Source organism: Nocardia sp. NPDC051030, assembly GCF_040683015.1.
Lineage (GTDB): Bacteria > Actinomycetota > Actinomycetes > Mycobacteriales > Mycobacteriaceae > Nocardia.
Genome location: NZ_JBFBCD010000003.1, coordinates 338,381 through 394,433 on the forward strand (window position 1 = coordinate 338,381; position 56,053 = coordinate 394,433).

The 56,053-nt window shown below is 66.2% G+C and carries 57 protein-coding genes (2 of these 57 cut by a window edge); 37 read left to right on the plus strand and 20 right to left on the minus strand.

Going from position 1 to position 56,053, the window contains the following annotated elements; all coding sequences use genetic code 11:
• A protein-coding gene (locus AB0N05_RS10685; protein ID WP_364690583.1) for a gamma-glutamyltransferase family protein crosses the window boundary here: on the minus strand, positions 1-396 show its 5' portion. The gene continues 1,569 nt to the left of window position 1, outside the view; only the first 396 of its 1,965 coding nucleotides appear in the window; its start codon is at positions 394-396; its stop codon lies off the left edge, out of view.
• A gap of 266 nt (positions 397-662) precedes the next feature.
• On the opposite strand from AB0N05_RS10685, the gene AB0N05_RS10690 reads away from it, so the two are divergent.
• Positions 663-2,132 carry an amino acid permease gene (locus tag AB0N05_RS10690; RefSeq protein WP_364690586.1) on the plus strand — a complete coding sequence of 490 codons (1,470 nt, stop codon included), beginning with the start codon at positions 663-665 and terminating at the stop codon, positions 2,130-2,132.
• A 257-nt stretch (positions 2,133-2,389) separates the two neighbouring features.
• Positions 2,390-2,815 (plus strand): hypothetical protein, encoded by a 426-nt coding sequence (locus AB0N05_RS10695; RefSeq protein ID WP_364690589.1) that lies wholly within the window; start codon positions 2,390-2,392, stop codon positions 2,813-2,815.
• A 78-nt stretch (positions 2,816-2,893) separates the two neighbouring features.
• Here AB0N05_RS10695 and AB0N05_RS10700 read toward each other — a convergent pair whose 3' ends face one another.
• The gene (locus tag AB0N05_RS10700) at positions 2,894-4,558 is read right to left on the minus strand and encodes an FAD-binding dehydrogenase (protein ID WP_364690592.1); all 1,665 of its coding nucleotides are present in this window, start codon (positions 4,556-4,558) and stop codon (positions 2,894-2,896) included.
• A 191-nt stretch (positions 4,559-4,749) separates the two neighbouring features.
• Between AB0N05_RS10700 and AB0N05_RS10705 the strand changes: the two genes are divergently transcribed.
• The 4 genes from AB0N05_RS10705 to AB0N05_RS10720 all read left to right on the plus strand — a co-directional run bounded on the left by AB0N05_RS10705 (position 4,750) and on the right by AB0N05_RS10720 (position 8,652).
• Positions 4,750-5,976 carry a crosslink repair DNA glycosylase YcaQ family protein gene (locus AB0N05_RS10705; protein ID WP_364692283.1) on the plus strand — a complete coding sequence of 409 codons (1,227 nt, stop codon included), beginning with the start codon at positions 4,750-4,752 and terminating at the stop codon, positions 5,974-5,976.
• Positions 5,977-6,054: 78 nt separating this feature from the next.
• Positions 6,055-6,414: a hypothetical protein gene (locus tag AB0N05_RS10710; protein ID WP_364690595.1), complete on the plus strand. Its 360-nt coding sequence runs from the start codon at positions 6,055-6,057 to the stop codon at positions 6,412-6,414.
• A 74-nt stretch (positions 6,415-6,488) separates the two neighbouring features.
• Positions 6,489-8,186: a bifunctional 3'-5' exonuclease/DNA polymerase gene (locus AB0N05_RS10715; protein WP_364690598.1), complete on the plus strand. Its 1,698-nt coding sequence runs from the start codon at positions 6,489-6,491 to the stop codon at positions 8,184-8,186.
• A 37-nt stretch (positions 8,187-8,223) separates the two neighbouring features.
• Positions 8,224-8,652: a lipocalin-like domain-containing protein gene (locus AB0N05_RS10720; RefSeq protein ID WP_364690601.1), complete on the plus strand. Its 429-nt coding sequence runs from the start codon at positions 8,224-8,226 to the stop codon at positions 8,650-8,652.
• A 219-nt stretch (positions 8,653-8,871) separates the two neighbouring features.
• Here the strand turns inward: AB0N05_RS10720 and AB0N05_RS10725 are convergent, their stop codons facing one another.
• Both AB0N05_RS10725 and AB0N05_RS10730 read right to left on the minus strand, forming a co-directional pair.
• Positions 8,872-9,207, minus strand: a complete 336-nt coding sequence (locus AB0N05_RS10725; protein WP_364690603.1) for a hypothetical protein — start codon at positions 9,205-9,207, stop codon at positions 8,872-8,874.
• Positions 9,208-9,343: 136 nt separating this feature from the next.
• The gene (locus AB0N05_RS10730) at positions 9,344-9,553 is read right to left on the minus strand and encodes a hypothetical protein (RefSeq protein WP_364690606.1); all 210 of its coding nucleotides are present in this window, start codon (positions 9,551-9,553) and stop codon (positions 9,344-9,346) included.
• A 158-nt stretch (positions 9,554-9,711) separates the two neighbouring features.
• On the opposite strand from AB0N05_RS10730, the gene uvrC reads away from it, so the two are divergent.
• From uvrC to AB0N05_RS10775, 9 genes are all read left to right on the plus strand, one after another.
• The gene (uvrC, locus tag AB0N05_RS10735) at positions 9,712-11,793 is read left to right on the plus strand and encodes an excinuclease ABC subunit UvrC (protein ID WP_364690609.1); all 2,082 of its coding nucleotides are present in this window, start codon (positions 9,712-9,714) and stop codon (positions 11,791-11,793) included.
• Positions 11,794-11,955: 162 nt separating this feature from the next.
• A complete protein-coding gene (gene rapZ / locus AB0N05_RS10740) occupies positions 11,956-12,891 on the plus strand; it encodes an RNase adapter RapZ (protein ID WP_364690612.1) in 936 nt (311 codons plus the stop codon).
• Positions 12,888-13,934 (plus strand): uridine diphosphate-N-acetylglucosamine-binding protein YvcK, encoded by a 1,047-nt coding sequence (yvcK, locus tag AB0N05_RS10745; RefSeq protein ID WP_364690615.1) that lies wholly within the window; start codon positions 12,888-12,890, stop codon positions 13,932-13,934. Before rapZ ends, yvcK begins: the two co-directional genes overlap by 4 nt.
• On the plus strand, positions 13,925-14,908 hold the full coding sequence (gene whiA / locus AB0N05_RS10750) for a DNA-binding protein WhiA (RefSeq protein ID WP_364690618.1): 984 nt from the start codon (positions 13,925-13,927) through the stop codon (positions 14,906-14,908). The genes yvcK and whiA overlap by 10 nt, the downstream gene beginning before the upstream one ends.
• 174 nt (positions 14,909-15,082) lie before the next feature.
• Positions 15,083-16,102 carry a type I glyceraldehyde-3-phosphate dehydrogenase gene (gene gap / locus AB0N05_RS10755; protein WP_364690621.1) on the plus strand — a complete coding sequence of 340 codons (1,020 nt, stop codon included), beginning with the start codon at positions 15,083-15,085 and terminating at the stop codon, positions 16,100-16,102.
• A gap of 4 nt (positions 16,103-16,106) precedes the next feature.
• On the plus strand, positions 16,107-17,336 hold the full coding sequence (locus tag AB0N05_RS10760) for a phosphoglycerate kinase (RefSeq protein ID WP_364690624.1): 1,230 nt from the start codon (positions 16,107-16,109) through the stop codon (positions 17,334-17,336).
• Positions 17,337-18,122 carry a triose-phosphate isomerase gene (tpiA, locus tag AB0N05_RS10765; protein ID WP_364690627.1) on the plus strand — a complete coding sequence of 262 codons (786 nt, stop codon included), beginning with the start codon at positions 17,337-17,339 and terminating at the stop codon, positions 18,120-18,122. It begins immediately after the preceding gene.
• A gap of 225 nt (positions 18,123-18,347) precedes the next feature.
• Positions 18,348-20,684: a galactose oxidase-like domain-containing protein gene (locus AB0N05_RS10770; protein WP_364690630.1), complete on the plus strand. Its 2,337-nt coding sequence runs from the start codon at positions 18,348-18,350 to the stop codon at positions 20,682-20,684.
• A 248-nt stretch (positions 20,685-20,932) separates the two neighbouring features.
• Complete coding sequence (locus AB0N05_RS10775) at positions 20,933-21,712, plus strand: enoyl-CoA hydratase-related protein (RefSeq protein ID WP_364690633.1); 780 nt, start codon at positions 20,933-20,935, stop codon at positions 21,710-21,712.
• Positions 21,713-21,870: 158 nt separating this feature from the next.
• Here AB0N05_RS10775 and AB0N05_RS10780 read toward each other — a convergent pair whose 3' ends face one another.
• Positions 21,871-22,248 carry a hypothetical protein gene (locus tag AB0N05_RS10780; RefSeq protein WP_364690636.1) on the minus strand — a complete coding sequence of 126 codons (378 nt, stop codon included), beginning with the start codon at positions 22,246-22,248 and terminating at the stop codon, positions 21,871-21,873.
• A gap of 202 nt (positions 22,249-22,450) precedes the next feature.
• Here AB0N05_RS10780 and AB0N05_RS10785 point away from each other — a divergent pair, with 202 nt between their 5' ends.
• Entirely contained in the window at positions 22,451-22,840 is a 390-nt protein-coding gene (locus tag AB0N05_RS10785; RefSeq protein ID WP_364690639.1) for a VOC family protein, read from the plus strand.
• 128 nt (positions 22,841-22,968) lie between these two features.
• On the opposite strand, the gene AB0N05_RS10790 is transcribed toward AB0N05_RS10785, so the two are convergent.
• Both AB0N05_RS10790 and AB0N05_RS10795 read right to left on the minus strand, forming a co-directional pair.
• Complete coding sequence (locus AB0N05_RS10790; protein WP_364690642.1) at positions 22,969-23,703, minus strand: alpha/beta hydrolase; 735 nt, start codon at positions 23,701-23,703, stop codon at positions 22,969-22,971.
• Between the two features lie 184 nt (positions 23,704-23,887).
• Entirely contained in the window at positions 23,888-24,484 is a 597-nt protein-coding gene (locus tag AB0N05_RS10795; protein WP_364690645.1) for a DUF4291 domain-containing protein, read from the minus strand.
• A 128-nt stretch (positions 24,485-24,612) separates the two neighbouring features.
• Between AB0N05_RS10795 and AB0N05_RS10800 the strand changes: the two genes are divergently transcribed.
• The 5 genes from AB0N05_RS10800 (at position 24,613) to AB0N05_RS10820 (ending at position 28,084) form a co-directional block, all read left to right on the plus strand.
• A complete protein-coding gene (locus tag AB0N05_RS10800; protein ID WP_364690647.1) occupies positions 24,613-25,101 on the plus strand; it encodes a hypothetical protein in 489 nt (162 codons plus the stop codon).
• A 5-nt stretch (positions 25,102-25,106) separates the two neighbouring features.
• Positions 25,107-26,225, plus strand: coding sequence for a histidine kinase (locus AB0N05_RS10805; protein ID WP_364690650.1), 1,119 nt, complete (start codon positions 25,107-25,109; stop codon positions 26,223-26,225).
• Positions 26,192-26,848 (plus strand): response regulator transcription factor, encoded by a 657-nt coding sequence (locus tag AB0N05_RS10810; RefSeq protein WP_364690653.1) that lies wholly within the window; start codon positions 26,192-26,194, stop codon positions 26,846-26,848. Before AB0N05_RS10805 ends, AB0N05_RS10810 begins: the two co-directional genes overlap by 34 nt.
• A 288-nt stretch (positions 26,849-27,136) precedes the next feature.
• Complete coding sequence (locus AB0N05_RS10815) at positions 27,137-27,496, plus strand: ACT domain-containing protein (RefSeq protein WP_364690656.1); 360 nt, start codon at positions 27,137-27,139, stop codon at positions 27,494-27,496.
• Between the two features lie 213 nt (positions 27,497-27,709).
• Positions 27,710-28,084 carry a BlaI/MecI/CopY family transcriptional regulator gene (locus AB0N05_RS10820; protein ID WP_364690658.1) on the plus strand — a complete coding sequence of 125 codons (375 nt, stop codon included), beginning with the start codon at positions 27,710-27,712 and terminating at the stop codon, positions 28,082-28,084.
• Between the two features lie 14 nt (positions 28,085-28,098).
• Here the strand turns inward: AB0N05_RS10820 and AB0N05_RS10825 are convergent, their stop codons facing one another.
• Both AB0N05_RS10825 and AB0N05_RS10830 read right to left on the minus strand, forming a co-directional pair.
• Positions 28,099-29,178 (minus strand): M56 family metallopeptidase, encoded by a 1,080-nt coding sequence (locus AB0N05_RS10825; protein ID WP_364690661.1) that lies wholly within the window; start codon positions 29,176-29,178, stop codon positions 28,099-28,101.
• Between the two features lie 153 nt (positions 29,179-29,331).
• The gene (locus AB0N05_RS10830) at positions 29,332-30,312 is read right to left on the minus strand and encodes a WYL domain-containing protein (RefSeq protein ID WP_364690664.1); all 981 of its coding nucleotides are present in this window, start codon (positions 30,310-30,312) and stop codon (positions 29,332-29,334) included.
• A 61-nt stretch (positions 30,313-30,373) separates the two neighbouring features.
• Between AB0N05_RS10830 and AB0N05_RS10835 the strand changes: the two genes are divergently transcribed.
• The gene (locus AB0N05_RS10835) at positions 30,374-32,623 is read left to right on the plus strand and encodes an excinuclease ABC subunit UvrA (protein ID WP_364690667.1); all 2,250 of its coding nucleotides are present in this window, start codon (positions 30,374-30,376) and stop codon (positions 32,621-32,623) included.
• Between the two features lie 166 nt (positions 32,624-32,789).
• Here the strand turns inward: AB0N05_RS10835 and AB0N05_RS10840 are convergent, their stop codons facing one another.
• Complete coding sequence (locus AB0N05_RS10840; RefSeq protein ID WP_364690670.1) at positions 32,790-35,018, minus strand: thiamine pyrophosphate-dependent enzyme; 2,229 nt, start codon at positions 35,016-35,018, stop codon at positions 32,790-32,792.
• 107 nt (positions 35,019-35,125) lie between these two features.
• Here AB0N05_RS10840 and AB0N05_RS10845 point away from each other — a divergent pair, with 107 nt between their 5' ends.
• From AB0N05_RS10845 to AB0N05_RS10865, 5 genes are all read left to right on the plus strand, one after another.
• Entirely contained in the window at positions 35,126-35,290 is a 165-nt protein-coding gene (locus tag AB0N05_RS10845) for a hypothetical protein (RefSeq protein WP_364690673.1), read from the plus strand.
• Positions 35,291-35,333: 43 nt separating this feature from the next.
• Positions 35,334-35,960: a TetR/AcrR family transcriptional regulator gene (locus tag AB0N05_RS10850; RefSeq protein WP_364690676.1), complete on the plus strand. Its 627-nt coding sequence runs from the start codon at positions 35,334-35,336 to the stop codon at positions 35,958-35,960.
• A 144-nt stretch (positions 35,961-36,104) separates the two neighbouring features.
• On the plus strand, positions 36,105-36,737 hold the full coding sequence (locus AB0N05_RS10855) for a class II aldolase/adducin family protein (RefSeq protein WP_364690679.1): 633 nt from the start codon (positions 36,105-36,107) through the stop codon (positions 36,735-36,737).
• Positions 36,738-36,766: 29 nt separating this feature from the next.
• Positions 36,767-37,351 carry a TetR/AcrR family transcriptional regulator gene (locus AB0N05_RS10860; RefSeq protein ID WP_364690682.1) on the plus strand — a complete coding sequence of 195 codons (585 nt, stop codon included), beginning with the start codon at positions 36,767-36,769 and terminating at the stop codon, positions 37,349-37,351.
• A gap of 158 nt (positions 37,352-37,509) precedes the next feature.
• The gene (locus AB0N05_RS10865) at positions 37,510-38,280 is read left to right on the plus strand and encodes a thioredoxin domain-containing protein (protein WP_364690685.1); all 771 of its coding nucleotides are present in this window, start codon (positions 37,510-37,512) and stop codon (positions 38,278-38,280) included.
• 30 nt (positions 38,281-38,310) lie between these two features.
• Here AB0N05_RS10865 and AB0N05_RS10870 read toward each other — a convergent pair whose 3' ends face one another.
• Positions 38,311-38,865: a 3'-5' exonuclease gene (locus AB0N05_RS10870; RefSeq protein WP_364690688.1), complete on the minus strand. Its 555-nt coding sequence runs from the start codon at positions 38,863-38,865 to the stop codon at positions 38,311-38,313.
• A 58-nt stretch (positions 38,866-38,923) separates the two neighbouring features.
• The gene (locus AB0N05_RS10875; protein WP_364690691.1) at positions 38,924-39,712 is read right to left on the minus strand and encodes an META domain-containing protein; all 789 of its coding nucleotides are present in this window, start codon (positions 39,710-39,712) and stop codon (positions 38,924-38,926) included.
• Positions 39,713-39,891: 179 nt separating this feature from the next.
• On the opposite strand from AB0N05_RS10875, the gene AB0N05_RS10880 reads away from it, so the two are divergent.
• The 3 genes from AB0N05_RS10880 (at position 39,892) to AB0N05_RS10890 (ending at position 43,135) form a co-directional block, all read left to right on the plus strand.
• Positions 39,892-40,524 carry a TetR family transcriptional regulator gene (locus tag AB0N05_RS10880; protein ID WP_364690694.1) on the plus strand — a complete coding sequence of 211 codons (633 nt, stop codon included), beginning with the start codon at positions 39,892-39,894 and terminating at the stop codon, positions 40,522-40,524.
• Positions 40,525-40,717: 193 nt separating this feature from the next.
• A complete protein-coding gene (locus tag AB0N05_RS10885) occupies positions 40,718-42,322 on the plus strand; it encodes an MFS transporter (RefSeq protein ID WP_364690697.1) in 1,605 nt (534 codons plus the stop codon).
• 549 nt (positions 42,323-42,871) lie between these two features.
• Positions 42,872-43,135 carry a hypothetical protein gene (locus AB0N05_RS10890; protein WP_364690700.1) on the plus strand — a complete coding sequence of 88 codons (264 nt, stop codon included), beginning with the start codon at positions 42,872-42,874 and terminating at the stop codon, positions 43,133-43,135.
• Between the two features lie 54 nt (positions 43,136-43,189).
• On the opposite strand, the gene AB0N05_RS10895 is transcribed toward AB0N05_RS10890, so the two are convergent.
• Positions 43,190-43,768: a helix-turn-helix domain-containing protein gene (locus tag AB0N05_RS10895; RefSeq protein ID WP_364690703.1), complete on the minus strand. Its 579-nt coding sequence runs from the start codon at positions 43,766-43,768 to the stop codon at positions 43,190-43,192.
• A gap of 130 nt (positions 43,769-43,898) precedes the next feature.
• Between AB0N05_RS10895 and AB0N05_RS10900 the strand changes: the two genes are divergently transcribed.
• The 4 genes from AB0N05_RS10900 (at position 43,899) to AB0N05_RS10915 (ending at position 46,537) form a co-directional block, all read left to right on the plus strand.
• Entirely contained in the window at positions 43,899-44,792 is an 894-nt protein-coding gene (locus AB0N05_RS10900; protein WP_364690706.1) for an NADP-dependent oxidoreductase, read from the plus strand.
• Between the two features lie 244 nt (positions 44,793-45,036).
• Positions 45,037-45,258 carry a hypothetical protein gene (locus AB0N05_RS10905; protein WP_364690709.1) on the plus strand — a complete coding sequence of 74 codons (222 nt, stop codon included), beginning with the start codon at positions 45,037-45,039 and terminating at the stop codon, positions 45,256-45,258.
• Between the two features lie 187 nt (positions 45,259-45,445).
• Positions 45,446-45,679 (plus strand): preprotein translocase subunit SecG, encoded by a 234-nt coding sequence (gene secG, locus AB0N05_RS10910; RefSeq protein WP_364690712.1) that lies wholly within the window; start codon positions 45,446-45,448, stop codon positions 45,677-45,679.
• Between the two features lie 174 nt (positions 45,680-45,853).
• On the plus strand, positions 45,854-46,537 hold the full coding sequence (locus AB0N05_RS10915) for a DUF1361 domain-containing protein (protein WP_364690714.1): 684 nt from the start codon (positions 45,854-45,856) through the stop codon (positions 46,535-46,537).
• 48 nt (positions 46,538-46,585) lie between these two features.
• Here AB0N05_RS10915 and fadD8 read toward each other — a convergent pair whose 3' ends face one another.
• Genes fadD8 through AB0N05_RS10930 form a run of 3 tightly spaced genes read right to left on the minus strand, consistent with a single transcriptional unit; the run spans position 46,586 to position 50,323 of the window.
• Positions 46,586-48,193, minus strand: coding sequence for a fatty-acid--CoA ligase FadD8 (fadD8, locus tag AB0N05_RS10920; RefSeq protein WP_364690717.1), 1,608 nt, complete (start codon positions 48,191-48,193; stop codon positions 46,586-46,588).
• Between the two features lie 34 nt (positions 48,194-48,227).
• Complete coding sequence (locus AB0N05_RS10925) at positions 48,228-49,421, minus strand: Nonspecific lipid-transfer protein (RefSeq protein ID WP_364690720.1); 1,194 nt, start codon at positions 49,419-49,421, stop codon at positions 48,228-48,230.
• 53 nt (positions 49,422-49,474) lie between these two features.
• The gene (locus AB0N05_RS10930; RefSeq protein ID WP_364690723.1) at positions 49,475-50,323 is read right to left on the minus strand and encodes an SDR family NAD(P)-dependent oxidoreductase; all 849 of its coding nucleotides are present in this window, start codon (positions 50,321-50,323) and stop codon (positions 49,475-49,477) included.
• 55 nt (positions 50,324-50,378) lie between these two features.
• Here AB0N05_RS10930 and AB0N05_RS10935 point away from each other — a divergent pair, with 55 nt between their 5' ends.
• Together AB0N05_RS10935 and AB0N05_RS10940 are read left to right on the plus strand one after the other, a co-directional pair.
• Positions 50,379-51,347, plus strand: coding sequence for an alpha/beta hydrolase (locus AB0N05_RS10935; RefSeq protein ID WP_364690726.1), 969 nt, complete (start codon positions 50,379-50,381; stop codon positions 51,345-51,347).
• A 78-nt stretch (positions 51,348-51,425) separates the two neighbouring features.
• Positions 51,426-51,980, plus strand: coding sequence for an HD domain-containing protein (locus tag AB0N05_RS10940; RefSeq protein ID WP_364690728.1), 555 nt, complete (start codon positions 51,426-51,428; stop codon positions 51,978-51,980).
• A 15-nt stretch (positions 51,981-51,995) separates the two neighbouring features.
• Here the strand turns inward: AB0N05_RS10940 and AB0N05_RS10945 are convergent, their stop codons facing one another.
• From AB0N05_RS10945 to AB0N05_RS10960, 4 genes are all read right to left on the minus strand, one after another.
• Positions 51,996-52,304 (minus strand): antibiotic biosynthesis monooxygenase family protein, encoded by a 309-nt coding sequence (locus AB0N05_RS10945; RefSeq protein ID WP_364690731.1) that lies wholly within the window; start codon positions 52,302-52,304, stop codon positions 51,996-51,998.
• A gap of 32 nt (positions 52,305-52,336) precedes the next feature.
• Entirely contained in the window at positions 52,337-52,912 is a 576-nt protein-coding gene (locus tag AB0N05_RS10950; RefSeq protein WP_364690733.1) for a VanZ family protein, read from the minus strand.
• Between the two features lie 155 nt (positions 52,913-53,067).
• On the minus strand, positions 53,068-54,213 hold the full coding sequence (locus AB0N05_RS10955; RefSeq protein ID WP_364690736.1) for a VCBS repeat-containing protein: 1,146 nt from the start codon (positions 54,211-54,213) through the stop codon (positions 53,068-53,070).
• A 154-nt stretch (positions 54,214-54,367) separates the two neighbouring features.
• Complete coding sequence (locus AB0N05_RS10960) at positions 54,368-55,534, minus strand: lactate 2-monooxygenase (protein WP_364690739.1); 1,167 nt, start codon at positions 55,532-55,534, stop codon at positions 54,368-54,370.
• Positions 55,535-55,637: 103 nt separating this feature from the next.
• On the opposite strand from AB0N05_RS10960, the gene AB0N05_RS10965 reads away from it, so the two are divergent.
• On the plus strand, positions 55,638-56,053 hold the 5' end (the start) of the coding sequence (locus AB0N05_RS10965) for an Lrp/AsnC family transcriptional regulator (protein ID WP_364690742.1). It continues 640 nt past the right edge of the window; the window shows 416 of its 1,056 coding nt (coding positions 1-416); the start codon lies at positions 55,638-55,640; its stop codon lies beyond the right edge, outside the window.

Here is a 56,053-nt window from a genome sequence, read left to right on the forward strand (position 1 = left end):
ATAGAGCAGGAAAGCGCCGCCGCCTATGCCGGAGGCCTGCGGTTCGACCAGGCCGAGCACGGTCTGCGCCACGATGAGCGCGTCGGCGGCGGTGCCGCCCTCGCGCAACACCTTGCAGGCGGCCTCGGTGGCGACCGGATTGGCGGTGGAGACCGAGAAGCTGTCCGTGCGTACGGGTTTCATGCCCGTGCGGTATCCGGTGGCGATCTCCGGGTGCAGGCTGAGATTGGTGGTGGTGGGTGATCCGGAGCTGGCCTGGGCGGTGACGGGGACGCCATTGGGCGTCGATTCGCAGGTGGCCTGTTCCTTGTCGGTGGACGAGCAGGCGGTGGCCAGTCCGAGCAGAAGCAGCAGGGCGGCAGCGCCGCTCCAGGTCTGCTGTCGCAAGCGCTTCATGGTCGGACTCTAGCGCCGAGGCCCGGCATCGGCACGGCTTTGTGGGTCCGGATGGGGCGGGTTGCCGGGATTTCATTTCTGGGTGGAAATAAGTCTAAGATGGAGCGTTTCGGCGGCAATCCACGTCAAAATGGACCCGATGGTTTGATGACGTGCTCGTACCTCCTCGCGAGTGTTCCTGCTCGGAGCGCCGATGTGGTTCTCAGCAAATCGCAAGGTACTCTCGCTACCGCCTCACTTAACGATTGCGGAGGGTTAACCGGCGAATGACCGAGATCCGGACAAAGGCCACCAACCTCAATGCCGAGGACAGCGGGTATCACAAAGCCCTGAAACCTCGGCAATTGCAGATGATCGCCATCGGCGGCGCCATCGGCACCGGCCTGTTCCTGGGCGCGGGCGGACGACTGGCCAGCGCCGGTCCGTCGCTGTTCCTGGTGTACCTGGTCTGTGGCGTTTTCGTCTTCTTCATCCTGCGTGCGCTGGGTGAATTGGTGCTGCACCGCCCGTCTTCGGGCTCCTTCGTCTCCTACGCGCGTGAATTCTTCGGCGAGAAGGCCGCTTTCGTGGCCGGGTGGATGTACTTCCTGAACTGGTCCATGACCGGCATCGTCGACACCACCGCGGTGGCCACCTACCTGCACTACTGGGGCCCGTTCGAGCCGGTCGCGCAGTGGATTCTGGCGCTGGGCGCACTGATCATCGTGCTGGGCATCAACCTGGCCTCGGTGAAGTGGTTCGGTGAGATGGAGTTCTGGGCGGCCATGATCAAGGTGCTCGCCCTGGTCAGCTTCCTCGTGGTCGGTACCGTGTTCCTGGCCGGGCGCTTCGAGGTCGAGGGTCAGTCCACCGGCTTCCGGATGGTCAGCGAGGCGGGCGGCTGGTTCCCGACCGGGATTCTGCCGCTGATCACGGTCACCTCCGGCGTCGTATTCGCCTATGCCGCCGTGGAAATGGTCGGTATCGCCGCGGGTGAGACCGAGAATCCGGCCAAGATCATGCCGCGCGCCATCAACTCGGTGATCATGCGTATCGCGCTGTTCTACTGCGGTTCGGTGATCCTGCTCGCGCTGCTGCTGCCCTACACCTCGTACAAGAGCGGTGAGAGCCCGTTCGTCACCTTCTTCTCCAAGCTCGGTGTCGCACACATGGGTTCGATCATGAACTTCGTGGTGCTGACCGCCGCGCTCTCCAGCCTGAACGCCGGTCTCTACTCCACCGGCCGCATCCTGCGATCCATGGCAATGAACGGCAGCGCACCGAAATTCACCGCGCGCATGTCGAAAGCCGGTGTGCCCTATGGCGGCATCCTGCTCACCAGCACCATCGCGCTGTTCGGCATCTGGCTCAACTACGTAGTCCCCGAGGACGCCTTCGAGATCGTCCTGAACGTGGCCTCACTGGGCATCCTCTCGTCCTGGGCCGTGATCATCCTGTGCCAGCTGAAGCTCTGGTGGTGGTGGAAGAAGGGCATCGCCGAGCGTCCGGCGTTCCGCATGTTCGGCGCTCCCTACACCGGAATCGCCACGCTGGTCTTCCTTCTCGCGGTCCTGATCCTCATGGCCTTCGACCGCCCGGTAGGCACCTGGACGGTGTCCAGCCTGGTGATCATCATCCCCGCCTTGATGATCGGCTGGAAGTTCGCCGAGCCGCGCGTGCTCGCCATTGCCAAGATGCGTGAGGGCTACACCGGCGAGTTCCCCGTGATCCCGCCGATCCCGTTGGACGACAAGTAGCGTCGCGGACATCGCGGCGACTGCGCACCGATGTGGCTGCGATCACGTTTGGTCGCTTGATCGTATCGGCGTGGGCCTTCTCATAACTTCGCCGCAGAGATTGTTCGAAATCCATTCACCTGGTTAGCGTCAGGGCGATGTGTTCGCAGGGGGCGCATCGCGATAGATGCTCAACGAGGAGTGCTGTGAGTTCGCATTCGGCTGTGGTCGACGAGGTGGAAATCTCGTCGGCAGATGCGCGGAACAGTGTTCCTGGCATGTTTTTCGAGCGAATCGTGGGTGTCGCTCGCGGCATTCGGCATGATGGTTTCAAGATCGAGTTGCCCACCAAGGTGCGGGAAACGCAGTACGCCGCCTTGGCCACAGCGGGATTGGTGATCCTGCACGGGGTGCTCGCGGTGACCGGCGGGTTCGATGATGTGTTCGGCAATATCGGACACTTCTTCGCGGCGCTGGTAACCGGCGGTGTGGCACTGCTTTTCGGGCTGCGATCGCGCTGGGTGTGGGTGGCGGCACTGGGACTTGCCAGCTTGCAAGCGTTTCTGGGCGTGTTCACGCTGGTGTCGGCCGAGATGCCTTCGGGCGTGGGGCCGTTCACCGTGCTGCTCGGGGTGATGGCCTCGGGGACCGTGCTGGCGCTGCTGCTGCGCCGGGAGTGCTACGACTGGTTCGTCGCGGCCTGATTCGCGGCTGCCGCCCGCGCATGCGCTTGGGCGGCAACCGATTCGAGTCAACCCTTTCGATTCAACCCTCGCCCTGAATCACTTCAGGCTGCGGCCTAGTGCGCGTCCGGCGGCGCGGCCGGAGAAGATGCAGCCACCCAGGAAGGTGCCTTCCAGGGCGTTGTAACCGTGCACACCGCCACCGCCGAAACCGGCGACCTCACCGGCGGCATACAGGCCGGGGAACGGGGTGCCGTCGGGGCGCATGACCTGAGAGTCCAGATTGGTCTGCAAGCCGCCCAAGGTCTTTCGGGTGAGGATATTGAGCCGGACCGCGATCAACGGGCCGTGCGCGGGATCCAGGATTCGGTGCGGGGTGGCGACGCGGCCCAGCTTGTCGCCCAGGTAGCGACGGGCATTGCCGATCGCCATGAGCTGCGCGTCCTTGCTGAACTTGTGTTCGGCATCGCGGTCGCGCGCCACCACCTGGCGCTCGATCTCGGCGAGGTCCAGGTGCGGGCCGCGCGCGATCTTGTTCATGCCCGCGACCAGCTCCGCCAGATTGTCGGCGACCACGAAATCGACGCCGTGCTGCTTGAACGCCTCCACCGGGCCCGGCGCGCCCTTGGCGACGCGGCTCTTGAGCGTGAGTTTGAGGTCCTTGCCGGTGATATCGGGATTCTGTTCCGAACCCGAGAGCGCGAATTCCTTCTCGATGATCGACTGGTTGAGGATGAACCAGGAGTAGTCGTAGCCGGTCGACAGGATCGCCTTCATGCTGGAATTGGTGTCGAAACCGGGGAAATTCGGTGCGGCCAAGCGCTTTCCATTGGCGTCGAACCACAACGAGGACGGGCCGGGGATAATGCGGATGGCGTGATCGGGCCAGACCGGATCCCAGTTGTGAATGCCTTCGGTGTAGTGCCACATGCGATCCCGGTTCACGATGCGCCCGCCGGCCGCCTCGGTGATGCCGAGCATGCGGCCGTCCACATGCGCGGGCACGCCCGAGATCATGTGCTCGGGGCAGGGACCCAGCCGATCCACCGGCCAGTTGCGGCGGATGAGATCGTGATTGTGGCCGATGCCGCCCGACGACACGATCACCGCCTTGGCCTGGAATTCGAACTCGCCCAAGATGGTTCGTGAGGACTCCACGCCGCGCTCGGCATCGGACGGTTCCAGCACACTGCCGCGCGCACCGGTGACGACATCGTTCTCCACGACCAGTTCGTCGACCCGGTGCCGGAAGGCGAAGCCGACCTGCCCGCGCTGTTCGGCTTGCAGGACCGGTTCCAGGAAGACCCGCACCACCTCCGGGCCGGTGCCCCAGGTGAGGTGGAAGCGCGGCACCGAATTGCCGTGCCCGTCGGCGGTCGCGCCGCCGCGCTCGGCCCAGCCGACCACGGGTGTCACCCGCAGGCCGAGGTCGTGCAGGTACTGCCGCTTCTCGGTGGCGGCGAATTCGACATACGCCTTGGCCCACTGCCGGGCCCAGTGGTCCTCGTCCTCGCGGTCGAAACCGGCCGAGCCCAGCCAGTCCTGCATGGCCAGTTCCAGGGAGTCCTTGACGCCGAGCCGGCGCTGTTCCGGGCTGTCGACGAAGAACAGTCCGCCCAGCGACCAGAACGCCTGTGCGCCCAGATTCGCGCGGTTCTCCTGGTCCAGGATCAGGACTCGTTTTCCGGCCTTGACCAGCTCGTGAGTGGCGACGAGACCGGCCAGACCGGCGCCGACGACGATGACATCCGGATTCTCGATCATGCCCATTTCCTAGCGTCGTAAAGGTTCGATACATCAGTGTATCGAGTTGCTCGATACGCGACTGTATCGAACGTGGGTGTCGGTGGGCCATGCTTGGGTAGCGTCGGGCCTTCGGTGTTGATGGGCCTGTGCATGTCGGTGGGCCATGGCATGGTTCGAGTGTGCCGATTTCTCCCACGCCGAGCCGCGAAATGACCGTCGCTGCGGCGCGCCGCATTGCACTCGCCGCCCAGGGCTTCGCCGCCACCCGGCCGAGCGCCGCGCCCACCCGCCGCACGGTTCTGCGCGTCCTGGACAACACCCGGCTGCTGCAATTGGATTCGGTATCGGCGGTCGTGCGCGCGCACTACGCGCCCGTCTTCAGCCGGATCGGTGCATACGACCGGGATCTGCTCGACGAGATCGCCTGGGCCGACACCGCGCGTCGTCCCCGCCAGCTGATCGAGTATTGGGCACACGAGGCCGCGCTACTCCCCGTCGAGGACTGGCCCCTCATGCGTTGGCGCATGGTCGAATACCGCCACGGCCGCTGGAACGGCATGCGCCAAGTCGCGCAACGCAATCCGGCCCTCATGGACGACGTCCTCAGCGTGCTCAAGGAATTCGGCCCCAGCTCCGCAGGCGAGGTCGAACGCCACCTGGAACTGGATCGCCCTCGCGCGAAAGGGGATTGGGGCTGGAATTACAGCGACACCAAGGTGGTCTGCGAGGCCCTCTTCGCCTCCGGCGACCTGACCGTCCCCAAACGCGTCGGCTTCCAACGCTATTACGACATCACCGAGCGAGTAATCCCCGCCGACGTCCTCACCCGCCAACTCGACGAACCCGACGCCATCCGCGAACTGGTCCGCCGCGCCGCCTCCGCCCACGGCATCGCCACCGAAACCGACCTCCGCGACTACTACCGCCTCAAACGCCACCACACCGAACCCGCCATCGCGGATCTCCTCGAAACAGGTGAACTCGAACAGGTATCCGTCCAAGGCTGGGACAAACCCGCCTACCTCCACACCGAGGCCCGCACCCCCCGCCGAATCTCAGGCGCAGCCCTCCTATGCCCCTTCGACCCGTTGATCTTCTTCCGCGCCCGCACCGAACGCCTCTTCGACTTCCACTACCGCATAGAGATCTACACCCCGGAACACAAACGCGTACACGGCTATTACGTCTTCCCCTTCCTTCTCGACGGTGAACTGGTCGCCCGCGTCGACCTGCGCGCCGACCGCGCCACCGGCCGCCTCCTCGTCCCCGGCGCATTCGCCGAACCCGGCCACGATGACGCCCGCGTGGCGGCCGAACTCGCCACCGCCCTACGCGAAATGGCCAACTGGCTCGAACTCGACACGATCGAAGTGGGCGAACGAGGCGACCTGGCCATCCCCCTCGCGGCAGTACTGAAATCCCACCCTCAGCCGTAGTCTCCCCGCCCCAGGGATCCGCCAAGGATTTCGGCAACTCTAGGATTCACCCAACAAGAGTTGGGAGGCTAGGCCCGCATGCAGATCGAGGATGACCGGACGAGCCCACTCGTTCTGTGGGCGGTGGCGGCGTGGGGACTTATCGCCGCCGTCTTGTCGGCTCTCCTCTCGGCGACTCTGGTAGGAATCGCCTACCGCTTCCCCATCCCGTTCGGAGACGAGGCGAGCGGAGCCAAAGACGCTCTCAACGCGACAATGGCCTCGGTCTACTACCTGGTCATGGGCGAAGGCCTGATCCTCGCGGCCCTCGGTGCCGCCGCAGGCTACTTCATAGCCCGAGCCATCGGCCCCCACCTGATCCGCGCCCTATCCCTCACTGTCGCAGCCGCCTTCGGGCTATCCCTGTTCGGAGCCCTCATCCTGGCAACCTTCGGCTAGTCCGGCTCCCGAAGCTCAATTCGATTCCCCTCGGTGTCGAGCTCGGGTTGATGCGGTAGTGGAGGTGCACGGTTATGTCGGTGCTCGCTGGAAGACTCTGCGGTATGCGATGGGCGGTGGCGGAGACGGGGGATGGGGGTGCTTGGGTTTGTCCGCTGGGGGCGGATGGGCGGGCGGCGGGGGACGTGGTGCGTGAGAAGTCGCTTGTCGAGGCGGTGCGGTCCCGGCCGGGGGTTGAGCGGTGGGTGTGGCGGTCGACGGCGCGGGTTTATCGGGGGTTGTTGGACGCGGGGGTGCGGGTGGAGCGGTGTTATGACGTGGAGGCGGCCGAGGCGCTGCTGATCGGCCATGAGGAGGGGCAGGCGGGGCAGGCTCGGTCGTTGGCGGCGGCTTGGGCTCGGTTGCGGGGGTTGCCGGTTCCGGCGGATGCGCCGGTGCGGGCCGCGGAGACGCAGCCCTCGCTGTTCGAGTCGGGGCCGGTGCCGCTGCCTGCGGGGACGGATGAGTTCACGGCGCTGTTGGAGGTTTACGCGGGGCAGGTGGCTCGGACGGCGAAGGCGGAGTATCCGGATCGGATGCGGTTGCTGGTGGCGGCGGAGTCGGCGGGGATGCTGGTGGCCGCGGAGATGTCGCGGGCGGGGATTCCCTGGCGTGCGGACGTGCACCGGGAATTGCTCGATAGTCTTCTGGGGGAACGTATTTCGGGTGCGACGGAACCGCGGCGGATGGTGGAGCTGGCGGATGAGGTGTCGCGGGCATTCGGAGGGGTGCGGGTGCGGCCGGACCTGCCCAATGACATTGTCCGAGCCTTCACCCGCGTGGGAATCTCGTTGTCCTCCACCAGGAAATGGGAGCTGCAGGAGGTCGATCATCCTGCGGTGGCGCCACTGCTGGCCTACAAGTCGCTCTATCGCCTGTACACCGCGCACGGCTGGTCCTGGCTCGACCAGTGGGTGCACGACGGCCGCTTCCGTCCCGAATACGTGCCGGGCGGCACGGTCACCGGCCGCTGGACCGCCAATGGCGGTGGCGCACTACAGATTCCCAAGGTGATCCGCCAGGCGATCCGCGCCGACCCGGGCTGGCGTCTGGTGGTCGCCGACGCCGACCAGATGGAGCCGCGCGTCCTGGCCGCGATTTCCCGCGATCCGGGCCTGATGGAGGTAGCGGGCCGCGGCGAGGACCTCTACGCGGACCTCGCGGCCCGAGCTTTTGGAGGCGATCGCGCACAAGCCAAGATCGCGATGCTGGGTGCGATCTACGGCCAAACCTCCGGCGACGCCCTCACTCATATGGCCGAGCTCCGTCGCCGCTACCCCGCCGCCGTCGCCTACGTGGACGATGCCGCCCACGCCGGTGAGGAAGGCCGCCTCGTACGCACCTGGCTCGGCCGTACCTGCCCACCGGTCACCGCCGCCTACGACGAGTCGGATGAGGAACCAACCCATTCCAGCGGATACGGCAGCACCCCGAAGGCTCGCGCCCGAGGCCGCTTCACCCGCAACTTCGTCGTACAGGGCAGCGCCGCCGACTGGGCCCTACTGGTACTGGCGGCTCTGCGCAATGCGATGGCGCGCGCCGAGCTGCGCGCCGAGTTGGTCTTCTTCCAGCACGACGAGGTAATCGTCCACTGCCCTGCGGACGAAACCGCACTGGTCTCCGAAATGATCGCCAACGCCGCGGAGACAGCGGGCCGCCTCGCCTTCGGCACAACCCCGGTGCGATTCCCTTTCACCACAGCGGTGGTCGAGTGCTACGGCGATGCGAAGTAACGACCCGCACCCGACCCGACGCACTACCATCGGCCCCATGATGGCCAGTGACCTGGTAGGCCGATGGCAACTGACGGCATGGACCGCCACCGACGAAACCGGCGCGGTGACAACCCCCTTCGGCGAAAACCCCCAAGGCAGCCTGATCTACACCCCCGGCGGCTGGATGAGCGGTCACCTCGCCGCCACCGATCGCCACAACCTATCCACACCCAACGCCCTCGGCGGCCCCGAATCCGAACGAGCCCAAGCCTATTCGAGCTACGTCGCCTACAGCGGCGAATACCGTGTCGAGGCCGACACAGTAATCCACCTCCTACACATGAGCCTCTTCCCGAACTGGGTAGGCACCGAACAACGCCGCTTCGTAGACCTCTCGCCCACGAACCTGATCCTCCGAACACCCCCAACCCCCATAGGCTCCCGAACCCTCGTCAACAGCCTCCACTGGACCCGCGCCGAGTAGTGCCCGCGCGAGCCTCGCATTCACGCTGAAGCGATCTACCGAATCACCCTGCACGACTGACGATCCGAGCAGCGCACCCATCCGTGAGGGAGCACTGGTGGCGGGAATCCGGACGAAATTCCGCCGGGAGTGCTCCCTGATCTTGGTCGTTCGGGTTCGGCGAGTGCGTTGCGGCGGCTGCCAGGTGGTGGCAGCCGCCGCAACAGAGGCGGGGCAGGGTCAGAAGGGTCCGTCGGTCCAGGCGTTGAGGACTATGCCTTTTTTGCCGTCGCCATTGCATTCGATGGTCATGGGGATGAGGGGGCGGGGGGAGTCGCCGACTATGTAGGTGGGGGATTGGACGCCGTGGCCCACCTGGCGGGTGCCGAGGCACTCGACTACCGCTGCGTACCAGGCGTTTTCGGGGCAGAAGAAGGTTGCTGTGTCGAGGGTTCGCTCAATGTTGCAGACATTGTCCGCGTGAGAGGCCGGGGCGGCTACTACGACCAAGGCGGCGGCGCCCATGCCGAGGACGGAGCCGATCCCGAGTGAGCGGCGGTGCGGACGGTTCATCATCAATACTGCTCCCCTTGTGCGTGGACAGATCGTCCGATGACAGTTCGCGGTCCATAGTGACCTTGCATGATGCTCGGACGCGGGAATACGCGTGGATACGGCGTTGCGGCGTGGCGCGTCGGGTGCGCGGCGGTGTCTAGGCGACGGCCAGGGGCGAAGCGGCTCGCATCGGCGCACCGCACAGGATGATCACCGACTCGTGCTTGAGGTAGTCGCCGTATACGAAGATGGACCCGTCCTCGGTGTCGGCGGACGCGGGCATGGACACGGCCACCAGTGCGGCCGCGGCCAGCATCAGTGCGGAACCGATCGCGAAGGATCGGCGACGACGTCGAAGGCGGATCATGGTGCTCCCATCATTGCGCTGATCTTGACCAGTCTTCGAAGCCGCGACGGCCGCGGATGCACCCGGCGGCGTGGCGGAAACCATTCGCGGGTGTCGTGTCGCGAGGCCTGCGGGGCGGGCGCGGGAGATCTGTCGGGGCGGATCGTTAACCTGGTGGCGTGGCAGATCCCGCGACGTACCGGCCCGCGCCGGGCACCATCCCCGTCGAACCCGGCGTGTACAAGTTCCGGGACGCGCATAAGCGGGTCATCTATGTCGGCAAGGCGAAAAGCCTGCGCAGCCGGTTGAACTCGTACTTCGCCGACGTCTCGTCGCTGCATCCGCGCACCCGCCAGATGGTGACGACGGCCGCCAGCGTGGAGTGGACCGTGGTCTCCACCGAGGTGGAAGCGCTACAGCTGGAATACAACTGGATCAAGGAATTCGATCCGCGCTTCAATGTCCGCTACCGCGACGACAAGTCCTACCCGGTGCTCGCGGTCAGCCTGGACGAGGAATACCCGCGCGTCTTCGTCTACCGCGGCGCGCGCAAGAAGGGCGTCCGCTACTTCGGCCCCTACGCGCACGCCTGGGCCATTCGCGAAACCCTGGACCTGTTGCTGCGTGTCTTCCCGGTCCGCACCTGCTCGGCCGGAGTCTTCAAGCGGCACAACCAGATCGGCCGCCCCTGCCTGCTCGGCTATATCGACAAGTGCTCGGCCCCCTGCATCGACCGCGTCACCGCGGCCGAACACCGCCAGATCGTCGAGGACTTCTGCGACTTCCTCGCCGGTAAGACCGACCGCCTGGTCAAGCAGATCGAACGCCGCATGCTCGAGGCCGCCGACGACCTCGACTTCGAGCTGGCCGCCCGCCTGCGCGATGACATGCAGGCCCTCAAGCGGGCCCTGGAGAAGCAGGCCGTGGTGCTCGGCTCCGGCACCGATGCCGACGTGGTCGACTTCGCGATCGACGAACTCGAAGTCGCGGTCCAGATCTTCCACGTGCGCGACGGCCGGGTCCGCGGTCAACGCGGCTGGGTGGTCGACAAATCCGGTGACGCCCTCGACGCGAGCCGGTCAGGCCCGGAGGCGGCAGCCAGCGTAACCACGGAGGGCTCCGGCTCGCGTCGCAATGAACCCGACGCCATCGAATCCGGTGGTGAGATGGCGGCCCTGGTCGAACAGTTCCTCACGCAGTTCTATGGCGAACAGACCGCGCAGGCCAGCCAGACCGGCGAGGAACAGCCGGGGGCCGTGGTCCCGCGCGAGGTTCTGGTCCCGGCCCTGCCCAATGACGCCGAGCAGGTCCAGGAATGGCTCTCCGGCCTGCGTGGATCCGCCGTGCAACTGCGCGTCCCGCAACGCGGCGACAAGAAGGCCCTCGCCGAAACCGTGCAGCGCAATGCCAAGGAAGCCCTGCAACAGCACAAGCTCAAACGCGCCGGGGACCTCACCGCTCGCTCGGCCGCGCTCCAGGGAATTCAGGATGCCCTGGATCTGGACAGCGCCCCGCTGCGAATCGAATGTGTGGATATCTCTCATGTGCAGGGCACCGATGTGGTGGCCTCGCTCGTGGTGTTCGAGGACGGGCTGGCGCGCAAGTCCGAATACCGGCACTACACGATCAAGGAAGCCGCGGGCGACGGCCGCTCCGACGATGTCGGCAGCATCGCCGAGGTCACCCGCCGCCGCTTCGCCAAGCTACGCCGCGATATCGATGCCGCCGAGGCCGCGGATCTCGAATCCGATTCGGACCCAATGGGTTCCGGTCTACCCGGCATCGACCCGAAGACCGGCAAGCCGCGCCGCTTCGCCTACCCGCCCAACCTCTACGTGGTCGACGGCGGCCAGCCTCAGGTGAATGCCGCCGCCGAGGTCCTCGATGAACTCGGCATCACCGATGTCGCGGTGATCGGATTGGCCAAGCGCCTGGAAGAGGTCTGGGTCCCGAATGAGCCGGACCCGGTCATCATGCCGCGCACGAGCGAGTCCCTATATCTCTTGCAACGGGTACGCGATGAGGCGCACCGCTTCGCCATCACCTTCCACCGCTCCAAACGCTCACGGCGCATGACCGCCTCGGCCCTGGATGCGGTGCCAGGCCTGGGCGCGACGCGCAAAACAGCGCTGGTCACCCACTTCGGTTCGGTGGCCAAGCTGAAGGAGGCCACGGTGGAGCAGATCACCGAGGTCCCCGGAATCGGTGTAGCGACGGCGAAGGCGGTCCTGACGGCGCTGAATGCCGACCAGGGCAGCTAGCACCCCAGCGCGACACGCCGGGCGGGTATAGTGCGACACGCCGTGTGTGCAGGTCGGGAGCAACTATCACATCTGTGTCTCGCTCCCCGCGTGCGCCTGCCACGAATTACGGCATCGGTGCAGGATGATCGAGGGCAACCCCAGACACGAACCCGGTAGGACATGACGCGCGTCGAAGCCAGCAATAAAGCGGTCGAAAATAGAAGCAGCACAACGCCAGTCGAGGTTGTCATCGTCACCGGATTGTCCGGGGCCGGTCGCGGCACGGCCGCCAAGGTGCTGGAAGATCTCGGCTACTACGTCGCAGATAATCTGCCACCCGAGTTGATCGGCCGCATGGTCGATCTGGGGGAGAGCGCCGACCCGCCCATCCGCAAGCTCGCCGTGGTGATGGATGTGCGCAGCCGGTTCTTCACCGGAAATCTCTCGGCGGTCACCGAACAACTCCGGGCGGGCGGGGTCAGTACCCGAATCCTGTTCCTGGAAGCCTCCGATGACGTGCTGATCCGCCGATACGGATTCGCCCGCAGAAGGCATCCACTGCAGAGCGAAAGCGCCGATGGCACTCTCACGGCCGGTATCGCCGCCGAGCGGGAACGCCTGGCCTCGGTGAAGACGGCGGCCGATCTGGTCATCGACACCACCGAGCTATCGGTTCATCAACTTCATCGAAAGATGGAGGAGGCGTACGGCGGTGATGCGCCGACCGCCCTACAACTAACAATCCAATCGTTCGGTTTCAAGTACGGAGTACCACTGGACGCCGACATGGTGTTGGATCTGCGTTTCCTGCCCAATCCGCATTGGGTGCCAGAACTTCGCGAACAGACCGGACAGGATGCCCCGGTCAGTGAGTATGTGTTGTCGCGCCCGGGTGCACAGGACTATCTGGACACCTGCCGACACCTCATCGACCTCACGACCGAGGGCTACCGCCAAGAGGGGAAGCGATACATGACCGTGGCAGTGGGCTGCACCGGCGGTAAGCACCGCAGTGTGGCAATAGCGGAGGCATTGGGCGAACTGCTCGGCGCCGGCGCGAAGAACGGGTCGGGAGACGTCGTTCGCGTGGTCCACCGGGATCTGGGGCGAGAATGAGCGGGCGCGAGACCAATCCGGCGATCGTCGCGCTGGGTGGGGGACACGGTCTATACGCGACGCTGACCTCGATCCGGCGGCTGACCCGCAAGATCACCGCGGTCGTCACGGTCGCCGACGACGGCGGCTCCTCCGGCCGCCTACGTTCCGAGCTCGGCATGCTGCCGCCGGGTGATCTCCGAATGGCCTTGGCCGCCTTGGCCGAAGAGGCCGACGGCATCTGGGCGCGCACCCTGCAACATCGCTTCGGCGGCACCGGTGCGCTGGCCGGACATTCGGTCGGGAATCTGATTCTGGCCGGGCTCACCGAGGAATTGGGTGATCCGGTGGCCGCGCTCGACGAGGCCGGAAAGATTCTGCGGATCACAGGCCGGGTGCTGCCCATGTCGCCGATCGCGCTCACCATCGAGGCGGATGTGGCGGGCCTGGAAGGCGATCCGCGCGTGAGCCGTTGCATCCGTGGCCAAGTCGCGGTGGCGACCACGCCCGGCAAGGTGCGCCGGGTGCGCCTGATCCCGTCGGATCCGCCCGCCTGCCCGGAGGCCACCTCGGCCATCGAGCATGCCGATGTCGTTGTGCTGGGCCCGGGAAGCTGGTTCACCAGCGTGATCCCGCATGTCCTCGTGCCCGAATTGCACGAAGCTCTACTTCATACTCGGGCGCGGAAAGTGCTGGTGCTCAACCTCGCTGCGGAACCGGGCGAAACGGCCGGATTCTCCGCTGAACGGCACCTGCATGTATTGTCCCAGCACGCACCGGATTTCACGGTGGACCACGTTCTGGTCGATTCCGGTTCCGTACCCGAGGGTAGGGAACGCGAACATGTGGCAAGAGCTGCCGAACAGCTGCGAGCGCGAGTAACCTTCGCTGATGTCGCCGAGGCGGGTACGGATCGGCACCACCCCGGAAAACTTGCCGCCGCACTGGATCAGGTGATCCGGCAGCCTCGGCCGGAATTGGCAGGGCTTCGAGTCGAAGGACGGCATATGGGTCAACAGGTGCGGTCCGGGTTGGGTGGAAAGGAGCGCGTCTCGTGGCGATGACAGCCGAAGTGAAGGACGAGCTGAGCCGGCTCACCGTGTCTCAGGTGAGCTCGCGCAAGGCTGAACTGTCCGCACTACTGCGGTTCGCCGGCGGCTTGCACATCGTCGGCGGTCGCGTGATCGTCGAGGCCGAGGTGGACATGGGTTCCATCGCGCGCAGACTGCGTCGGGAAATCTTCGAGCTGTATGGATACGGCTCGGATGTGCATGTTCTCGGCGCGGGCGGACTCCGCAAAACCTCCCGGTACGTCGTAAGGGTTTCCAAGGAAGGTGAGGCGCTCGCGCGCCAAACCGGTTTGCTTGATGTGCGCGGTCGTCCGGTGCGGGGCCTACCGGCACAGGTGGTCGGCGGCAGCATCGGGGACGCCGAAGCCGCTTGGCGCGGAGCGTTTCTCGCGCACGGCTCGCTCACCGAACCGGGTCGCTCCTCCGCACTGGAGGTGAGCTGCCCCGGTCCCGAGGCCGCGCTCGCCCTGGTCGGCGCGGCCCGCCGGATGGGCATCTCGGCCAAGGCTCGGGAGGTGCGCGGCACCGATCGGGTCGTGGTGCGGGACGGCGAGGCCATAGGAGCTCTGCTCACCCGGATGGGCGCGCAGGACACCCGGCTCACGTGGGAGGAACGGCGCATGCGCCGCGAGGTCCGCGCCACGGCCAACCGCCTCGCCAATTTCGACGACGCCAACCTGCGCCGATCGGCCCGGGCCGCAGTCGCGGCGGCCGCTCGCGTGGAGCGTGCGCTGGAAATACTGGCCGACGATGTGCCTGATCATTTGGCCGCGGCGGGCAAGCTGCGCGTGCTGCACCGTCAGGCGTCACTGGAGGAACTCGGCCAGCTGGCCGAGCCGCCGATGACCAAAGACGCTGTGGCGGGCCGGATTCGGCGACTGCTCTCGATGGCCGACCGTCGCGCCAAGGAATTGGGCGTGCCGGATACCGAATCGGCCGTGACAGCGGAGTTGCTGGAAGAAGCCTGAGTAGTAGGGAACCCCCGTGCATCGAATGCCGGGGGTTCGCTGCTGTTCCGGGCGAGACCTTTTCGTGACATACCCGACTGACCAGTGACAGGGGCGTGTCGGCGATGTTTCCAGGCGACGCTAGGGTGATGGCAGCAACGGAAACGATCCGCTTGAAAGCTGAGGAGCGATAACGTGACTGTCCGGGTAGGCATCAACGGCTTCGGCCGTATCGGGCGTAACTTCTTCAGGGCGGTCGAGGCGCAGAAAGCGCTCGGCCAGACTGACATCGAAATCGTCGCGGTCAACGACCTCACCGATAACAAGACGCTGGCGACCCTGCTCAAGTACGACTCGATCCTCGGCCGCCTGCCGCAGGACGTCTCGCTCGACGGCGACGAGACCATCGTCGTCGGCGACCAGCGGCTGACCGCCCTCGCCATCAAGGAAGGCCCGGCGGCGCTGCCCTGGGGCGACCTGGGCGTGGATGTGGTCGTTGAGTCGACCGGCATCTTCACCGACGCGACCAAGGCGAAAGGCCACCTCGCGTCCGGCGCCAAGAAGGTCATCATCTCCGCGCCCGCCAAGGGCGAGGACATCACCATCGTGATGGGCGTCAACGACGACAAGTACGACGGTTCGCAGAACATCATCTCGAACGCCTCGTGCACCACCAACTGCCTCGGCCCGCTGGCCAAGGTGCTGAACGACAACTTCGGCATCGAGCGTGGTCTCATGACCACCATCCACGCGTACACCCAGGACCAGAACCTGCAGGACGCGCCGCACTCCGACCTGCGTCGTGCGCGGGCCGCGGCCCTGAACATCGTGCCGACCGGCACCGGTGCGGCCAAGGCCATCGGCCTGGTGCTGCCCGAGCTGCTGGGCAAGCTGGACGGTTACGCGCTGCGCGTTCCGGTCCCGACGGGCTCGGTCACCGACCTCACCGTGACGCTGTCCAAGTCGGCCTCGATCGAGGCGATCAATGCCGCGTACCAGGCCGCTGCCGAAGGTGCCCTCAAGGGCTACCTGAAGTACAACGTGGACCCGATCGTGTCGAGCGACATTGTCACCGACCCGCACTCCTGCATCTACGACGCGCCGCTGACCAAGGTCATCGACGATCAGGTGAAGGTTGTCGGCTGGTACGACAACGAGTGGGGCTACTCGAACCGCCTGGCCGACCTCATCGGTCTCGTCGGCAAGTCCCTGTAAACCTATGGCGATCAAGACACTCCAGGATCTGCTGAACGAGGGTGTCGAGGGTCGGGGCGTGCTCGTGCGCTCCGACCTGAACGTTCCCCTCGACAACGGCACCATCACCGACCCGGGCCGCATCATCGCGTCCGCGCCGACCATCAAGGCGCTGGCGGAAGCCGGTGCCAAGGTGATCGTCACCGCGCATCTGGGCCGCCCCAAGGGCGAGCCCGATCCGAAGCTCTCGCTGGCTCCCGTCGCCGCGCGACTGGCCGAGGAACTGGGCCGCAATGTCCAGCTCGCCGGTGATGTCGTGGGCCAGGACGCGCTCGCGCGCTCCGAGGGCCTCACCGACGGCGATGTGCTGCTGCTCGAGAACATCCGCTTCGATCCCCGCGAGACCAGCAAGGACGACGCGCAGCGCGCCAAGCTGGCCAACGCTTTGGTCGAGCTGGTGGGCGATGACGGCGCGTTCGTCTCCGACGGTTTCGGTGTCGTGCATCGCAAGCAGGCGTCGGTCTACGACATCGCCAAGGTGCTCCCGCATTACGCGGGCACTCTGGTCGCGGCCGAGACCGAGGTGCTGAAGAAGCTCACGGAGAACACCGAGCGTCCGTACGCGGTCGTGCTCGGCGGTTCCAAGGTCTCGGACAAGCTGGCGGTCATCGAGGCGCTCGCGCCGAAGGTCGACACGCTGGTCATCGGTGGCGGCATGTGCTTCACCTTCCTTGCAGCGCAGGGGCTTCCGGTCGGCGGCTCGCTGCTGCAGGAAGAAATGATCGACACCTGCAAGGGACTGCTCGACAAGTACGCGGACGTCATTCACCTGCCGATCGACATCGTGGTGGCGGACAAGTTCGCCGCCGACGCGGAGTCGAAGGTGGTGGCCGCCAACGAGATTCCGGACGGCTGGATGGGCCTGGACATCGGCCCCGAGTCGACCAAGCGTTTCGCGGCGCTGCTCACCGAGGCCAAGACGGTGTTCTGGAACGGCCCCATGGGCGTGTTCGAGTTCGCGAAGTTCGAGGCGGGTACCCGCGGTGTCGCCGAGGCGATCGCCACGGCCACCGGCAAGGGCGCGTTCACCGTGGTCGGTGGCGGCGACTCCGCTGCGGCCGTGCGTGCGCTCGGCCTGCCCGACGACGGTTTCTCGCATATCTCCACCGGCGGCGGTGCGTCGCTGGAATACCTGGAGGGCAAGGAACTTCCGGGCATCAGTGTTTTGGACGACACTGTGCTGGAGGGCCGCTGAATGGCACGAAAGCCCCTTATCGCGGGCAACTGGAAGATGAACCTCAATCACCTCGAGGCCATCGCTCTGGTGCAGAAGATCGCATTCGCCCTGCCCGAGAAGTACTTCGCCAAGGTCGATGTCACGGTGATCCCGCCGTTCGTCGACCTGCGCAGCGTGCAGACCCTGGTCGAGGGTGACCGCCTCCTGATCACCTACGGTGCCCAGGACGTGTCCACCCATGACGAGGGTGCCTATACCGGCGAGATCAGCGGTTCCATGCTGGCCAAGCTGGGTTGCACCTACGTCGTGGTCGGCCACTCGGAGCGTCGCCAGTACCACCTGGAGAACGACGCGACGGTCCTGGCAAAGACCAAGCAGGCGCTCAAGTTCGGCATCACCCCGATCGTCTGCATCGGCGAGGGCCTGGGCGTGCGCGAGGCCAAGACCCACGTCGAGTACAACCTCGAACAGCTCCGCGGCTCCCTCAAGGGCCTGACCTCCGAGGAAATCTCCAAGGTCGTCATCGCCTACGAGCCCGTCTGGGCCATCGGCACCGGCCGAGTCGCCTCGGCCGCCGACGCCCAGGAAGTCTGCGGCGCGATCCGCAAGGAACTCGCCGAACTGGCCGACCCGGAGGTCGCCGCGGGCGTTCGCGTCCTCTACGGCGGCTCGGTCAACGCCAAGAACGTCGGAGAACTGGTCGGCCAGACCGACATCGACGGCGCATTGGTCGGCGGCGCTTCGCTCAAGGGTGACGAGTTCGCCACCCTCTCCGCGATCGCCGCGGGCGGCCCACTGCCGTAACCGTTTTCACCTCGAAGGGCCGGACATCCTCGGATGTCCGGCCCTTCGTCGTTTCCGATCACTTCCGCCAGAAGAAGTGATGCACCACCCCGCTCGGGCTGGGGACCTGCTCCAGGTGGAAGCGGCCGATGAGGTCTTCGGGGTCGGTCCAACCAGTTGTTCAGTGGCGCGGGACAATCCGGACATTGGTGGCCGGATCGCGGGCGGGCGATCATGATGGCTGGTGTGGCTGGGGCATTCTTTTCGATACCGGGTTGGTTCTCGCAGGACAATCAGGATTGCGGGATCGCGATCGCCGATATGAGTGGCGACGGGGTGCGCGATGTCGTGGTGCTCATGGTCGACGATCCGATGGGGCAGAACTCCGGGAACTATCGGGTGGGGACCGGGCTGGGGGAGGACGGGTCGGTGCAGGGCTGGGGGCCTTGGCTGACCGTGCCGGACTGGTGGGGGTGGGAGAACCAAGGGGCCGGGATCGCGATCGGGGATCTGAGCGGGAATGGGCGGCCCGATCTGGTGGTGTTCCTGGTGGACAATCCGGTCGGGCAGAACCAGGGGTATTTCCGGATCGGGCGGGATTTGGCCGCCGATGGGACGGTGACCGGGGGATGGACTGCGTGGCAACAGATTCCGGACTGGTTCGGATGGGAGAACCAAGGGGCGGATATCTGTTTGACGCGGATCGACGGGCAGGACGTGCTCGTGGTGCTGACCGTCGACAATCCGCCGGGGCAGAACACCGGGCAGTTCCGATTGGCGAAGGGTATTACCGCGGATGGGGTTGTCGCGCAATGGACTCCGTGGCTGTCAGTGCCGGATTGGTGGGGGTGGGAAGGACAAGGGGCGGGGATCACCGTCGCCGACCTGGATGGGGATGGGCGGCCGGAACTGATCGTGCTCACCGTGGACAACCCCGAGGGCGTCAACGGCGGGCTCTACACGATCGGGTGGGGCTTGGATGGCACCGGGCACTGCGTGGACGGGTGGAGCCGGTGGTCGCAGGTGCCGGACTGGGGGTTCGCTGAAAATCAAGGGGCGGCAATAGCTTTGCTGCCCGGCGCGGGAGCCATGCCGGAGCTGGTCGTGTGCGCCATCGATCATCCGGAGGGCGGTAACGCGGGCTATCTCCGGGTGCTGGAGCTCGACACCGACTTGGCTCAGGCTCCGACCGAAGGGGCTTGGCGGATCCTCGATTTCGGCACCGAGATCAATCCGGTGCATGCGGCGTTGCTGCGCACGGGGGATGTGCTCTTCTTCGCCGGGTCGGGGAACGACCCGGATCGGCATGACGCGCACGAATACCGCACTCGCGTATGGCATTATCCGAATCCTGGCTTGGATGCACCCGTTACGCCGATCGACCTGTTTTGTTCGGGGCAAGCGTTCCTGCCGGACGGACGGCTGATCGCGGTCGGTGGCACCGCGCAATTCGACCCGTTCGAGGGCCTGCGGGACGCCCTGATCTTCGATCCCGACGCCCTGGTCTGGAATCGGCTGCCGGACATGACATTCGGGCGCTGGTATCCGAGCCTGGCGGCGCTGCCGGACGGGCGAATCGTGGCGGTGTCAGGTCTGGGTACCGACGGATTCCTGTCGCAGACTCCGGAACTCCTGGATCTCGCGGGTCAATCCTGGACGGAACTGCCCATACCCGGGCCAATCCCGATGTACGGCCACCTGATCCTGCTCGCGGACGGGCGAATCTTCTACTCCGGCGGCCAATACAGCGGCAACAATGGCATGCACCCGTCCATCTGGGACCCCGCCACCGGTGCGATCACCGAGGTCCAGGGCCTGACCGACCCAGGCTCACGCAATCAGTCCACCAGCGTGCTGTTGCCACCCGCACAGTCGCAAAAAGTCATGCTCATCGGCGGCGGCGGATACGACATGCACGCCCCCGCACCGGCTTTGAGCGACACGAAGATCGCGGATCTCACCGCCGCCGAACCCGTCTACCGCGATGGACCACCCTTGATGCACCCCCGCATGCACCTGAGCGCCGTGCTCCTGCCAGATCGCACCGTCCTGGTGGCAGGCGGTTCAGGCATGGAGGAAATGGGTGACGCCGCCCCGGCGCACGCCGAGATCCTCGACCCCGCCGCAGAGATGTGGATGCCCACGGCACCGCAACGCATTCCCCGCCTCTACCACTCGGTAGCCCTGCTCACACCCGATGGCAAGGTCGTCACAGCCGGATCCAACCCCGCCCGCAAGACCGAGGAACTCCGCATCGAAATCTACTGGCCGCCCTACCTCTTCCGCGGCCCGAGACCGACCCTCGACCTGTCCTCCGAATCGGTGTCGTACGCCGATACCCTCACCGTCACCACCTCGGCCACCCTGCGTGAGGCAAGCCTCATGCACCCCAGCTCATGCACCCATTCGTGCGACAACAACCAGCGCCTGATCGATCTCCCCATCACGGTCACCACACCCGACACGGCCACCCTGACCATGCCGTCCAACCCGGCCCTCGCCCCACCCGGCTGGTACCTCGTCATAGGAGTGGACACCGAGGGCGTCCCATCGATCGGGAAGTGGGTACACCTCGCGGCATGACATCGGCGGATGCCCCCGACGCCGATGGTTGCCCCGGACACCCGATGGGTGCCCGGCTACCGGCGGATGCCCATGACACCGGCGACTGCCGCGGCTACCAGCGAATAATGCCCATGACACCGGCGACTGCTTATGAGCTTGCAGCAGGGGATGCACCGGTGAATGCTCATGGCGGCCCACTGCTCCCGGAGGTTCTGCGCTCGACCGAATGCGCCGATTTTCGCCCTGCCGCCCTCTACCGTGAAGTCATGACCGCAGCGGAGTACCAGCACCTGCTCGTGAAGCGGGACGCCGACACCGTCACCATCACCATGAACCGCCCCGACCGCCGCAACGCCCTCTCGGCCGACCACCTGACCGAACTCCTGACCGCATTCCGAGCCACGGCCGAAACCGACGCCACCGGCATCGTATTAGCCGCCGCAGGCCCAGTTTTCAGCGCAGGCCACGACTTCGCCGACGTAGCCGCCCGCGACCTACTAGGCGTCCGAGACCTCCTGACCCTCTGCCTCGAGCTCATGACAACAATCCAATCCGTCCCCCAGGTAGTAATCGCCCGAGTCCACGGCCTAGCCACCGCCGCAGGCTGCCAACTAGTCGCCTCCTGCGACCTAGCCATAGCCGCCGAATCCGCAGCCTTCGCCCTCCCCGGCGGCAAGGCAGGCTGGTTCTGTCACACCCCCGCAGTCCCGGTGGCCCGCTCCATCGGCCGCAAACGCCTCATGGAACTGGCCCTCACCGGCGACCCCATAAACGCCCACACCGCAGCCGACTGGGGCCTCATCAACCGCGCAGTCCCCGACCCCGACCTGGACACGGCAGTAACCGACCTCCTATCCCGAGCAACCCGAGGCAGCCGAGCCAGCAAGGCCCTGGGCAAGGCCACCCTCTACGCCCAACTCGACCGCCCCGAACCCGACGCCTACACAATCGCCCGAGAAGTAATGGCCGCCGCCTCCCAAATCCCCGCCGCCCGTGAGGGAATGGCCGCCTTCCTCGAAAAGCGCCACCCCATCTGGCCCGACTAGCGCCCCGAACACGCGCGCCGCCAGCCCGTGCAACCGTCGAGAAGGCCTGCCAGGGTGCGAAGTTGCACGCGTTACGACAGTCGCAGGCCTTCTCGACAGTTGCAGGCCTTACAACCCCTGCAACTGTCGAGAAGGCCTGCAGCTCATGCTGCCCCCGGTTAGGAGGAGCCGGTGCCGAAGCCGCTGCCGGAGTTGCTGGAGCCGGTGTTGGTGGTGGTCTTGAGGGTCCAGGTGCCGCAGCCGGTGGTGAAGAAGGCTATGTCGGTGGACTTGATTTCTACGGTTACCTTGCCGTTGATGGCGCCGCCGCTTTGGAGGATGGCACTGGCGTCCTCGGTGATGGCGGAGAGGCGGGCCCAGGCGCAGACAGTGGCGGCCGTGGTGGTGGTGTACGTGCCGGGCTTGATGTCTACGCCTACCTTGAAGGTGGCGTCGTGGTCTATGACGGTGGAGAGGTCGGCTCCGGCGGTGCCGGTCGCGCTCAGGAGGGTGGCTGCGGTGAGGGTGATGCCATTGAGCCACAGGGTTTTACGCATGGGGGCGAATCCTTTCGACGGTCCGCCGTGATGCGCCCGTCAACTATCTGAAGTAAAAGTGTTTCGCAGGTTAGCCGGTGTGGGTTCCGGACGTGCGTGTTTCCCACAACCCCGTCGCACCCTACCGCGCGACCTCCACCGCTGCCGAAATACCATCTGACACAAGAACATCGCCACGTCGATGGGGCTGATCGGAGTCCGAATGGCTATCACCGCACATCTGTTCGCAGTCACCATCGACTGCCCGGACCCCATCCGGCTCGCCAAGTTCTATCAACAGTTTCTCGGTGGGCAACTGCGGTCCACCAACCCGAACTTCGTTGTGCTGACCAGCGATCACGACATCCGTCTGGACTTTCAACGCGTCGCCAACCATCAGCCGCCCCCATGGCCCGGCTCCAGCGCGCCGCGTCGGCTCCACCTCGACTTCAGCGTCGATGATCTCGAACAGGCCGAACAACACCTGCTCGGCTTCGGCGCCACGCTCGCTTCTCACCAGCCCGGCGGTGAACGCTTCCGCGTATTCCTCGATCCCGCGGGACATCCCTTCTGCGTCGCCACCGCTGGAGCCGCAGCCGTTCCGGCCGAATGATGACGTCGTGCATCGGCACCGCCAACTATGCAGCCGCTGGTCACCGCCATCGAGGATGGTTGGGACTTTCCTCGATGGCGGTGACCTGGCCGACAGCTCCTATCGCCTATCGGCCGGACGGCCCGGCCTCACTTCAGATGCCGAGCGAAGAACCGGCCCCCCTCTTCCCCCGCGAACTGCGGGACGCCGGTGTGCCCGCCCATATTGGCGTGCAAGGTCTTCTCCTTGGAGCCGAAGGCGTCGAACAGATCCAAGGCCATCTGCCGGTCGTTGTCTTCGTCATCCCACTGCAGGAGAACGTGCAGGGGAATGGTGACCTGCCGGGCTTCCTCGAATATGGTGCGCGGCACGAAACTTCCGGCGAAGAGAACGGCGGCCGAGATGCGCGGCTCGACTGCCGCCAGCCGGACGCCGATGGAGATCACCCCGCCCGAATACCCGACCGGGCCGCCGATCTCGGGCAGCGAAAGCAGGGCATCGAGGGCGGCCTGCCATTCCGGGACCGACTGGTCGACCAGCGGGAGGGTGAGGGCGTCGACAATCTCGTCGGTGACCGGCTCACCGGCCGCCAATGCTCGGCGCAGGTCGGCGCGAGCCTGCTCGAAGGCGGCCGAACGGGGCCGGTCACCGCTTCCTGGGAGCTCGATGGTGGCCGCGGCGAAGCCTTGCGCGGCAGTGTGCCGGGCTCGGGCCGCCAGTCGGGGGTACGCCTTGCGCAGCCCGAGGGGAGGGGGACTGACCAAGATCAGCGGGAGTGGTGCGGACACGGATGCGGGAGTCCACAGGATGCCGGGGATCTCGCCGAGGGTGAATTCGCGTTCGAGGACGTCGTCATCGAGGCGTTGTTCGGAAGTGAATTGCATGGTCGTGCCTTTCGGGAGTGCTCTCGTGCGGCGCTCCCGGACGACCTATCGCCCGACCATGGCTCCGGAGGGGAGCACCCATGTCGATACTGCGTTCACGGGTACCACCTCCTCGTTCTCTTGCACGGCCTCCGGAAGGCTAGCAGCCGTCATCACGGTCCGCCAACGGGTTTTTGCGGCGGCTTCAGAACCTCGTGGCACCCACCCGCTCGGCGAGCGGCTCGGGGAGCGGATACGGCTTCTCAGGCGGCAGAAGGGCTTTGGCGCGATCGGCACGGCCCTCCCGCAAGTGCGCGGACATCTTGTGCACCAGGGGAGTGAGGTCGCGGATCTGCACGGTCCAGTCCTCGACATACTGGTCGATGATGTGGCGGGACAGCCCCACCTGAATGCTCCGGTGGTCGAGCTTCGCATCGCGCAGCGAGTATTCGGGATCCCACTGCACATGCACCACGGCATGTTTGAATTGCGCCCGCCACTGGTCGGCATCGGCGTACACGCGGCGCTCGGGGCTGGTCAGCACCGCCTGGCTCAACGCCTCCTCCCACCCGGCCCGCGTGATCCGCACCGCGAGAATGCGTTCCTGCCCGGGCTTGCGTGCCCAGTTGCTGCGATGCATGAGCCACCGGAACGACGGCTTGATCCACGTCATCCGATTCACCGAGAACGGCGGCACGAATCGCTGCGCGGCGACCGCCGGTGCGGCAATGGCCTCGCTGTACGCCTGATAGACGGTGATGGTGTCGCGGTCGTAGTCGGCCCGGATCTCGTACTGATTCATAACGGGGCAACCGTAGGCGGATCGGGGGAGTGCGCACCAACGGTTTTCGGCGCGGGTGTACGCGAACTCCACCCCGGCTCCACCCCGGGGTGGTGGGTGGAAGCCCGCGCGCGACCGACCGTAGAGGCATGGATTTGCAGAATGCGGTGGTCGAAGGCGTCATAGCGGTACTGGTGATCGGCTGGATCATGTACCGGCAGACGCGCTGGCAGGTGCTCGACGGCACCCGGATGTGGCGTGGGCCGATCATTCTCGGCGTGGTCGGCGTCGTGCAGGCGAAGAGTGCGTTCGCGGGGCAGGGGATCGGCACCGTCGCCATCGCGCTGCTGGTCTTGTCCGCGGTCCTGAGTGTCGGCGTCGGTGCCGCCATGGGCCGCCTGTCGCAGCTGCGCTGGGCCGACGGCCATTGGGAGGCCCGCACCGGCTGGATCGGTTCACTGCTGTGGCTGGTCTTGCTGGCCGTCCGGATCGGGGTGGACGTCCTGGCGCACCTGGCCGGAGCCGAGGTGGTCGCCTCACTCGGCGTCATCCTGCTCATTGTCGCGGTGAACCGCGCGGCTCGAACGCTGGTTCTGGCCCGGCGTGCCGAGCAAGCGCAGCTGATTGCGGCACACTGACTCTGATGCTGCTCACCTCCGAACCCACACGCCTGGCCAGGTTCTTGCGCCTGGTCGGGCTCGTCTCCGTGGTGTCCTCGTCGGTGGGCGATGCGTCGATGCGTCATCCGTGGGTGGCCGTCCTGGCGGTGCTGTCGTGGCTGGGCTGGGCGGGCTGGGTGGTGGAGCCCGCCCGGGCATACCGGTTGGAGCGAATCTGCCTGTGCGCCATGGCCGTCGGCGGCGGCGCGACCTGTATACAGTTGCCCGGATCGGCGATCACGGCGCTGGCCACGGTGTTCATCGGCCTGGCGCTCGCCGGGACGGTCGGGTTCGGCCTCGGTGTGGCCGCCGTGACGGTCCTGTGCATGTGCGTTTCTGTGGTGGCCGCGGGGGTTCGGCCGCAGGCGCTGGCGGGGCTGCTGGTGGGCGTCGTGGTGGCGGGATTGGGCGGCTGGGGTAGACGGCAGTCGCGGATTGCCGCAGACCAGAATCGGCTGCTGGTGGAACAGAATCGGGTGATTCGCGCCGAGCGTGACCGGGCGGCCGCGCTGGCCGAGCGCGGCCGGATCGCCCGCGATATGCATGATGTGCTCGCCCACACCCTCGGCGGGCTGGTGCTTCAACTCGACGCCGCGGACGCCCTGCTCGAGGCCGGACAGGTGGATCGAGCCGCGGAGCGGGTCAAGGGATCTCACGCGCTGGCGGTCTCCGGATTGGCGGAGGCGCGGCGGGTGGTCGGTGCCCTGCGGGCCGAGAGTTTCGACCTGACCGCCGAACTGCGTCGCCTGGCGGAGGAACATCGCAGTGCCGGTGGGCAATTGGAGGTCCGGTCGGATGTCGACCCGGAGGTGTCGAACGAGCAGGCCGCGGTGGCCATTGCCCGGGCGGTGCAGGAGTCGCTGACCAATGCCCGCAAACACGCTCCCGGACAACCGGTTACGCTCGCCCTCCGCGGCGATGCGGACATGATTCAGGTACAGGTGTCGAATCCGCTGACCGCGCACCGGGTCTCGCTCGCGGCCTCCGGTTCCGGGGCGGGACTGCTGGGCATGCGGGAACGCATCACCGCGGTGGGTGGCACGGTCGAGGCAGCGAAGGAGGGTGATCGGTGGACGGTGCGAATCCGGGTGCCGCGCAGGTGATCACGGTGGTGGTCGCCGATGATCAGACCACGGTGCGCGACGGCCTGACCACGGTGCTGACGCTCCTGCCCGATATCGAGGTGGTGGGGGAGGCCCGCGATGGCGCGGAAGCGGTCGAACTGGTGCGCCGCCACTCGCCCCGGGTGATCCTCATGGACCTCCGCATGCCCGGCATCGACGGTGTCGCCGCCACCGCCGCGATCACCGCAGCCCACCCCGAAACCGCCGTCCTGGTCCTGACCACCTACGCCGACGATGCCTCCATCGCCGGAGCCCTACGCGCGGGAGCCCGCGGCTACCTCACCAAAGACGCCGGTCGAGCCGAAATCGCCGCTGCCATCCGTTCGGTAGCCAGCGGCCACACCACCCTTGCCGCGGACGTCGGTCGCCGAGTCGTCTCAGCCCTCGCCGCCCCCGCCCAGCCTGACATCGACCTCACCGACCGAGAACTCGACGTCCTCCGCCTGATGGCCCAGGGCCGCAACAATTCCGAGATTGCCAAGGAACTCTTCATCGGCGTCAGCACCGTCAAAACCCACATCAACTCCCTCTTCGCAAAACTCGGCGTCCGAGATCGCGGCCAAGCCATCGCCTACGCCCACCGCACCGGCCTCGCGGGGTAAAACCCCACCCAGTCCCGCTGACGGCTGGTTCCCCCCGCCGCGCGATCAAGATCAAGGAGCGCTCACGGCGGATTCAGCCTCGAATTCCCGCCACCACAGCTCCCTCGCTGATCTGAGCGGTAGGGCGCAAGATTGCGATTAGGATCTGTAGATGTAGCGATGTATGCATGTATCGCCGGACAGTTCCTTCCATCGAAAGGGATTCGCCCGCTGCGCGGGCGGAAAACGCTGAGTGGGAGGGGTTGGCCGCAGTGTCGTGTTGTCGGCTCGGACGCCTACGATGTCGCCATGACCAGCCAGCGCTTGCGGATTGTCCCCTCGCAGTTCGTGGTGGAGCATCTGCCGAACTCGACCTTCCCCGAGGATGACGAGTGGGTCGCGCTCGTGCGAGCGCCCGAGGGGCTCACCGTGGTTCGGGAGGCGCCGCCGTGGGCGGAGGGTGAGGTCTGGAAGGGGTTCTACGGCGGCGAGAGTGCGCACGGGCTGGATCAGCCGGGGATGTTGGCCGCTCTGGTGGGGCCGCTGGCCGAGGCGAAGATCTCGGTGTTCGTGGCCTCGACCTATCACGCGGATCTGGTGCTGGTTCCCGCGCACCGGCTCGACGACGCGTCCACGGCGCTGCGCGAGGCCGGACACCGAATCGCTTGACGCACAGAGTTCTCACGCCGATTTGCGCCGACGGCACCCCCGGTCCAGGATAATACTGTCTACGTACGTAGAACGTACGAGTGCAAAGCACCTCCGTGTCGCGGCGAGCGTCTCGCGCCGCCACCCGCGCCACCCTACGATCGGGTGCTACGCACCGAGATAGTAGGCCGAGATACGGTGTGGACCGGTCGGGCCGTGAGGTGAGGAGTACAAGTGGGTGCACGAGGCTTCGGCGAACTCGAAGCGGTCATTATCGAACGCATCTGGGATCGTGCCGAGAAGACCACGGTCCGTGAGGTATTCGACGAACTCGCCGCCGAACGCGACATCGCCTATACGACGGTCATGTCCACCATGGACAACCTGCACCGCAAAGGCTGGCTCGAACGCGAGCGCATAGGCAAGGCCTACCGCTACTGGCCCACCCACAGCCGCGAGGAATACAGCGCCCGCCTCATGCGCGAGGCCCTCGGCAGCGGCGGACGCTCCGAACTTGTCCTCGCCCATTTCGTCGAGCAGATGAGCGCCGAGGAATCCGAAGGCCTGCGCGCCGCCCTCCGCAAGATCGCCCGCACCAAACGAAGCTGACCCGCGCGCCGGTGTCAGATGTGGGATCCGCCCGGTATCGGTGCGCAGATGACGATGCCGATGGCGGCGGTGAGTACGGCGGCCATGGGCACCAGGGTGGCCATGGCGGTGACTGCTGCGAGGGTGAGTCGGGTGCGGGCGCGCAAGGCTCGCGCGGCGGGGGCTTCGAGGCGTTGCAGGCGGGTGGTGAGTCCCACTTCGGTGGCCCCGAGGGCTCCGGCTGGGCCGGAGGCTATTCCGGAGAGGGCGCGCAGGGCTTGTAATACGGTGCGGCGGCCGTGGATTCGGGCTGCGGCGTCATCGGCCATCATTTCCAGTAGCCACGCGACCTCGAGTGCGCCGATCGAGAAGAGGTTGATGCGGGGGAGTGTGGTGGACAGCCCGCGGGTCAAGGCGAGGAGCAGGTGGTGGCGACCGGCCAGGTGGGCTCGTTCGTGGGCGAGTACGGCCTCGAGGTGATCCTCGTCGAGCGCGGTCAGCACGCCGCGGCTGATGACGACCGTATGTGGTTTGCCCGCAACGCAATAGGCGGCGGGTTGATCCACCTCCAGTACGACGGCATCCAGGTCTGGATGGTGCCGACCGGCCATCCGAGTCAGGGCCGCATGTTCGAGGGTGGTGCGCCGGGCCCGCAGCAGAGTCGCGCCGAGCCGCATGGTCACCACCACGGCCGCGAGCGAGGCTGATCCGGCCAGCAATAGCAGCCCGGTCTGTACCGGTGCGCCGTACCGTCCGATGGCGGCATCGTGCATATGCGTGATGCACCCGTCGAGAATGCGGCGCGGCGCTTCCGAAAGCTGGTGCGTGAGAACGTCGAATACCAGAATCGTCAGCGCGGTGGTCCACGCCAGCACGGTCGTCGCGAGAGTGGCAAGCCAGGCCGCCAGCGCGACTCGCGGCACCGCACTCGCATCCCCCACGCCACGCAGGAGCCTCGGAGCCAGCACGGCCACGGCGAACCCGTACAGGGCCAGACACGCGGCGGCGCTCACCGCATCACCAGCGCGGAAGAAGTGGACCGATCCGGAGTCGTGGTCGCGGCCCGGCGTGCCGAGATGTCCGCCGCATCCGACCACCCATCGGGGCGGTCGCATCGACGGCGCGTGCGCCCTGCGCTGGCGAACTGGTTGCCCCGCGCTGCACACCGACGGCCATAGTCTTCCCACGAACCTGCCGGTGTGTCCGGTCGCATCAGTGCTCCTCCCGTCGAGCGCGCTAGAGCTTACGGATGGAACCTGAGGGCATCCTTACTGTGGCGGGGGCGGGATCGCGGCGGTGTGTAGGCGACGGGCGAGTTCGAGGCTGCGATGGCGGAATTCCGCGGGGTGTTCGATGGTGAAGTCCGCGCCGATGAGGGCGATATTCAGGACCAGCCATTCGAAGGAATCGACCCAGGCGGTGATTCGGCAGGATTCGGGGGTGAGGGGTTCGATATCGCAGTCTTGGAATTTCAGGGTGTCACCGACTTGGGTGGCCGGGGCGTCGACCGTGACGACGGCTTGGTGGCGGGTTGCGGTGAGGCCCTCGCGGAGATAGTCGGTGGCCGAGCGGGCGGGTAGGGGGCGGGGAGTGAAAGGTATTGCGGTGGAGGTTATTTCGCTGACTCGGTCGAGGCGGAAGGTGCGCCAGTCGCCGCGTTCGGTATCCCACGCGAGCAGGTACCAGCGCAGGTGCAGGTGGACCTCGCGATAGGGCTCGACCCGGCGGCGCGAGACCTGGCCGTCGCGGCTGACGTAGTCGAAGGTGACCAGCTCGTGGCGGGCGGCCGCCAGCCCGAGGGTCGACAGCTGCTCGGGATCGACCGCGGGGGCCGACTGGGGTGCGGCCTCCACCGTCGTCCGCAACGCGGTCACCCTGGGGCGCAACCGTTTCGGCAGGAATTGGTCGAGCTTGCCGAAGGCACGATCGGCGGCGGGACCGATTCCGGCGGGACCGTCGGAGTCCGGTGCCGAGGTCGCGCCGAGCAGGGCCAGCGCCAGGAGCGTGGCGACCGCCTCATCATCGTCGAGGACCAGCGGTGGCAGGGTGCGCCCGGCGGCCAGTTGATAGAACCCGCTCGGCCCGGGCTGGGTGCGCACCGGATAGCCGTACTCGCGCAGCCGCTCGACATCGCGGCGCAGTGTGCGCGGGCTGATCGCGAGCCGGTCGGCAAGGTCCTGACCTGTGAATTGCCTCCCCGTTTGGAGCTGGGCCAGCAGTTCCAGCATGCGGCGAGTCACATCGGGCATGTCTCCATGATGACTCGAATCGCGGTCAGGATCCGGCCACATCTGCTCGTACGGTCGGATTATGACCACAACGACCGAGCATCGTCGCGCCATTCGGATCAGGGCGGCGCGGACCAATAATCTGCGCGCCATCGATATCGATGTGCCGCGCAATAGCCTGGTGGTTTTCGCGGGAGTGTCCGGTTCGGGCAAGTCATCGCTCGTCTTCGACACCATCGCGGCCGAGGCCGGGTACCAGGTGAACGAGACCTATCCGCCGTTCGTGCGCAATCGCCTGCCGCGCTGGAGCCGCCCCGAGGTGGACTCCATCGACGGGCTGTCGCCGGTGGTTGTGATCGACCAGAAACGCCTCGGCGGCAATGCCCGATCCACCCTCGGCACCATCACCGACACGTACAGCTATCTGCGCCTGCTGTTTTCGCGCATCAGCGATCCGTATGTCGGTGAGTCGAACCACTTTTCGTTCAATGACCCGGCCGGAATGTGCCCCACCTGCTCGGGCCTGGGCGAAACCCTCGCGATCGATATCAACCGCATTCTCGACCTGGACAAGACCCTGGAGCAGGGCGCGATCCTGTTGCCCGGCTTCGGCAATGGCAAGTACTGGTATCGCCAGTACGCCGATATCGGTTCCTTCGATCCCACGACACCGCTGCGGGATTGGACCGAGGACGAGCGTGCGGCACTGCTGCACGGGGGAGAGGCCGCGGCCCGGCTGGGCACCCGCCCGCCGAAGGACTACGAGGGCGTAGTCGACCGGTTCGAACGCATCTACCTGCACACCTCGGACAACCTGTCGGAGCACAAACAGGCGGTGGTGCAACGCTTCACGCACGCCCGGCCCTGCCCGGACTGCGGCGGTGACCGGCTCAATGCGGCCGCGCGCTCGGCCCGGGTGGCGGGCCACACCATTGCCGAGCTGTCCCGGATGGAGATCGACGCACTCACCGATGTCATTGCCGCGGTCAAGGATCGGCGAATCACGCCCGTCGTGGAGGCACTGCACGAGCGGCTCGCCGCCCTGACCGCCATCGGGCTCGGCTACCTCTCGCTGGCCCGCCCCACCACCACCTTGTCGGGTGGTGAGTCGCAGCGCATCAAAACGGTGCGGCACCTGGGCAACAGCCTCACCGAGATGCTCTATGTGTTCGACGAACCGACCGTGGGCCTGCATCCGCACGATGTCCGTTCCATGACCCGCCTCCTGAAGCGCCTGCGCGACAAGGGAAATACCGTGCTCGTAGTCGAACACGACCCGGACGTCATGCGCGTCGCCGATGAGATCGTCGAGATCGGCCCGGGCGCGGGCGTCGCGGGCGGGCAGGTGGTCTTCCAGGGACGATTCGAGGACATCCGGCGCGCGGACACCCCCACCGGCCGGGCGCTGCGCCGCCGCGGCGGGCGGCATACTCCGCGCTCGGCGACCGGAAAGATCCGTATCGAGAACGCGACCCGGAACAACCTGACCGGCATCGGAGTCGACATCCCGACCGGCGTGCTGACCGTGATCACCGGCGTCGCGGGCTCCGGAAAGTCCAGTCTGGTGGCCGAACTCGTCGACCAGCACCCGGCCACCATTGTCGATCAGCGGCCGGTGAGCACCAACCGTCGCTCGACACCGCTCACCTACACCGGTATCGCACCGTCGCTGCGCAAACTGTTCGCGGAGCGAAACGGCGTGAGCCCCAACCTCTTCAGCGCCAATTCCGAGGGTGCGTGCCCGGCCTGCGACGGGCTCGGCGTCGTCTACACCGATCTGGCCTTCATGGACGGGCAGGAAGTGGTGTGTGAGACCTGCGGCGGGCGGCGGTTCACCGACGAGGTGCTGGCATACACCCTGGATGGACTGTCGATCGCCGACGTCGGCGACCTCACCATCGGTGAAGCCGCCGAACGCCTGCCCTACGCAGGCATCGAGCGGCCCCTGGGTCACGTCACCGAGGTCGGTCTGGGCTATCTGCGGCTCGGCCAGCCGCTCACCACGCTGTCGGGCGGTGAATGCCAGCGTCTGAAGATCGCCCGCGAGCTGGGCAAGCGGGACGCCCACAGCCTCTACGTGCTCGACGAGCCGACCACCGGCCTGCATCTCTCCGATATCGACACATTGATGGATGTGCTGGGAACCCTTGTGGGCAAGGGCAATACGATGATCGTCATCGAGCACAACCTGGATGTGATCCGCCGCGCGGACTGGGTGATCGACCTCGGTCCCGGCCCGGGTCGTCATGGCGGCCGGATCATGTTCGAGGGCCTGCCCGAGGCGCTCGCGGGTCACGACGAGTCGTTCACCGGCCGGGCGCTGCGTCACTAGTTGCGCGGGATGGCGTCGATCCGGTAATACTATCTACGTACGTACTCAGTAGATAAAGCTTGTGCCGTCCTCTCATCGGCACGGGGACGCCGACCGGACCGGCGTCGATGACGAGTGGAATGGGGCGCGACCTCCATCGCGATCCATTCCACTCGTTGTCATCCCCTCACGGGCGAGCGAGCAGTTTGCGTGCCGCCGATTCGATACGCGCCTCGTCCAGCAGCACCGTCGAGGCGGCCGGGCCGAGCGGGATGAAACTGTCCTCGCTGGTCACCCGGGCGATCGGCCCGTCGAACCCGGCGTCCAGCAGCGCCGCGCACACGGCCTCGGAAACGCCTCCGCTGCGGCGGGTTTCATCGGCGATGAGGACGCGGCCGGTGGCGCGCGCATTGTCGAGGAGATCGTCGATCGGCAGCGGCGAGAGCCAGCGCAGGTCCAGAACCCGTGCGTGGATTCCGCGTTCGGAGAGCCGCCGGGCGACCCGCAGACTCATCGGCACCCCATTGGCGAAACTCACAATGGTCAGATGCGCACCGGTGCCGTGCACGCGCGCCTTGCCGATCTCGGCATGCCGCACGGCGGAAACCGGTGCGAGCCAACCGCTGTCGCCGGGCCGATGCAGATCCCGCGTGTGGTACAGGGCAATCGGTTCGAGGAACACGCACACCCGTCCGTCCACCCGGGCCGCCGAGACGCAGGTGCGCAGCATGGCCGCCGCATCGTCGGCGCGCGACGGGGAGGCGATCACCACTCCGGGGATATCCCGCAGTGCCGCAATGGAATTGTCATTGTGGAAGTGCCCGCCGAAGCCCTTCTGATAGGCGTAGCCCGCGATCCGCACCACCAGCGGATTGCGGTAATTCCCGTCGGAGAAGAACGACAATGTGGCCGCCTCGCCGCGCAACTGATCCTCGGCATTGTGCACATAGGCGAGGTACTGGATCTCCGGAATCGGCACGAAACCCGCCAGGCCCGCACCGAGTGCCGTGCCCAGCACGCTCTGCTCATCCAGCAGCGTGTCGAACACGCGGCGCACGCCGAACTCCTGTTGCAGGCCCTTGGTGACGCCGTACACGCCGCCCTTGCGGCCCACGTCCTCGCCGAACACCAGCACATCGGGATCGCGGGTGAGCAGCTCACCGAGCGTGCGATTCACCGCCTGCGCCAAGGTCATCGGCTCACCGCTGTCGCCGGTCGGGGCGGGGAACCCGCCGGAACCGGCGGCCGGGGTGCCGCGCAGCGCGTCGGTGCGCACAACCGTCGGCCGGTTCGGTGCGAGCGGAGCCATGACGGCGGGCGCGGACGTCAATTTGACCTCGCCCCACACCTTTTCGGCCGTCTCGGCGACCCGCGCCCCGATATCGTCGTAACGCCTGAGCAATTCACCCGGTGTCGCCATGCCCGCGGTGATCAGCAGCCGGGCCGTGCGGGCCACCGGATCACGGCGCAGATCCGCGGCGATCTCGGCCGGACGCCGGTAGGCCGCCTCCACATCCGAGCCCGCATGCCCGAGCAGCCGCACCGTGCGCAGCCGCAAGAAGGCCGGTTTGCGTTGTGCGCGAACCCATTGCGCCGCCTCGCTCGCGGCGGTGAGCGCGTCCACGAGATCCGCGCCGTCCGCTTCGAAGTACCGCAGCCCGGGTCGGGAACCATAGGCCTGCGCGATCCAGGTGCGCGGTGTCGGCACGCTGATCCCGATTCCATTGTCCTCGCACACGAACAGAATCGGCAGGGGCACACCCTGATGCGCGGTGTGCACGGCCGTATTGATCGCCCCGGTGGCTGTCGAGTGATTGGCCGAGGCATCGCCGAAGCTGCACACCACCACCGCATCCTCGGGCCACTCGCACGGCACCCGCAGCTGTGCGGCGCGTTCGATGGCGAAGGCCAGCCCGACCGCGCGCGGCAGATGCGAGGCAATGGTCGAGGTCTGCGGAATCACGTGCGCGGGCTTGCTGCCGAAAACCTTGTGCCGCCCACCGGAAATGGGATCCGCCACCGCCGCGGCCACCCCGAGCAGCACATCGCGAATCGGGTCGAGCCCGGGTACCTGTCCGGCGCGCTGGACGAAGAAGGCGGCCGAACGATAGTGCAGCAGTGCGGGATCGGTCACCCGCAGTGCGGCCGCCACCGCCGCATTGCCCTCATGCCCCGAGGAGCCGATGCTGTAGTACCCGTGGCCTTCCCGGGTGAGCTGGCGCGCCGCGAGATCGAGGTGCCGCGCGGTGGTCTGGGCGTCGAAGAGTTCCAGGCAGCGCGCGCCGGTGATCGGACTGTCCGGGGTGATGGGTTCCTGTTTTCCACGAGCGGGCCCGGGTGTCGTCGCGGTGACCTCCGCGCGAAACCATTGATCGAGTTCTGCTTCGCGCTCGTTGATTCGACCCACCACTTCCATATGTCCCATATGTCGCGTACGCCGGGCCTCAGACTAAATGTGGAACACCCGTGTCCGCGGCAACTCCACATCTCTCGGCTAGTCGTGCCGGACGCTTGGTTCCCATCATGCCGATCGACGACGATCGCCGTGGCGAGTCCACTCAGCTGATTCCCCGAGACTCCCGGGAAGGCCTGCGCGGTAGAGGATTCTCGCTCGCTGCGGTGACAATGCCCCCGTGGCGGGTGCATCCCACGGGCGGGCACGACCTGCCCCTGGACGACGGGCCGTAGCTGTGCCGTCAGATCCGGGAGTGGGCAGACTAGGGTTCGACGGGTGGATGCGAGCACGACTCGGAGCTACGCGGGCCAGCCGGTGACCGATCGCCGGTCGGAACGGCGCAGGCAGTTCCTCGCCGCCGGGCTCGCGGTATTCGGCGAGACCGGCTACGCATCCAGTTCGATCACCCTCCTCTGCAAGACCGCCGGTCTGGCCCGTAGCCAGTTCTACGAGCACTTCACCAATCGTGAAGACCTGCTGATGGCCGTCTACGACATGATCAATGCCGAGGCCCGGGACGCGGTCGAGGCCGCGACCGGCGCGATTCCGTCCGCCGAGGTGGCCGCGCGGGCCGAGGCCGCGGTCGCGGCCTACGCCGAATCCATCGGCGGTGATCCCCGCCGGGCCGCGGTGTCCTATGTGGAGATCGTCGGGGTCAGCCCACGGGTCGAGGAACGCCGCCTCTATCAGCGCGAGCTCTGGTACGAGTTCATGGCGGGCGAGCTACGCAAAGCGCTCGGACCCGAGTTCGAGCCGGTGGGTGGAATCCGCGCGGCGACCACGGGGTTCGTCGGCGCTCTCATGGCGCTGGTCCATCAGTGGAGCATCAGCGAGCCGCGTCCGGCACTCACCGACCTCACCTCGGTACTCACCCGATTCCTGATCGGCCTCATGCAACCCTGAGAGTTGGCCGTGTTCGCGGTCACAAGGGTTGTTCTCGTGGACATACTCGTCCAAGATTGCTGGAGAAGTTTGCTCGCGCGTGTTCGACAGCCATAGCGTCAATCCAGCAAATCTGCGGCCCGGGGGGCCGATCGAGGAGTCGCCGTGCAGCATGCCGCGGAGCGTCACCAGGTGGACCGTGTGCTCCAGGATCTGCTCACCCGCGATGTCATCCCGGCATCGCGGCAGATCGACATCTCCGTGCGGCTCAGCTCCCACACCATGCTCCTGATCACCACCGTCGACCCGGTCCTGTTCGTCGAGGACGCACCCGCCGATCGGTTCGGGGTCATCGACTTCGACGGCACGGTGCTCGAGGGTGAACTGAATTCGACTGCCGCGCCGATGATTGCGCTGCACGCCGCCATCTACGCGGCCAACTCCGGGCTCGGCGCCGTCATTCACGCCCATCCGGCCAGCGTCACCAGTTGCGCGGTCGCGAATCAACCGCTGCCCACCCAGTACCTGCCGCTGCTGCTCGCCGGACAATACGACGACATCCCCGTCGTGCCCGGGTCGGTGCCAGGCAGCACGAGTTGCGCCGACGCCCTCGCGACCCTCGCCGCCACCCGGCCCGGCACCTGCGCGGCGCTCATGACCGATCACAGCGTGACCGCATTCCACTCCACCCTGTCCCGGGCCGTGCGCGTGCTCAGCGCGCTCGAGGAGGCCGCGGCGGGCGAGATACGCACCGCCAAACTCCCCGCGACGATTCCCGAGCCACAGTTGAACCCGTAAAACACCCTGGTGAGTTATACGATTAGTGGATGACAATCGTCAGCAACTCGGTTGTCAGTGTGCGCGAACGAATTCTGCTGGCCGCCTACGAGTTGTGCACCCGCGAGGGTGTCCGCGCGGCGAGCCCGGAGGCGGTGGCCGCGCGTGCCGGAGTCGCCGAAGACACACTCCGCGAGCACTTTCCGACCCTGGACCAGCTGATCATCGAAGTGCTCCGGCGTCGCGAACGGCTGTGGACCTTCGAGCTCATCGAGGAGCAGTCGCGGTGTCGCGGGAACACCCCGGAAGAACAGCTGCTCGCCATTTTCGATGTCTTCGAAGAATGGTTCGGCGCAAAGGATTTCGATGCCTGCACCTTCATCAATGTGCTGCTGGAGATGGGTGCGGAGCATCCGCTGGGCCGGGCCAGCATCGAGCATCTGCAAACCATTCGCGATATCGTGCGCATCCGAGCCGAACGCGCCGGGCTGTCCGATGTGGAGGATTTCGCTCGGTCCTGGCACATCCTGATGAAGGGCTCGATCATCTCCGCGGCGGAGGGCGACCGGCTCGCCGCCCAGCGAGCACAGAAGATGGCCCGAGCGCTCATCGAGGCCCATCGCGACCCAGCCTGACCCGTCCGCCCATCGAGTAGCTGAATGTTTTCCACGATTAACTATTTCCATTTGGGATTTTCTAAGGTTCGGCCACTAACCTGCGGTGCGCGCTCGCCGACCGGCCGGTGCCGTGCGGTCGCCATCGCGCGCAGCAGCGAGAAGGGTTGTGATCAGCCATGGCCGAGAAAACGCCGAAGCGGACCAGTTCGATTGCGGCGACCCGGCAGGCCGACCGCCGCGGCAAGATTCTCGTCCAGGTGGGCGTGGCGTCGGTACTGATCGCCTTGATCGCGGGCATCGGCATCAGCCTGGCGGTGCGCAAAAGCCATGACGCCGAGGCAGGTCCGGTCCCCGCTATCACCGCCCGGCCCGGCAATGGATTGACCGGGACAATCACCGACACCGGAGCCATTCGCATCGGCAGACCCGATGCGAAGGTCACCGTTCGCATCGTGACCGATATGCAGTGCCCCGCCTGCCGCATGCTCGAGTCCGCGAATGCGGGTCTACTGGCCGAGGAAGTCGACAATGGCAAGGCCGCCATTGAATACCAGATCGTCTCCTTCCTCGATCGAGCGTCCCTGGGCAGCCGGTACTCCACCCGCGCGGCGAGTGCGGCCTTCGCGGTCGCCGAATCGGACCCCTCGAAGTTCCAAGGCTGGCTCGCCGCCATGTACGACAAACAGCCCGCCGAGGGCAGCACCGGCCTGACCGACGACCAGCTCATCGCCATCGCCCGCGACGCCGGGTACACCGATCCCGCAGTGGCACAAGCGATCACCGACAACAAATACGACGGCTACGTCCAACAGGTAACCAAGACCCTGGCACCCGACATCCGCGCCACCCCCACCGTCTATGTCAATGGCGAGCAGATTCCCATGACACAGCAGATGTTCGCCCCCGGCGGCCTGCGCCAAACCATCGAAACCGCCGCGAACTCCTGACCCGGCCGCACCTGCTGGACTTATCGACCTTCAGGCGGGCCAGACGTTCTGCTTCATCATGTCGATGATGAGAGCGGCTATGTTCCAGGCGTCATCGTCACCACGGTGATGGGTGCCTTCGAGGGGGAGGCCGGTTTCTTTCAGCGCGCCTGCCATACCGAAGCGGTGGGTGGTGTTGCGGGCCGCGGAGAAGGTTGTTTTGGCGTTCGTGTGTGTGGAGCCGAACGGGTAAGGGACTCCGGTGGCGGCGCATTGGCGTTCGAATTGTTTGCGGTCGTAATCGCCCCAACTGGCCCATGGGCGGGAATCGGCGTCGAATTCGGTGCGCAGGAGCGTGCAGGCCTCGGCGAAGGAGATGCCGGTGGCCACCTGCTCGGGGGTGAGAGTCGTTAAGGCGGTGCAAAATTCGCTTACTTCGGAGCGATCGGGGCGCACCAGGATGCTGTGCTTGGAGACGCGCTCCAGGGTGTGGGTATCGAGGACACAGAGGCCGATTTCGATGATCTCGTTCGGCTGGTCGGGAGGGTTCGCGCGCTCCCAGCAGGTGGCCTCCACGTCGACGACGTTCAGGTATCGAGTGTTCATGAAGCCGGACGGTACGGGGCGATATCGCCCGGCGACAGTGGATTTCGAGGTCGGCGGGTCATTCCGCGTGGAGCTTCAGGCCCGTGCCGTTGGTGGTGTTGCGCAGGGTCAGGTTGTCGGAATCGACTGTGGCCGTCACCTTTCCGTCGAGGGCCTGGAGTACGTCGCGTTCGACCTCCATGACCTGTTCATCGCACATCATGCGGGTGGTGCCGAGGTGGAAGGTGACCTCATTGCCCGCGACCTCGGCGGTGCCGATCAACTGATTGCAGCCCGCGCCGCCCGAGACCGAGCCGTCGGGGGCGATGGTCAGTGCCGGTCGGGCCTCATCGAGCGCCTGTGAACGCACCTCGGCATCGGGACGCAGCAGCGTGGTCACGATCCACGTGGTGCCCGTGAGCGGCTTGTCGGGGTGCAGGACCTTGCGGTCCTGCAGGGTCACGGTGCTGCCATTGCCCTTCAGCGTGAGGGTGGGGCCGTCCAGTTTCCAGGTGGGGAGTGAGCGCAGCAGGCCATTCGCCCAGCCGTCCGCGTCGGCGAGATCGCCCGGGCAGCCCATGAGGGTGGTGGCCAGCTCATCGGTTTTCAGGACATCGCCGTTCAAGGTGACCGGGCCGCTGGCGGTATTGCAGCCCGCGTTCGCGGTGATCCGGCCGTCCTGGAAGGTGAGGGTGAGCGGTCCGCCGCCCGGAATGGGCTTCCCGTCGACCTTGGTCGACATATAGGTCTTACCCATGGGCGTCGGACCGGAGTCCTGACCGCTGCCGTCGCTGGAAGAGGAACATCCGGCCGCCGCGCCCAGGGTGACCGCGAGCAGCACACCACACCACATGCGAGTAGCTGACATATTGCCGATCGTACGGAGGGCACCCGGGCATGCCCAGTGTCGACGCGAGCGTCCTTTATTGGAGATCGATTGATCTCTAACTTGCGAGCCTGTCGATAGGGTCGATTCCTGGAGTGTGTTACCGGTCACCAAGGGCCGCCTGTCGGCCACCTGCCCCGCACACGGCAGGATGTTCGTCTGTGAGCGAAGTTTCGCGCCCGCGCCGCACTCAGCAGGAGCGTCGGGCAGCCACGGTGGCCAAACTGGTCGATGCGACGATTGCCGCAATCGGCGAGGTCGGCTATCAACGCGCGACGGTCCAGGAGATCTGCGGCCGCGCCGCACTATCGGCCGGAGCCATGTTCCGGCAGTTCGACACCCGCCTCGACCTGATCGTGCGCACCGCCGAAGAGGCGATGACCCGCCAGCTCGACGCGTACCGCGCGACCATGGAACACCTAGGCGCACAGGACAATGCGCTCGACACCGCCCTGCGGTTCCTGCGAATGGCCCAGCAGTCCAACCTGACTCACGCGCTGCGCGAGATCTACCTGGCCGCCCGCTCCGACACCGAACTACGCGAACGCATCGAACCCATCGCCGACAACTACTACCGCGAAATAGTCGCCACCCTCGAGCGCACCGGACTGCTCGACGACTATCCGAGCGAAATCCGCGAACCCCTGTTCTTCATGCTCCTGCACCTGTTCTCCGGTGAAGCCGTCGTCCGCGGCGTCTACCAACGCCCCGACCTCGATGTCTCGGTATTGGCGCTGGTCGAGGACATGCTGGCCGTCTACGCCGCCCGCGTGGCTCCTGCCGCCAAGGACTAGTCGCCGCGACGCCCGCCCGGCCCGCCGCCGCAATGCCCGTCGGGCCGGGCCGCTGGACGCGCCAGGGCCCGGCCGCGGCGCTCGCAGTGCCCGACGGCCACGTGCACTGTGCGCGGTTACGACGGTTGCGGTGCCGGGCCGTCACCACCAGCGGCTGCCGGTCTCGGACCTGGTCGGGCATAAGCTTCGAGCGGTGACCGCGCTACGACCGGAAACCGCTACCGTCTCGACCTGGGCTCCCTTCGCCTCGAAGGTGTATCGGGCGCTGTGGATCGCGCAATTGGTGTCCAACCTGGGCACCTGGATGCAGACCGTCGGGGCGCAGTGGCTGCTGGTGGATCAGCCGCATGCGGCGATTCTGGTGTCGCTCGTGCAGACGGCGACCACGCTGCCGGTCATGCTGCTGGTGATTCCGGCGGGCGTGCTGGCTGATCTGGTCGATAAGCGGCGGCTGCTGATCGGCGCGCAATCGGCCATGGCCTTGACGGCGGCCGTGCTCGCGGTATCGACCGCAGCCGGGCACACCACGCCGACAGTGCTGCTGACACTGCTGTTCTTGCTCGGCTGCGGGTCGGCGCTGACCATGCCGACCTGGCAGTCGATCCAGCCGGAACTCGTTCCGCGCGAACAGATTCCGGCCGCCTCCGCACTGAACGGGTTGAGCGTCAACGGCGCTCGCGCGGTGGGGCCCGCGATCGCGGGTGTGCTGGTGTCGATTGCCGGTCCGACCTTCGTATTCGCGTTGAACGCAGTGTCTTTCGTCGGCATCGTGGTGGTGCTCGTGCTGTGGCGGCGACCCGTCAAGGAGGAGACGCTGCCGGTCGAGCGGCCATTCGCGGCCTTGCAAGCGGGCATGCGATACGTGCGCTCCGGCCCCGCGATTCGACGAGTCCTGCTGCGCGCGGTGCTGTTCATCATCCCGGCGAGCGCGCTGTGGGCCCTGCTGCCGGTGGTAGCTCACGAGAAGCTGGGGCTGTCGTCCTCGGGCTACGGCGTGATGCTCGGCGCGCTGGGAGTCGGCGCGGTGGGTGGTGGGCTGTCCTTCGCGGTCCTCCGTCGGCAGTTGACGGCCACCCGCATGGTCACGCTCTCCGCGGTGCTCTTCGGAGCCGCAACCCTGGTGACAGCGATGGTGGACCGCCTACCGCTGGTCCTGCTCGCGCTGGTGATCGCGGGCGTCGGCTGGCCTTTGGCCATGTCCACCTTCAATTCGACCATGCTGCTCATGCTTCCGGCCTGGGTGCGAGCCCGAGGCATGTCGGTCTACACCCTGCTGTTCATGGGCGGCCAGGCCATCGGCTCCCTGTTATGGGGCGCGCTCGCCAATGCGATTGGCGTCGAAAAGGCCCTACTGCTCGCCGCCGCCCTGCTCGCCTTCTGTGCCGTCAGTGTCCTCTGGTGGCCGATCCGCCAGGACGCAACCGGATTCGACATGACCCCCCTCGCCTACTGGCCCGAGCCCTACGTCGTCTGCGAACCCGACCCCGCCGACGGCCCCGTCCTGATCCTCCAGAACTACACCGTCCCCAAGGAATCCGTCGACCAATTCCTCACCGACATGGCCCGAGTGGGCCGCTCCCGCCAGCGCACCGGCGCAATGGAATGGCGAATCTACCGCGACGTAGGCGCAGCCGACCGCTACGTCGAAGCCTTCGTGGTCCGATCCTGGGAAGAACACATGCGCCAACACCAGGTCAGACTCACCGCCCAAGACGAACGCAACGAACGCCGAGTAGCCGAATTCGCCATAGGTGAAGACCGCACCACCCACCTCATAGCCGTCGCCGACGCCAAATAGCGAGGCAGGCAAGGTTTTCCGCCCCCAGCTGTGTGGAACTCGTCCATGTCGGCGAACACCTGCAGCGATCTGACGGGTCGTGCGAATACGTCGTCGTGGCCGTAGGCGATCGCAGCGACTGCGATGAGACGCTCGCCGACCGGCTTCGAATGATCGCAGAACACCACCGCGAGGTCCTCCGACCGCTGAAGCGAGCCCATACTTCTGGGCAGAAGGCTGATACCCCTGCAGCACCCAGGAGACGGCTCCGACGACGTTGGCGATGCAACCACATGCCACCTCGGAGATCACTTCCGCGACTGTGATTTCCGATGGCGCATCCCACCGGTCTGAACCTGCACTTAGGCCCATGAGCAGTCAGAAAACTGATTGGCGACAGAGGTTAGTGCATGAATAGGCCGGCAATCCGAGACTCCGCAGGAGTGGATGAACTTGGGCCGCATACGGTCTCTCCACAAGCGGCGGTGAGAGTTGAGGATGGCCGGCGATCTGTGGGTTCGTGTTGAAAGTTGGGATCGGTAGGAGGTGCGGGGGGCATCTACTTGCCGCATGACATCTTCTCAAAATCCCGCGAACCAACCGCAGTCCACCGGCTTGGACAAGAAGACCAGCGCGATCCTGTCGTATGCGCTGGGGTGGCTCACCGGCATCATCTTCAGCCTCGCGGGACTGGCGGTCGGGGTCTTCGCGGTCGTCGTCTGGATCATGGCCATGGTCCAGGCGAACAATGTCGGTGGTGTCCGCGCGAAGCTTCCCATCGTCGGAGAACTCGTTGCCCCGTATGCGGATCGGTTGGCCGACTCGGTCAAGTAGCGGCGCATTGATCAACGGCCCGAGGCGATCTCGGGCCGTTGGCGTCTGCGCGCCTCAGGTGAGCGAGGTGCTCTTCCAGGCTGCCTCGATCATTCGGAAGGTCTCGTCCACCGCCTCCTGTGGGTCGGCCGCCTCGCATGCCAGTGAGAAGGCGCCGATCACGAACCGTGCGATCGCCCGGCAGGCGGTGCTGGTGGTCGGCTGGTCGAGATCCGCGGCGATGACCGTTGCCAGTGACTCCGCGTGGCGCAGCCGCATGGACTCCTCGTACTCGCGCAGGGCGGGTGCCCGGTCGATCAGGTGGCGGATCGGTGTGGCGTCGTCGGCCGTGCAGTGCCGCACCATGGCGTGGATCTCGTGTCGTAGCGCGGGGATCAGTGGCTCGTCCGCTGTTCGGCCGGTGACGGCTTGGATGAGGCGCTGCTCGAAGTTCTCGTCCTGCTCGAAGACCAGGGCCTCTTTGGAGGCGAAGTGGGAGAAGACCGTGGTGACGGCCACGTCGGCCTCGGTCGCCACATCGCGGATGCCCACCGCGTCATAGCCGCGTTCCAGGAACATCGCCAGCGCGGTATCGGCGATCTTCTGGCGGGTCGCGGCCTTCTTGCGCTCACGACGTCCGGTCGGCACGGTCATCTCCTGATGCTAGCGGCTGCATAAATGCATCGGTTGTGAAGTCCTAACGGTTGCGCTCGCGACTATAGCGCCGCCCGATATGAAACCACAACCGTTGCAAAACGCTAACCGTTAGTCTTAGTGTGGAGGCATGAAAGCAATGCGCTTCGCCGAATACGGCGGCCCGGAAGTCCTGACGCCCGCGGAGGTAGCCGAGCCCCATCCCGGCCCCGGTCAGATACGTATCGCAGTCCGCGCTGCGGGAGTGAATCCACATGATTGGCGGCTTCGCGAGGGCCAGTTCCGGCGAATCCGCCCGATCCCGCTTCCCGCAGGCATCGGGCAGGACGCGTCGGGCGTGGTGGATGAGGTCGGGGAGGGCGTCACCGACATCGACGTCGGCGACCTCGTATTCGGCCGGGGCACAAACACTTACGCCGAGTTCGCCGTCCTCTCCTCCTGGGCGCGCAAACCCGACGGGTTGAGCTTCGCCGAAGCGGCCGGGTACCCGTCCGTGGTCGAGACCGCGCTTCGGGTCATCCGCCTGGTCGGCGTTCAACCCGGACAGACGCTGCTGGTCAGCGGCGCAGCCGGTGGGGTCGGGTCGGCGGTATTGCAGATCGCCCGCGAGCGGGGAATCGCGGTGATCGGCACCGCTTCTGCGGCGAACCAGGACTATGTGCGAGGCCTGGGCGCCGTCCCCACCACCTACGACGTGGGCTGGGTAGAACGAGTCCACCAACTCGGCCGCATCGACGCCGCTCTCGACCTCAACGGTGCGGGCGTCCTCCGCGGACTCCTCGACCTGACCGGGGACCCCGACAAGGTGATCACCATCGCCGACCTCGAGGCCCCGATGCTCGGGATCCGCTTCGCCGGTGTCGGCGGCAACATGCCCGAAGCCCTCACCGAAGCTGTCGACCTCATCGCGCGCGGAAAGCTCCACATCCCCGTCGACAAGTCATATCCGCTCACCGAGGCCGCGTCGGCGCACGCCGACAGCCAGGCCGGACACACCCGCGGCCGCCGAGTCCTACTCGTCTGAGTCGATCGGCGTCTTACGGCTGACCGAGCTGTTCGCCGACCCTTCCTTCAACTCATCGCTATCGACTGTCGCGCACGCCTTTCGCAACTACGCGGCATGCTCGAGCACGAACAGATCGGCCTGCCCGCAGGCTGAACCCCGAACGGCTGCCGGGCACCGTACGAACCGTCGATAAGTGAACCCCAAGATTTCGTTAACACCTCACCTGCAGAGTGATCTTGTCAGTCAACGAGGGGAGAACACAGTGAAGGTTCTTAAGAGCACAGCCGTAGTCGGCGGACTCATCGCGGCGGCGTTCATCGGATTGGCCGGGCCCGCATCCGCATCGGCGACACCGGTAGTCCACACCTCCTGCCCCCGCAGCGAGGCGATGCATCCGACCTGGGACGTGAACACCGGTGAACCGGTCATCTGCGTCAACACCGGCGCCAGCGGGTTCATGTGGGTTCCCGACGCCACCCGCTGATTCCCAGCCACCGCCGTGGATTCACACGGCGGTGACGCGATATCGCGTCGAGTCCCCGCCCGGAATCCGGGCGGGGACTCGACGTTTTTCGGGGTCGGCGGGGCTACCATCGGGGGAAGCGACTCGCCCCCGGCTGTGACCGGGGGCGATGCGACTGTCTCTCCAGGTACCGCATATGCTGTCCGCTATGCGGATGTTTCTGGATATCCTCCTGATCATCACCAGCGTGCTGCTGGTGTTGCTGGTGCTGCTGCACCGCGCCAAGGGCGGAGGTCTGTCCAGCCTCTTCGGTGGTGGCGTGCAGTCGAGTCTGTCGGGGTCGACTGTCGTGGAGAAGAACCTTGATCGGATCACCATCTTCCTGGGGTTGATCTGGTTGATCTCGATTCTGGGGATTGGGCTCGAGATCAAGTTCTCCTGACCCGAACTACTTTTCTTGGCCCGGGCGTCGCTGAAAGGCGGCGCCCGGGCCATGTGTATTGGGCGCGCGTGACCTCATGTGACGCCAGGGCAGGGCGGTCGGATTCGTCGCTGTCACGCTGAGGCGAACCCTGATGCTGCCCGGCCACTTCGGATGACCAGGCATGATGGATGCATGGACTTGGTGCATGCGGTGACGCCGAGCCTCTCGGGGGTGCTCGGCCGCAATCTTTTCTGGATGACGTGGAATACCGTATTGGCTTGGATTCCAGTGGGTTTGGCCCTGCTGGTGTTCAGGTCCGGGCGGGCGGGGAAGGGGTTGCCGTCGTCGGCGGCTTGGTGGGCGGGGGCGATTCTGCTACTGCTGTTCCTGCCGAACGCGCCCTATGTGGTGACCGATCTGGTGCATCTGCGCGACGATATTCGGCTCAGCGGCAACGGACCGGTGGTGACGACGATTCTGCCGGTGTACGGGGCGTTCATCGTGTCCGGATTCGTGGCCTATTACCTGGTACTGGCCGAGCTACGGCGTTTCATGGAGGCGCGGGGATTGAGCGCGTGGCAGACACCGGTGCTGCTCACGGTCCATCTGCTGTGCGCCATCGGGGTTTTCCTAGGTCGCTGGGTGCGGCTCAATAGCTGGGAGCCGGTGGTGCAGCCGCGCGGCACCTTCGATCGGATGATGTTGGCGCTGACCTGGGAGTGGGCGCCGATTCTGATCGGCGCGGTCTTCGTGGCGACGGCGCTGGGGCACTTCGTGACTCGCGCGGTGGTGGAGGCGGGGGTGGCCAGTGCCCGGCGCGGCGCCCGGCTGATCCGAACCGTGAGGTTCGCACCGCCGAGCGCCGACCAGGCCTGATCAGCTACGGAATCGCCTGGGGATCAGGCGATCCGGAACCATGAGGGATCAGGCGATCCCGAGGCGTTCGTTGGCGATCAGGCGGACCGCCTTCTTATCGGGCTTACCGAGACCGGTGAGCGGCAGCGCGTCGATGACGAGGACGTGCTTGGGTACCTGCACGGACCCCTTCTTCTGCTTCACGGTCTGCTGAATCTCGGCGATCACGACCTCGATGGCGGCGGGGTCGCCCGCCGTCTCGGCCTCCAGGACGATCACCGCGGTGACAGCCTCGCCCCACTGCGCGTCCGGGACGCCGACGACCGCGACATTCAGAACCTTCGGGTGCTCGGTGACCACGTCCTCCACCTCACGCGGGAAGACATTGAATCCGCCGGTGACGACCATGTCCTTGCTGCGCCCGACGATGAACAGGAAACCGTCCTCGTCCTGGCGGGCCAGGTCACCCGTGCGCAGCCACCCGTTCTTGAACGTCTCGGCCGTGACCTCGGGCAGATTCAGGTACCCGGCCGCGAGAAGCTGTCCGGAGACACAGATTTCGCCGACCTCACCGGGCGCGACCACATTGTCCTCGGCATCCAGCAGCGCCACCCGGACCGCGGTGGAGGGACGGCCACAGGAGGTCAGTCGCTCCTTGTCGTGCTCCTCCTTGCCCAGATAGCTGATCGCCATGGGCGCCTCGGACTGTCCGAAGTACTGCGCGAAGATCGGCCCGAACCGGTCGATGGCCTCCTGCAAGCGATTCGGATCGATGGCGGACGCGCCGTAGTAGACGGTCTCCAGCGACGACAGATCGCGGGTCTTGGAATCCGGGTGATCCAGCAGCGCGTAGAGCATGGACGGCACCAGCATGGTGGCGCTGATCTTGTGCTCCTCGATGACGCGCAGTACGTCACCGGCATCGAAGCGCGGCACGACCACGCACTGCCCGCCGAGCAGCACGACCGGCAGGAAGAACGCCGCGCCCGCATGCGAGAGCGGTGTGCAGATCAGGAACTTGGGCCGTTTGGGCCACTCCCATTCCGAGAGCTGGATTTGCGTCATGGCCGCCATGGTCTGCGCGGTGCCGATGACGCCCTTGGGCTTTCCGGTGGTGCCGCCGGTGTAGCTGATCGAGATGACATCGTCGGGCAGCAGATCGGTGGCCTCGACCGGCTGCGGCTCGTACTTGTCGGCCGCGGCCAGCAGGTCGACGCCCACATCGGCGAGCTCGTCCGGGACCGGGCCCAGCACCAGCACGCGGGTCAGGCTCGGCACCATGTCCACCAGTTCGCGGGCGCGCTTCACGAACGCCGGGACCGGATCCAGGATGAGCGTCGAAATGCCCGCGTCGGCAAGCACATACGCGTGATCGTCCAGTCCGCCGATCGGGTGCAGCGCGGTGCGCCGCTGCCCGACGATCTGGCCCGCGCCGATGGTGAACAGCACCTCGGGGCGGTTCAGCGCCAGCACGCCGACGGGACTGCCCGCCACCAGACCGTATTCGGTGAAGACTGCGATATAGCGGCTGATGGCGTCGAGCACCTCACCGCCGGTGAGCACCTGGTCCCCGAGGGTCAGCACCGGGCGCTTGCGATGCCGCTTGAGCCCGGCCACGAGCGCGTGGCCATTGTGCACGGGCAGCCGCAGCCGGGTATCGGGATCGATTGTGGTCATTGCGTTTCCAACTCCGTCCGGTTCGTTCCGGTGTTCATGCCGTGTGGGCGGCGTACAGGGTGACGACCACCGCGCCGCCGAGCCCCAGATTGTGGGCGAGCGCCGTGCGCGCGCCCTCGACCTGACGTTCGCCCGCGAGTCCGCGCAGCTGCCAGGACAATTCGGTGGCCTGGGCGAGGCCTGTCGCGCCGAGCGGGTGGCCTTTGGAGATGAGCCCGCCGGACGGGTTCACCACCCACTTGCCGCCGTAGGTGGTTGCGCCGGATTCCACCAGCGCGCCCGATTCGCCCTCACCGCACAGGCCCAGTGCCTCGTAGGTGATGAGCTCGTTGATGGAGAAGCAGTCGTGTAGCTCGATCACATCGACATCCTCGACGCCGATCCCGGCCGTCTCGAACACCTTTCGCGAGGCCGCGCGGGTCATGGGCGCACCGACGACATCGATCATGGACCCGGTCGAGAAGGAGGCCAGGTCATCGGTGGCCAGCTCCTGCGCCAGGATCTCGATGGCCTGCGATTCGAGCCCGTGCGCCTTGACGAAGTCCTCGCTCACCACGACGGCCGCCGCCGCGCCATCGGACATGGGCGAGCACTGCGAACGCGTCAGCGGCCCGTGCACCGGCTTATCACTCAGCACCTGCTCCAGGGTGTACGCATCCTGGAACTGCGCCAACGGATTTCGGGTCGAGTGCTGATGGTTCTTGACCGCCACCTGCGCCAGCTGCTCGGGCGTGGTGCCGTAGCGCTTCATATGCTCGATGGCCGCATTGCCGAAGAACTGGGTGGTGATGGGTGCGGCCGAGAACTCGAAAAGCTCACGGTTGACCCGCAGATGCGAGTCCACCGTGGTGACCTTCGGTTTGGTGGCCGGGCCCGCCATGGCCTCCTTGGTCATCTGTTCGAAGCCGACAGCCAGTGCCACATCGACGATTCCGGCCCCGACCCATTCGCGCGCCAGCATGAGCGCGGTGGAGCCCGTGGCGCAGTTATTGTTCACATTGACCACCGGGATCCCGGTCAGCCCCACCTCGTACAGGGCGCGCTGACCGGCCGCCGACGGCTGGAACACATAGCCGACCGCGGCACGCTGCACCTGGTCGTAGCCGATTCCGGCATCACCGAGCGCGCCATTGACGGCCTCGCCGACCATCTCCGGGTAGGTCCACTCGCGGGAACCGATCTTCACGAACGGGGTCATATTGACTCCGACGATGAAAGCGCGACGCATAAGTTCTGGTACTCCTCTGTTCCGAAAGGTCTTGTCCTGAAATGTTTTCGGGGCTAGTCCGCGCGCGGTATGCGGCCGTCGATATCGGTGAAGCCGTACTCCTCGGCGAGGTCCGCCACCTTCCACGACTGGCCGGTGCGGGCGCGACGATTGCCATCGGCGGCGAGGGCCACCACGGCCCGCCCGGGGAAGCGGGCCGATTCGGCGGCGTCCAGATCGAAGGTGCCCTCACCGGGCAGCGTGACCAGTCGGCGGCCCTCGGCATCGGCCGGAACCATTTGCAGCAGTTCGGTATTCACGATGCCCGGCCACAGCGAAACGGCCGTCACGCCGGTCTCTGCGAGATCGTGTGCGAAGTCCGCGGTGAGCCGGTCGAGGGCCGTCTTACCCACGCCGTAGACGGCATTGTGCATATACCGCTGCGCCCCGGGCGAGGACACGTTCACGATCAGCCCACCGGTTTCGATCAGCAGTGGTGCGGCGAAAACGCTTGCCACATAATGTGATCGGACTCCGATGGAGAACGTCTCGTCCCACGCTTTGGGTGGCACCTCCCAGAACTTGCGGCCGAGCCAGCGGGCGGCGGCGGGGGAGTTGTAGACATTGTTGACCAGCACATCGAGTCGCCCGTGGTCATCGCGCACCTGCGCGAACAACTTCTCCACGGCGGCATCGTCCTTGTGGTCGCAGACCACCGCGACCCCGTGTCCGCCGAGTTCATCGATCTCGGCGGCGGTCGCGGATACGGTCCCCGGCAGGTGTCCGGGCGTGACGGTGCGCCCGGTGACGTACACGGTCGCCCCCGCCGCGCCCAGCTCCAGGGCTATGCCCTTGCCGATGCCGCGGCTGGCTCCGGTCACCACCGCGACCCGGCCGGCGAGAATCTTGGGTATTTCGCTCACGACCTCTGGACACTACCTTGAAATAGGAACGTGTTCTAGAAATTGGGAGGCAGCAGTGGAGCTGACGCATCGGACGCTGGATACCGGAGAGATCCGCATGCATATCGCGGAGCAGGGTGAGGGGTTCCCGGTGATCTTCTGTCACGGCTTCCCGCACACCTGGTTCATGTGGCATCACCAGCTGGAAGCCGTGGCCGCGGCCGGATATCACGCTATCGCCCCCGACCTGCGCGGCTACGGCGGCACCGACGCTCCGGCCGAGGTCGAGGCATACACGAACGAGGCCGTGATCCGTGACCTGCTCTTCCTTCTGGACGACATCGGCGCGGAAAAGGCCGTCTTCGTAGGCCTGGACTTCGGTGCCCAACTGGTCTGGGAACTCTCCCTACGCGCCCCCGAACGCGTGGCGGCGGTAGCGGTCTTGAACAACCCGTTCGCTCCCCGCCCGCCCCGGCCCCCGTCCGGTTTCTGGACCAAGGCGGCCGAACGTCACTTCCTGCACCTGTCCTATTTCCAAACTCCAGGTATTGCCGACGCCGAACTGGCCGCGGACCCCCGCAGCTTCCTGGCCCGCGTCTACTACTCCCTCTCCGGCGATTACCACTACCTCGACACCTGGAAGAACCCCCCGGGCCTCGGCTACCTCGACGTCCTCCCGCAAGCCCCCGCGCTGCCCTGGCCGTGGCTCTCCCAAGCCGAATTCGACACCCTGGTAGCCGATTTCGAACGCACGGGTTTCACCGGCGGCCTCAACTGGTACCGCAACCTCGACCGCAACTGGGAACTCACAGCCGACTACGCGGAGGCCAAAGTCCCGGTCCCCACCTTCTTCCTCTACGGCGAAAACGACCCCGACATGGAAGGTTTCAGCGGCCGAGACCCCCTGGCCACCCTGCGAGCCAACGTCCCCGATCTCCGTGAGGTAGTCAAAATCCCCGCCGCCGGGCACCTGGTCCAACTGGAACGTCCAGAGGCCGTGAACACCTTCCTCACAGATGCCCTGAAGAGTCTGGGCGTGAACTGAGGGACGAGTGTTCACTGATGCAGGCGACACGCCGGGTCGGGCCTGCACCAGTGAACACTCGACCTATCCTCAGTGCTCATGAGCACCAGCATTCTTCGGGCGGCGGTCGACCGCCGCCTCGAGCCTTGGTTCGACCACCTCGGTGAGGATCGGATCGGGTATACGAACCATGTGCTGCGGGTGCTTCGGCTGTGCGATGTGCTGGCCGCCGCGTATGGGTTCGAACCCGTGCCGAGTGAACGCGAGGAGTTCCTGACCTCGGCCGCATTCCATGATCTCGGAGTCTGGACGGCCGGTACCTTCGACTATCTCGCACCGTCGGTGGACCTGGCCGTCGCATGGCTGCGGGACATCGCCCGTCCCGACCTGATCCCCGTGGTCACCAACATGATCGGCGAACACCACAGACTCCGCAGTGCCGCCGCCCCGTCCGATCGCGTGGAAATCTTCCGCCGAGCCGACGCCGTCGACGTCGAAATGGGACGACTGGGCCGCTTCGGCGTCAGTCGTGCCGAATATCGCCGTCTCGAAGCGGAATTCCCTGACGCCGGATTCCATCGCCGCTTGCTCCAACTCGGCGCGAAGCGTCTGCGCACCCATCCACTATCGCCATTGCCGATGATCAAGTGGTGACGGTGCGACCGCTGTTCAGCCCGAAAGCCCCTTACTGGCAAGGGGTTCGCCCCGAAGGAATTCCGCTTCCGCGATCAATTCCCTGAAGGCTCCGGCGGCCGCGGCCATTGCCGCACTGCCTTGATGAGTGGCGAAGGCGGTCTCATCCGCGTAGACCTCGGAAACCCAGAACAGGTCCGGATCCTCGCGTGACCTGTTCAGTAGGTACACCAGTGTTCCCGGCTCCTTCTCGGCCTGCTCGAACACCGGTTGAAACGTGTCGACGAACTCCCCGCCGCGACCGTTCTTCACCTTGACCCGGGACAGCAGCGAAACCCTCGGCATCCCAGCCTCCTTGGCACGTCCCAACGATGACGTCACACGGATGGTACTGCGGACCGTCCCTCGATCGGACTGGTCTCGGACAACCATGTCCGAAATGGATTCACTCGGGTGAGGGATGCCCCCAGGGCCGCGCCGGTCGCGTTCATGATGACATCGTCGATCGACGAGAAGCGGCCCAGGTCCAGGACGTACTGGGCGGTTTCGAGGCAGGTGGAGATCGCCGCGCCGATGAGGGCCATGCGGAGGATTCCGGCGCAGCGGGAGAAACGCAGGGGGAGAAGGAGACCCAGGGGGACGAACAACAGGGTGTTCGCGGCGATCTGGACCAGTGAGTTGAAGGAGGCTTCACTCACGGTGGCGTAGAGGTCTTGGAAGGGGACCAGGATCACGCGGCGATGGCCCGAGGTGGGCGTGAGGATCATCCAGATCCAGGGGAGGGTGCCCAGGAGGAGTCCGGCTTCCGCGACGGTCCAGCGGATCGCCTCGGAGCGCGGGCGGCCGCGGCGAATTCGGTGGCGCACCAGCAGTATTGCGCCGATTGTCACGAGCGGCACCGATAGCGCCCACACCATCAGGACATTGCCCCATGAGTCCCATACCTGCTGCATGTGGCCACGGTATCCGCGGGAAGGGCGAGATCAGCTGGCTGCGTGGGGGTTTACTACCGGATCTGCACAGTTTCGGCACAACGGCGGGGGCTCGGCCCCGAAGGTGGTCCTCGGGGCCGAGCCCTCCGCCGGTTATTCGGAGATGGTCTGGTGGGTCAGGAGATGTTCTTGAGGAAGGAGACCGCGTTCGAGCTGCCCGCCACGGCGATATCGGGCTTGCCGTCGCCATTGAAGTCAGCGACCACCGGGGTCTGTGGCTGGGAGGTCACCGCGAAATCGCCGGTCTTGGTGACGGTGCCGTCACCATTGCCACTGAAAATGACCATCTTCGAGTCGATGACCGCGGACATGGCGGCGTCGAGTTTGCCGTCGTGGTCGAAGTCGCCGACGGCGATGCTGGTGGGGCCGAGGCCGGAGAAGGTGATGCGGTTGGTCTTCTTGAAGCCGCCATTGCCGTCGGAGACCAGGACGGTGGTGCTGAAGGAGAAGGAGTCGGCGGTGATGATGTCGTCTATGCCGTCGCCATCGAAGTCACCCGCGCGGACGTCCTCGGTAATGAGACCGGCTGTGCTGGAACCCTTTTTGGTGAAGCTGCCATCGCCATTGCCGGTGAAAACCTCCACCTGTTGCAGGAGGTCGTTATTGATGGCTATGTCGACTTTGTTGTCGGAGTTGAACTTTCCGGTGGTGAAGGCCGCGGCGGCCCCGGCGATGATGGAGGATGAGCCGGACTCGAGGGTGCCGTCGCCATTGCCGAGCCAGGTCTGCACACCGGTCGGGATCAGGCTCAGGACATCGGCTTTGCCGTCGCCGTTCACGTCGGTGACGATCACTTCCTGTTGTGCGCCTTCGAGAGTGGTGTACTTCTCGCCCACCCGGAACGTGCCGTTGCCATTGTTCAGGAAGACCGCGATCGAGGTCCAGGCCTGCGCGACGACATCGATCTTGCCGTCGCCATTGAGGTCACCGGCGGCGATCGCACCGTAGCCATTGCCGACCGAGCCGACCCGGGTGCCGGGCGCGAAGGTGCCATCGCCCTTGCCCGCCATGAGAATCGGCCCGTCCCCGCCGAAATCGGCCGCGACTATGTCCTGTTTGCCGTCCCCCGTGAAGTCCGCCCCCACCATGCCGATCGGCGATGGCCCCGGCCCCCAGGATGGGAACGAACCCCCTGATGGGGAATCCACGGAGGCCGCGAAATTGATATGCCCCGCAGCCCACGCCGAGTTCGGCAGTGCGAGGACGGCCGCCGAAACGGCCGCGGTGAGGACGAAGCAGGTACGGAAAATGCGTGCGTGCATACGGTGTTCCTGAGCTCGAGTAGCACCACCATTGGGTGGTGGCCACGGACTCTAAGACAATCGAGATCGAGAATTATTTGGCTTCAACGCAATTCGGCCGATTGTCGGACCGATCTAGGTCCGACTCGTGCACTCTGCCGAATCGCAGCCTCGGCTAATGACCCGTTACCGGACGCAGCGCGTCAGGGGTGAGGTCCTTCAGCGTCGGGTAGCCGTCCACGGCCATGATCAGGTCCGCCTCGGCCAGCAGCGTGCGCAGCACATGCACGATGCCGTCGACACCCCCGAGCGCGAGGCCGTAGGCGTAGGGGCGGCCGATGCCGACGGCCGTGGCCCCCAGTGCGAGCGCCTTGATGATGTCCGCGCCGGATCGCACGCCGGAGTCGAACAGCACCGGCAGCCCCTCGGCGGCCGCGACGACGTCGGGCAGCATGTCGAGGGCCGGAAGTCCGCCATTGGCCTGCCGCCCACCGTGATTCGAGCAGTAGATGCCATCCACACCGGCATCCCGCGCTCGCCGTGCGTCATCGGGATGCCCGATGCCCTTCACGATCAGCGGCAGCTTGGTGAGCGATCGCAGCCACGGCAGATCGGCCCAGGTCAGCGGATTTCCGAAGACCTGAATCCAGCGCAGGATGGCAGACTGCGGATCCTGTTCCGGCGACTGCGCCAGGCTCGTACGGAATACCGGGTCGGTGAAGTAGTTGGCCAGGCAGTGCCCGCGCAGCTGCGGGAAGTTGCCGGTGGACAGATCGCGCGGACGCCACCCGGTGACCCAGGTGTCGAGGGTGACCACAATGCCCTTGTAGCCCGCCTTCTCGGCGCGCTCGACCAGGCTGGCCGCCAGATCCCGATCGGTCGGCGTGTACAGCTGGAAGAAGCCCGGCGTCTCCCCGAACTCGGCCGCGACATCCTCCAGGGGATCGACCATCAGCGTGGACCCCACCATCGGCACCCCGGTCTTGGCCGCCGCCTTCGCCGTGGCGAGATCGCCGTGACCGTCCTGTGCGCACAGCCCGATCACCCCGATGGGAGCCATGAAAACCGGTGCGGGCAGCGTCATTCCGAACAGTTCGGTGGACAGATCCCGCTGCGCCGCGCCCACGAACATGCGCGGGATCAGCCCCCACCGATCGAAGGCGGTGACATTGGCATTCTGCGTCCGCTCATCGCCCGCCCCACCGGCCACATACGACCAGATGGACGGCGGCATCGCCTGCTCCGCGCGCTCGGCGAGCTCGCCGAAGCTCACCGGCAGCGCCGGAACGACACCACGCAATCCGTTGAAGTAGATCTCGTTCTGATAGTCACCGAATGCCATCACTTCACCTCTCGTCGCCACATTCCTCGGGGCGAGTTCATTGTGCGAGACTGAGCGCTGGAACCGATCGAATCGCAGGATGCGGTCAAGAAGGCGGATTTGCATGCAGGATGACGTCAGGCTGCTGGGTGAGGAGGACCTGGCCCTCATTCACGCCCTGCAACTGCGTCCGCGCGCCTCCTGGACCGAACTCGGCGGTGTCCTCGGCGTCGACCCCGTCACCGTGGCCCGCCGCTGGCAACGACTGAGCGATCGCGGCGAAGCCTGGGTGTGCGTCTCACCCGGCCCGGCACTGTTCGACCACGTCTGCGCCGCCTACGTCGAGATCGACTGCGCCGCAGGAGAAACCGCCACGGTTGTGCGGGCGCTTGCCGAGCATCCGCACATGCTCACCCTGGAACGCTCCGGCGGCAGCAATCGCATACTCGCCACCGCCGCCACCGGCGACTTCGACCAGATGTCCCGCTACACACTCGATATCCTCCCGGCCGTCCCACACATCGCCGCCGTCCGCGCGAG

Bases quoted from the DNA above. Each gene is read 5' to 3' on its own strand.
- AB0N05_RS10690 (WP_364690586.1), top strand. From the start codon at position 663: ATGACCGAGATCCGGACAAAGGCCACCAACCTCAATGCCGAGGACAGC.
- AB0N05_RS10695 (WP_364690589.1), top strand. From the start codon at position 2,390: ATGTTTTTCGAGCGAATCGTGGGTGTCGCTCGCGGCATTCGGCATGAT.
- AB0N05_RS10700 (WP_364690592.1), bottom strand. From the start codon at position 4,558: ATGATCGAGAATCCGGATGTCATCGTCGTCGGCGCCGGTCTGGCCGGT.
- AB0N05_RS10705 (WP_364692283.1), top strand. From the start codon at position 4,750: ATGACCGTCGCTGCGGCGCGCCGCATTGCACTCGCCGCCCAGGGCTTC.
- AB0N05_RS10710 (WP_364690595.1), top strand. From the start codon at position 6,055: ATGCAGATCGAGGATGACCGGACGAGCCCACTCGTTCTGTGGGCGGTG.
- AB0N05_RS10715 (WP_364690598.1), top strand. From the start codon at position 6,489: ATGTCGGTGCTCGCTGGAAGACTCTGCGGTATGCGATGGGCGGTGGCG.
- AB0N05_RS10720 (WP_364690601.1), top strand. From the start codon at position 8,224: ATGATGGCCAGTGACCTGGTAGGCCGATGGCAACTGACGGCATGGACC.
- AB0N05_RS10725 (WP_364690603.1), bottom strand. From the start codon at position 9,207: ATGATGAACCGTCCGCACCGCCGCTCACTCGGGATCGGCTCCGTCCTC.
- AB0N05_RS10730 (WP_364690606.1), bottom strand. From the start codon at position 9,553: ATGATCCGCCTTCGACGTCGTCGCCGATCCTTCGCGATCGGTTCCGCA.
- rapZ (WP_364690612.1), top strand. From the start codon at position 11,956: ATGACGCGCGTCGAAGCCAGCAATAAAGCGGTCGAAAATAGAAGCAGC.
- yvcK (WP_364690615.1), top strand. From the start codon at position 12,888: ATGAGCGGGCGCGAGACCAATCCGGCGATCGTCGCGCTGGGTGGGGGA.
- AB0N05_RS10760 (WP_364690624.1), top strand. From the start codon at position 16,107: ATGGCGATCAAGACACTCCAGGATCTGCTGAACGAGGGTGTCGAGGGT.
- tpiA (WP_364690627.1), top strand. From the start codon at position 17,337: ATGGCACGAAAGCCCCTTATCGCGGGCAACTGGAAGATGAACCTCAAT.
- AB0N05_RS10775 (WP_364690633.1), top strand. From the start codon at position 20,933: ATGACCGCAGCGGAGTACCAGCACCTGCTCGTGAAGCGGGACGCCGAC.
- AB0N05_RS10780 (WP_364690636.1), bottom strand. From the start codon at position 22,248: ATGCGTAAAACCCTGTGGCTCAATGGCATCACCCTCACCGCAGCCACC.
- AB0N05_RS10785 (WP_364690639.1), top strand. From the start codon at position 22,451: ATGGCTATCACCGCACATCTGTTCGCAGTCACCATCGACTGCCCGGAC.
- AB0N05_RS10790 (WP_364690642.1), bottom strand. From the start codon at position 23,703: ATGCAATTCACTTCCGAACAACGCCTCGATGACGACGTCCTCGAACGC.
- AB0N05_RS10795 (WP_364690645.1), bottom strand. From the start codon at position 24,484: ATGAATCAGTACGAGATCCGGGCCGACTACGACCGCGACACCATCACC.
- AB0N05_RS10800 (WP_364690647.1), top strand. From the start codon at position 24,613: ATGGATTTGCAGAATGCGGTGGTCGAAGGCGTCATAGCGGTACTGGTG.
- AB0N05_RS10805 (WP_364690650.1), top strand. From the start codon at position 25,107: ATGCTGCTCACCTCCGAACCCACACGCCTGGCCAGGTTCTTGCGCCTG.
- AB0N05_RS10815 (WP_364690656.1), top strand. From the start codon at position 27,137: ATGACCAGCCAGCGCTTGCGGATTGTCCCCTCGCAGTTCGTGGTGGAG.
- AB0N05_RS10825 (WP_364690661.1), bottom strand. From the start codon at position 29,178: ATGCGACCGCCCCGATGGGTGGTCGGATGCGGCGGACATCTCGGCACG.
- AB0N05_RS10830 (WP_364690664.1), bottom strand. From the start codon at position 30,312: ATGCCCGATGTGACTCGCCGCATGCTGGAACTGCTGGCCCAGCTCCAA.
- AB0N05_RS10835 (WP_364690667.1), top strand. From the start codon at position 30,374: ATGACCACAACGACCGAGCATCGTCGCGCCATTCGGATCAGGGCGGCG.
- AB0N05_RS10840 (WP_364690670.1), bottom strand. From the start codon at position 35,018: ATGGAAGTGGTGGGTCGAATCAACGAGCGCGAAGCAGAACTCGATCAA.
- AB0N05_RS10845 (WP_364690673.1), top strand. From the start codon at position 35,126: ATGCCGATCGACGACGATCGCCGTGGCGAGTCCACTCAGCTGATTCCC.
- AB0N05_RS10860 (WP_364690682.1), top strand. From the start codon at position 36,767: ATGACAATCGTCAGCAACTCGGTTGTCAGTGTGCGCGAACGAATTCTG.
- AB0N05_RS10865 (WP_364690685.1), top strand. From the start codon at position 37,510: ATGGCCGAGAAAACGCCGAAGCGGACCAGTTCGATTGCGGCGACCCGG.
- AB0N05_RS10870 (WP_364690688.1), bottom strand. From the start codon at position 38,865: ATGAACACTCGATACCTGAACGTCGTCGACGTGGAGGCCACCTGCTGG.
- AB0N05_RS10875 (WP_364690691.1), bottom strand. From the start codon at position 39,712: ATGTCAGCTACTCGCATGTGGTGTGGTGTGCTGCTCGCGGTCACCCTG.
- AB0N05_RS10890 (WP_364690700.1), top strand. From the start codon at position 42,872: ATGACATCTTCTCAAAATCCCGCGAACCAACCGCAGTCCACCGGCTTG.
- AB0N05_RS10895 (WP_364690703.1), bottom strand. From the start codon at position 43,768: ATGACCGTGCCGACCGGACGTCGTGAGCGCAAGAAGGCCGCGACCCGC.
- AB0N05_RS10900 (WP_364690706.1), top strand. From the start codon at position 43,899: ATGAAAGCAATGCGCTTCGCCGAATACGGCGGCCCGGAAGTCCTGACG.
- secG (WP_364690712.1), top strand. From the start codon at position 45,446: ATGCGGATGTTTCTGGATATCCTCCTGATCATCACCAGCGTGCTGCTG.
- AB0N05_RS10915 (WP_364690714.1), top strand. From the start codon at position 45,854: ATGGACTTGGTGCATGCGGTGACGCCGAGCCTCTCGGGGGTGCTCGGC.
- fadD8 (WP_364690717.1), bottom strand. From the start codon at position 48,193: ATGACCACAATCGATCCCGATACCCGGCTGCGGCTGCCCGTGCACAAT.
- AB0N05_RS10925 (WP_364690720.1), bottom strand. From the start codon at position 49,421: ATGCGTCGCGCTTTCATCGTCGGAGTCAATATGACCCCGTTCGTGAAG.
- AB0N05_RS10940 (WP_364690728.1), top strand. From the start codon at position 51,426: ATGAGCACCAGCATTCTTCGGGCGGCGGTCGACCGCCGCCTCGAGCCT.
- AB0N05_RS10945 (WP_364690731.1), bottom strand. From the start codon at position 52,304: ATGCCGAGGGTTTCGCTGCTGTCCCGGGTCAAGGTGAAGAACGGTCGC.
- AB0N05_RS10950 (WP_364690733.1), bottom strand. From the start codon at position 52,912: ATGCAGCAGGTATGGGACTCATGGGGCAATGTCCTGATGGTGTGGGCG.
- AB0N05_RS10955 (WP_364690736.1), bottom strand. From the start codon at position 54,213: ATGCACGCACGCATTTTCCGTACCTGCTTCGTCCTCACCGCGGCCGTT.
- AB0N05_RS10960 (WP_364690739.1), bottom strand. From the start codon at position 55,534: ATGGCATTCGGTGACTATCAGAACGAGATCTACTTCAACGGATTGCGT.